The organism is Mycobacterium sp. IDUB_37 (assembly GCF_055419245.1).
In genome coordinates this window covers 1,363,306-1,406,633 of the sequence record NZ_JBVAXG010000001.1, presented here as the reverse complement: position 1 = coordinate 1,406,633, position 43,328 = coordinate 1,363,306, and the positions used below count along the sequence as shown (strand labels likewise).

Genomic DNA, 43,328 nt, shown 5'->3' with positions numbered 1-43,328 from the left:
ACCAGTGACCCCGGCGCCGCCATCACCACCCCGCGCACCCTGGCCGCCCGCACCGCCAACACCACCGACACCGGCCTTCGATCCGCCGGCACCACCCGCACCGCCGGCACCGCCGGAGCCGCCCGCCTTGCCGTCACCGCCGGACTCGTTCCCAGCCACACCCTGTGCGCCGTTCTGGCCGACCGCACCGTCACCACCGGCACCCCCGGCGCCACCACTGCCATGACTGCCGCCCGCACCCCCGGCGCCACCGTCGCCGCCGCTACCACTACCGACAACGGTGGCGCTAAACCCAGCACCACCCGCGCCACCATTACCCAACACCCCAGTTGGTGCCGAACCCTTAGCGCCGTCGCCGCCTACGCTGCTGCCCGCACCCCCGGTACCACCCTCGCCGCCCACACCGGTGTTCCCGCCCGCGCCACCGGCCCCGCCATCGCGGATCGTGCTGTCTCCGGCCCCACCCGCGCCGCCATCACCCGGAGTCGCACCATTGCCACCATTGCCGGCATTACCCCCGACACCCGTGACGCCCGCGGCACCCTTCGCTGCGGTACCACCCACACCGCCGTTACCGCCATTACCGCCAACCCCGCCGCTTCCGCCCGACCCGCCGGCCTGCCCGGCAGCACCGGCCGCCACCGCATCAGAGCCCGTCTTCCCGGCCCCACCGTCGCCACCGTCTGCGCCACGCCCACCCGCACCGCCGGCGCCGCCATTGCCGGACACCGATCCACCCGCGCCACCGGCCCCTCCGACCGCACCCGCGCCGCCGGCCATCCCGTCACCGCCGGACTGGCCCGCCAACTTGCCCGCCGAACCGTTATCGCCCGCGGCGCCATTACCGCCCGCACCCCCGGCACCGCCATTACCGTGACTACCCCCAGCACCACCCATCCCCCCGGCCGTGCCCGACCCACCCGCCGCCGCCGCGTTGAAACCGGCCCCACCCACACCGCCATTGCCGCCGGCCACCACCGTGCCCGCCGCACCCGTAGCACCCCCACCTGCACCCGGTCCGCCCGCAGCCCCGCCGACCCCGCCAAATCCGACGCCGCCGGTATCGCCGCCGACCCCGCCCACACCACCCGTGAGCAGCGCGTTACCGGCGCCGCCCATCCCGCCGTCACCCGCAACCCCCGAATTGCCGCCGGCACCTCCAGCACCACCGGAACCATTCACACCCGCACGACCAAACAACCCATGACCCTGCCCACCCACCCCACCAACGCCACCAGCACCGCCATGCCCGCCGGTCCCGCTATCACCGCCCTCACCGCCCGTGCCACCGGGCGTGGTCGCCGCCCACCCCACACCACCAGCACCGCCGGCACCACCGACACCACCCACACCACCCGCGCCACCCGCGCCACCGTTACCGAATATCAACCCACCACGACCACCCGCACCACCCGACCCCGCCGCACCACCATCTGTGCCCAACCCACCAGAACCGCCCGCAGCAAACTGCGTCCCGGCCGCGCCCGCAGACCCCACCGCACCCGCCACCCCGGACCCACCCACACCACCGGCACCACCATGACCGAACAACAACGCACTACCCCCAGCACCACCAGAACTACCCACCCCACCCACCCCACCAGCACCGCCGGCACCGAACAGCCAGCCACCAGTGCCACCCACACCACCAGCAGCCCCCGCACCACCAGTACCGCCCACGCCGCCCGGACCCAACAAACCCGCCGCCCCACCCGCACCACCGGCCTGCCCCGACGCACCCGACCCGCCATTACCACCACGACCAACCAACAACCCACCCGCACCACCAGCAGCACCCGACCCCGCCGCACCATCAACACCCGGACCCAACAACGGACGCCCCAACAACAGATTCGTCGGGGCATTAATCGCCCCTAGTACTGCCGACTCCAAACCCTCAAACGACCCCACACTCGCCGCTTCCGCACCCGCGTAAGCTCCGCCGGCCGCCACCAAAGTCCGCACCAAGGCCGAGTGAAAGTCCGCGGCCTGAAGACTGATCGCCTGATACTGCTGGCCGTAGGTACCGAATAGGCTCGCAATCGCCGCCGAGACCTCGTCGCCCGCTGCAACTACCAGCCCCGTTGTCGGCGCCGCCGCCGCCGCACCCGCCGCACTCACCGCCGACCCGATCCGGCCCAGATCCGATGATGCCGCCGAGAGGACCTCAGGGACCACAACCAAGAAAGACGACATCAGCAACGCCCAATCGAATTAAGAATCAACGTCTACGGCGCGGCCCGACCGCTCGAAAGCGAACGGTACAGCCATAAAGCGCGTGGCGCACGACAATCGGCGCACATCGGGCCCGCAAATATTGAACACACGCCTAGGGCGGACTTCCGGCCGTTCAACGGCGATAGTTGTCCAGACAAAATGAATTGGTCACCGGGGCCGTCCTCGGTGAGGATGAAGTCGACCCGGACCAGACCTCGGAGTCGATGGCTTCGGACGCCTCGATCGCCAACTGCCTTACTCCCTACCGCCTGCACAAAATGGGCATGAAACTCCGCCGCGCGCACACTGATTGCCTGATACTCCCGGCCATAACCACCAAACAACGCCGCAATCGCCGCCGACACCTCATCACCAGCAGCAACCGCCACACCCGTTGTCGGCAGCAACGCCGCGGCCGACGCCGCACCCACAGCTGACCCGACCTCACTCAAATCCGCCGCCGCCGCAGCCACAACCTCAGGAAACGCAATTACAGCCGCAGCCACAACCTCAGGAAACGCAATTACAAAGGAAGACATCAACAACACCCGATCATTACGTGAAGGCGACCGTCGACGGCCCGGCAGCAAACGCGACGCCACCAAATCACCCCGCACACCGCAAACCACAGCAATACTCAACACACGCTCAACACCGATACACCTGAACCGTCGCCAGTTCCCGAAATGTGGCTTACTCAAAGCCGCGGCAGCGCCTCGGTGGTCAAGCGGTCCAGAAACCCCAAGCATCGCCGTTGCCGCCGCTACCGTGCGCCGAACGCTACGCCCCAAACCACCTCTGGCAGTGACCGACTCAGCGCAAGCCCACACCCCGGGCCAATGCCGTGTCCACCATGGTGGCCAGCAGGGTCGGGTAATCCACGCCGCTCGCCGCCCACATCCTCGGATACATCGAGATCGTGGTGAATCCCGGCATCGTGTTGATCTCGTTGATGACTGGGCCGTGGTCGGTGAGGAAGAAGTCGACCCGGGCCAGACCCTGACAGTCGATGGCGCCGAAAGCTTTGATCGCCAATTGCCTTACTGCATGCGCGATTTCGTCGTCGACTTTGGCAGGTACGTCCAATTCGGCTGCGTCGTCGAGGTATTTGGTCTCGAAGTCGTAGAAGGAGTCTTCCCGGCCCCGCACCCCGGCCACCCGGATCTCCCCCAGTGTGCTGGCTTCGATTGTGCCGTCGGGCATTTCGAGCACGCCGCATTCAAGCTCGCGGCCGCTGACCTCAGCCTCCACGATGACTTTGGGGTCGTGGCGGCGGGCCTCAATGATCGCGGCGTCCAGATCGTCCCAACTCGACACCCGACTGACGCCAATCGAGGAACCACCGCGTGCGGGCTTGACGAATGCCGGCAACCCCAATCGTTCGCGTTCCTCAGGATGCAATGTCGGCTGCGACGGACGCAAGACCGTGTAGGGGCCGACCGGAAGTCCATCGGCCACAAGCAGTTTCTTGGTGAATTCCTTGTCCATGCCGGCGGCACTGGCCAGCACACCGGCCCCCACATACGGCACACCGGCGAGCTCCAGCAAACCCTGCACGGTGCCGTCTTCGCCATAGGGACCATGCAAAACCGGGAACACGACGTCGACGGAGGTCAACAGCTCTGCTGCTTGTCGGCCTCCACTCGACGGCAGCGATACCAGTTGGCCGCCGCGCTGCGGATTGGCCGACAACGCCAGCTCGGTACCGGAATCGGAGCTCACACCGGGCAATTGACGATTCGAGATCGCCAACGCATCGGGATCGCCATCGGTCAGCACCCACGACCCTTCCGGAGTGATGCCGATCGCGACCACGTCGAACCGCGCCGGGTCGAGGTTGCGCAGAATGCTGCCGGCAGACACGCAGGAAATGGCGTGCTCGTTGCTGCGTCCGCCGAAAACGACGGCGACCCGAACGCGCTCGGCACCGCGGTTATTGGCAGTCACAACCTGGAGAGGCTACCGGGTCAGCGCCGCAGAGGTCGGGTCCGACGCCCCGAGCTGGGCTTTTCCTATTCCGGCTTGGTGCTGCGGCCGAGCAAGAGGGCGATGGCGTCGTTGACCGACAGGCCCTTGTGGCAGACCCGGTGCACAGCATCGGTGAGTGGCATTTCCACGTCGTAGCTGGAAGCCAGCGCAAGCACCGACTCGCAGGACGTCACACCCTCGACGACGTGACCGTCCTTGCCATGCAACGCCGTATATATAGTGTCGCCTCGTCCTAGGCGCTCCCCCAACGAGCGGTTTCGCGAATAGGGCGATGTGCAGGTCGCCACCAGGTCACCGACCCCGGCCAGGCCCGCCAGGGTCGCGCCTTTGGCGCCCAGCGCCAGCCCGAGCCGCATGATCTCCGCTAGACCGCGGGTGATGATCGTGGCCGCGGTGTTTTCGCCCAGTCCCACGCCCACCGCCATTCCGCAAGCCAGCGCGATGACGTTCTTGCACGCTCCGCCGATCTCGGTGCCCACGACGTCGGAGTTGGTGTAGGGCCGGAAATAGCTGCTGTTCAGGAACCTCTGTAGCGCCACCGCACGTCCGGAGTCACTGCACGCGATCACGGTGGCGGCGGGTTGGCACTCGGCAATTTCACTGGCCAGGTTCGGTCCCGAGATCACCGCGACCTGCGATGCATCCACGCCGGTCACCGAGACAATGACCTGGCTCATCCGCATCAACGTGCCGAGCTCGATGCCTTTGGCCAGGCTGACCAGCGTGGCGCCACGAGCGAACATGTCGTTCCACTGCTCAAGATTGGCCCGGAGCGCCTGAGCGGGCACACCCAGCAGCACCGTTGTTGCACCGGACAATGCTTCCTCGGCGTCCGCAGTGGCGCGAATGCCGGCGGGCAGCTGTGTTCCCGGAAGGTAGTCGGGGTTGTACCTGGTGGAATTGATCTTGTTGGCGACGTCAGCGCGCCGCGCCCACAACGTGACCTCGCCACCGGCGTCGGCGAGCACTTTGGCCAGGACTGTGCCCCATGAACCGGCCCCCATTACTGCGACCGTTCCTTTGTTCGCCATCCACCACCCCTCAGTGTTGCGCTGCGACCGCGACGTCTCAACGTTGCCGTAGCCGGCCGTGTCACGCTAAGTCTGCGATGCGGTGTCTGCAGGCGACACCCTAGAACACCACGAGGCGTGTCGCGTGTCACACGCAAGCGGGCGGCGACCTCCACTCGCGGGCAACGCTGGCAGGATGACCTCATGAGCGGCACACGGACCGGCGGCGATGTCGGTTTGATCATCGCCGTCAAGCGGTTGGGTGCCGCCAAGACCAGGCTGGCTCCGGTGTTCTCGGCGCAGACCCGGGGACACGTGGTGTTGGCGATGCTGAAGGACACCCTGACCGCGGCGACGCGGGTTTCTGCGTTGCGATCGATTACCGTCATCACCCCCGACGAGGCCGCGGCGGCGGCCGCGGCTGACCTCGGAGCCCAGGTGCTGGCCGATCCCACGCCCGCAGACGATCCCGACCCGTTGAACAGCGCGATCGGAGCTGCCGAACGCGCGGTGGCAGAGACCGCCGCGCTCGCCAATATCGTTGTGCTGCAGGGAGATTTGCCGGCGCTCCAAACACAGGAACTTGCCGAGGCGATCTCGTCCGCGCGGCAATATTCGCGCAGCTTCGTCGCCGACCGCCTGGGAACGGGCACCGCCATGCTGTGCGCCTTCGGCGTCGCACTCGATCCGCGATTTGGGTCGGATTCCCGTGCGCGACACAATAGTTCGGGTGCGATCGAGCTGACCGGGGCATGGCCCGGTCTGCGTTGCGATGTCGACACACCCGCCGACTTGGCGGCCGCCCGTCGACTCGGCGTCGGCCCCGCGACCGCACGGGCAATCGCACGCCGCTAGTCCTCAAGACGAAACTGACCACAGCTGATAGCCGCCGCGAAGTGTCCGGTCGGTGAATGGCGCGCCAACGGCGAATTGATGACGATGTAGAAGTCCACCGACCGCTGGCAGCAGTGCGGGGTGATAGGCAATGATCGCAAGGTGACCGATATCGAGACCAGTCCAGCAGAGGCGCGTTCCGACGAGAATTCGTCGCAAAACGGCGACGCGACGCCCGCGACTCCGGCAGCACCGCCCGCCGCGACGCCCGCTGCGATCATCGACGCGCTTCCCGAAGATCGCTACCTCAACCGCGAACTGAGCTGGCTGGACTTCAACGCCCGCGTACTAGCACTGGCCGCCGACAATTCGATGCCGCTGCTGGAGCGCGCGAAGTTCCTGGCGATCTTCGCCTCCAATCTCGACGAGTTCTACATGGTTCGGGTCGCCGGCCTCAAGCGCCGCGACGAAATGGGGCTGTCGGTGCGCTCCGCCGACGGACTGACGCCTCGTGAGCAGTTGCGTCGCATCGGCGAGCAGACGCAGCGGATCGCCAGTCGGCATGCACGTGTCTTCATCGATGAGGTACTGCCCGCACTCGAGGAAGAGGGCATCAGGATCGTCACCTGGGCCGAGGTCGATGAGGCTGAGCGCGAGCGGTTGTCGACTTATTTCACCGAGCAGGTCTTCCCGGTCCTCACGCCGCTGGCCGTCGACCCCGCCCACCCCTTCCCGTTCGTGAGCGGACTGAGCCTGAATCTGGCGATCACCGTCCGGCAACCCGACGACGGCACTCAGCATTTCGCCCGCGTCAAGGTTCCCGACAATGTGGACCGCTTCGTCCAACTCGAAAGCACGGGTGGCGAAGACGGCGAACCGGTCGTCGTTCGGTTCCTACCCACCGAAGAATTGATCGCCGCTTTCCTGCAGACGCTCTTCCCAGGCATGGAAATCGTCGAGCACCATGCCTTCCGGATCACCCGCAACGCGGACTTCGAGGTGGAAGAGGATCGCGACGAGGACCTGTTACAGGCCCTGGAGCGGGAGTTGGCCCGCCGCCGGTTCGGCTCGCCGGTACGGCTCGAAGTCGCCGACGACATGACCGAGAGCATGATGGAGTTGCTGCTGCGCGAACTCGACGTCCATCCGGGCGACGTCATCGAAGTTCCTGGGCTGCTTGACCTGTCGTCACTGTGGCAGATCTATGGGGTGGATCGGCCGGACCTCAAAGACCGGACCTTCATCCCCAGAACTCATCCGGCGTTCGCCGCCCAGGAAACGCCGAAGAGCATCTTCGCCACCCTGCGCGAAGGCGATGTGCTGGTGCACCATCCGTATGACTCGTTCTCCACCAGCGTGCAGCGCTTCATCGAACTGGCCGCCGCTGACCCGAATGTGTTGGCAATCAAGCAGACGCTGTACCGCACCTCCGGTGACTCACCGATCGTCCGGGCGTTGATCGCCGCCGCCGAAGCCGGCAAGCAGGTGGTGGCCATGGTGGAGATCAAGGCGCGCTTCGACGAGCAGGCCAACATCCGTTGGGCGCGAACGCTTGAGCAGGCTGGCGTGCACGTGGTGTACGGCTTCGTCGGACTCAAGACACACTGCAAGACATGCCTCGTGGTGCGCCGGGAGGGCTCCACCATCCGGCGGTACTGCCATGTGGGCACCGGCAACTACAACGGCAAAACGGCACGCCTCTATGAGGATGTGGGCATCCTGACGGCGTCGCCCGAGATCGGCGCCGACCTGACCGACCTGTTCAACACGCTCACGGGCTATTCGCGCAAGCTCACTTACCGCAATCTCCTGGTGGCGCCACACGGAATTCGCCGCGGCATCATCGAGCGCGTCGAACGTGAGGTCGCGGCGCACCGCGACGGCGCCGACGCACGCATCCGTCTCAAGATGAACGCCCTCGTGGACGAACAGGTCATCGATGCGCTCTATCGCGCATCGCAGGCCGGGGTGCGGGTGGAGGTGGTGGTGCGTGGCATCTGCGCACTGCGACCAGGTGTTGAAGGCTTCTCCGAAAACATCGCCGTCCGCTCGATTCTCGGCCGCTTCCTCGAGCACTCCCGCATCATGCACTTCAACGCCATCGACGAAATCTGGATCGGCAGCGCCGACATGATGCACCGCAACCTGGACCGCCGTGTCGAGGTAATGGCTCAGGTCAAGGACCCGCGACTGACCGCACAGCTGGACGAACTGTTCGACTCCGCGCTGGATTCGTCAACGCGATGCTGGGAGCTCGGACCGGACGGTCAGTGGACCGCGTCCCCGCAGGAGGGCCGTAGCGTCCGCGACCACCAAGTTTCGCTGATGGAGCGGCATCGCAGCTCATAGCCGTGTGTAGGTTGATAGGGGTCAACTCAGTACCGCGCGCACCATTTCGCGGCCCGGCCGAATTAATGTGCAGGAGTTGCGGTGTCGATCCATAACTCGGCGTCCCGTCGGCAGGCAGGGGGCCGGATCGTGTACGCCGCCGGTGCCGTGCTGTGGCGGCCTGCCGGCAAGAAATCGGCCAAGACGGTGGAGATCGCCGTCATTCACCGACCTCGTTACGACGACTGGTCGTTGCCCAAAGGCAAAGTCGATCCCGGTGAGACCGCGCCGGTGGCCGCGGTGCGTGAGGTGCTTGAAGAGACCGGCCAGCATTCCCTGCTGGGCCGGCGCCTCACCACGATCACCTACGAGATCGATCAGGGCATCAAGAAGGTGCACTACTGGGCGGCGCGCAGCACTGGCGGCGAATTCGCACCGGGAAACGAGGTCGACGAGTTGGTCTGGCTGCCCTTGTCCGACGCCATGAAAAAGCTCGATTACGCACAGGACCGAAAGGTCCTGCGGCGGTTCGTTAAACAACCTACGGATACTCAAACCGTATTGGTGGTGCGGCACGGCACAGCGGGCAGCAAGTCACGATTCCGCGGCGACGACACCAAGCGCCCGCTGGACAAAAAGGGGCGGGCACAAGCCGAGGCTCTGGTCGGACAGTTGCTCGCCTTCGGAGCCACCACTATTTACGCGGCCGACCGGGTGCGGTGTCATCAAACGGTGGAACCACTGGCAGCGGAGTTGGGTGTGGCAATTCACAACGAGCCCAACCTAACTGAGGAAGCGTATGCCAAGAACGCCAAGCGAGCCCGGCAGCGGGCACTACAGATCGCTCAGCGGGCGGGCACACCGGTGATCTGCACGCAGGGCAAGGTGATTCCGGATCTGATCGCATGGTGGTGCGACCGTGACGGAGTGCGTCCCGACAAATCACGCAACCTCAAAGGAAGCACCTGGGTGCTTTCGCTGTCCGATGGCCGGCTGATCGCTGCCGACCACATCGGCGGGGCCCTGGCCGCCAACGTGCGGGCCTGACAACCCTTCTGAGGTAATTGCCTTTCAAACGCAAATACCCTCCGGGACGGCATCGCTGCCGACCGGAGGGTATTTACTTGTGAGAACTACTTGCGGCCGCGCCGCGCAGTCGTGGTGGCTTTCTTGGCCGGAGCCTTCTTGGCCGGAGCCTTGGTGGCGGCAGCCTTCTTGGCCGGAGCCTTGGCCGCAGCCTTGCGCACCGGGGCCTTTGCGGCGGCCTTCTTGACCGGAGCCTTAGTGGCGGCCTTCTTAGCCGGAGCCTTGGTGGCCGGAGCCTTCTTGGCGGGAGCCTTGGTGGCGGCCTTCTTAGCCGGAGCCTTGGTGGCCGGAGCCTTCTTGGCGGGCGCCTTGGTGGCCGCCTTCTTGGCCGGAGCCTTCGTGGCAGCCTTCTTGGCCGGAGCCTTCTTGGCAGCCGCCTTCTTCGCTGCACTCGCGACCACACCGCGCTTCACTGCGGGGCCTTCGGCCGGGAGTTTCTGTGCGCCAGCAACAACCGCCTTGAATTGAGCTCCGGGACGGAATGCCGGGACGGACGTGGGCTTCACTTTGACAGTCTCGCCAGTACGCGGGTTGCGGGCCACGCGAGCCGCGCGACGGCGCTGTTCGAAGACACCGAAGCCAGTAATGGTGACGCTGTCGCCCTTGTGAACCGCGCGCACAATCGTGTCGACGACATTCTCGACGGCGGCGGTAGCCTGCCGACGATCGGAGCCCAATTTCTGTGTGAGCACATCTATGAGCTCTGCTTTGTTCATCCAACCCTCCGAAGCCAGTGGTCCCCGTTTTGGACCGACTAGTGCACAACGGTAAACCCTCAACTGGCAAATTGCCAAGAGCCACGCGCAATTTCGGAGCCCAATGGCTACCATTTTCGGAAACCGGTTGCCCCACTTGACCGGTGGCGTCGCCGAAAAATGGCCTTCATTTCGCGCGGCAACGGAGTCGAAATTCGGTGCCGCACGACGGTTCACGAGGTAGGCAGAGTTCGCGGCTTCCAATCCGGACGAGTCGTCTCGAAAGACTCGATTTCGTCGAGTTTCCGCAGCGTGAGGGCTATATCGTCAAGCCCTTCCAGCAGTCGCCAGGCGGTGTGGTCGTCAATCCTGAACGGCAACACCGTCGTTCCCGCAGTGATATTTCGATGTTCAAGATTGACAGTGATTTCCAGCCCCGGGCTCTGCTCGATGAGCTTCCAAAGAAGTTCGACGGCATCTTGGTCGACTTCGGCCGCCAGCAGTCCCGCCTTGCCGGCGTTGCCGCGAAAAATGTCACCGAAGCGCGGCGAGATAACCACGCGGAATCCGTAGTCCATCAGTGCCCAGACCGCGTGCTCGCGGGACGATCCGGTGCCGAAATCCGGGCCTGCAACCAGAACTGAGCCTCGGTCAAAGGGACTGAGGTTTAGCACGAATGACGGATCCGAGCGCCAACTCGCAAACAGACCGTCCTCAAAACCGGTTCGGGTGACGCGCTTCAGAAAGACAGCGGGAATGATCTGGTCGGTGTCGACATTCGAGCGACGCAGGGGCACGCCGATACCGGTGTGGCTGTCAAAGGCTTCCATGCTCTTCCCTTATTTCTCAATGTGAATTCAAGTTGGGGTCGGTTCGTACCGGTGGGGTCAGTTCAAATCCGCGGGGGCAGAGAGCTTGCCGCGAATCGCCGTGGCCGCCGCGACCGCCGGAGACACCAGGTGGGTGCGGCCGCCCTTGCCCTGCCGCCCTTCGAAATTGCGGTTGGAGGTCGCGGCACAGCGCTCTCCCGGCGCGAGCTGATCGGGGTTCATTCCCAGGCACATCGAGCATCCCGCCTGCCGCCACTCGGCACCGGCGGCGGTGAAAACCTCTCCGAGGCCCTCGGCTTCGGCCTGCGCACGTACCCGCATCGAGCCCGGAACCACCAGCATCCGCAGGCCCGACGCCACGCTCTGGCCGCGGAGAATGTCGGCAACCACCCGCAGATCTTCGATGCGCCCGTTGGTGCACGATCCGACGAATACGGTGTCGACCGCGATATCGCGCATCGCCGTTCCGGGCCGAAGGTCCATGTAGGCCAAGGCTTTCTCGGCGGCCTGGCGCTCCGCCTCATCCGTCATCAGCTCGGGATCCGGAACCGCGGCGGACAGCGGCACACCCTGGCCGGGGTTGGTTCCCCAAGTGACGAACGGGCTCAACGAAGCCGCATCGAGGTACACCTCGGTGTCGAATTCGGCGCCCGGATCGGTGGGCAGCTGCCGCCAATAGGCAACCGCGGCATCCCAGTCGGCTCCTGTCGGCGCGTGCGGACGGCCCCGCAAGAACTCGAACGTGGTTTCATCCGGAGCCACCATGCCCGCCCGGGCGCCTGCCTCGATGCTCATGTTGCAGATCGTCATCCGCGCTTCCATGGACAGCGATTCGATAGCGCTGCCTCGGTATTCGATGACATGGCCCTGTCCGCCGCCAGTTCCGATCTTGGCGATCACCGCCAGAATGATGTCTTTGGCCGTCACCCCCGGGGGCAACTGGCCGTCGACATTGATCGCCATAGTCTTGAACGGGCGCAGCGGCAGCGTCTGGGTGGCGAGCACGTGTTCAACCTCGGAAGTGCCGATTCCCATTGCAATTGCGCCGAATGCGCCATGCGTGGAGGTGTGGCTGTCACCGCACACGACCGTCATACCCGGTTGGGTGAGGCCCAATTGCGGGCCGACGACATGCACGATCCCCTGCTCGATATCGCCCATCGGGTGCAGCCGGATTCCGAATTCGGCACAGTTGCGCCGCAACGTCTCCACCTGAGTGCGCGACACCAGGTCGGCGATCGGCTTGTCGATGTCGGTGGTAGGCACGTTGTGGTCCTCGGTGGCGATCGTCAAGTCCGGTCGGTGTACCGGACGACCCGCCAGACGCAATCCGTCGAACGCCTGCGGACTGGTCACCTCGTGCACGAGGTGCAGATCGATGTAGATCAGATCGGGTGCATTGTCTTCTCCGGAAACCACAACGTGGTCGGCCCAGACTTTCTCGGCGAGCGTGCGCGGTTTCTCGGCTGCCTTTTCCATGTCGAAACGCCTCGATTCAGTTCATTCGCGCCTCGCCGATCAATCAGGGCTGTGATCTCAGAATGCGAGACGCTAGTATCTTCTTGTGAGACAGCATAGCGGAATCGGCGTCCTCGACAAAGCCGTCGGCATCCTGCACGCGATCGCGGAATCCCCCTGCGGACTGGCCGAACTGTGCGAGCGGACCGGCCTACCCAGGGCCACCACCTACCGGTTGGCCGCAGCGTTGGAGGTGCATCGCCTCGTCGGACGCGACGAGGACGGCCATTGGCTGCTGGGTCCCGCACTCACCGAACTCGGGGCGCAGGTGAACGACCCCCTGTTGGCGGCGAGCGCGGCCGTGCTGCCCCGGTTGCGTGAAACGACCGGAGAGAGCGTCCAGGTGTACCGCCGGGAGGGCACTGCGCGGGTCTGCATCGCCGCCCTCGAACCGACTGCGGGCCTTCGCGATACGGTCCCGGTCGGGGCGCGGCTGCCGATGACGGCGGGTTCGGGTGCCAAAGTGCTGCTCGCCCACAGTGACACCGCCACCCAGGCGGCGGTGCTGCCGACAGCGATGTTCACCGATCGGGTACTCGCCGAAGTACGCAAGCGCGGTTGGGCGCAGAGCGTCGCCGAGCGCGAACCGGGCGTTGCAAGCGTTTCGGCGCCTGTTCGCGACGGCCGCGGGGTCGTGGTTGCGGCGATCTCGGTATCGGGTCCCGTCGACAGGATGGGCAAACGCCCCGGCGCGCGTTGGGCCGCAGACCTATTGGCCGCGGCCGAGGAGCTCACCGGCCGGTTGTGAGCCGTTTGCGCGTTGACTCTGCGTCCATGGCGGCCTCGAGCGTGCCGTGGCGGCGGCGAGCGTGCCGTGGCGGCGGCGAGCGTGCCGTGGCGGCGGCGAGCGTGCGGCCACTGCGTCTAATCGCCCGATTTCGCCCTCTCAGAGCACATTCGCCGCCCTGAGCGCACGTTCGCAGCCCTGAGCGCAGACTCCGGGGACCCGGAAACAGGCACAGCGCATCCCGTAAGGGTCTCGATATGGCCGGCCTGACAAACTGACCCCATGGGAACCAATCAGCGCGCGAGCATCGTCATGACCGAGGCGGAAATCACCGACTTCGTCACCAATAGCCGGACCGGCACGCTGGCCACCATCGGGCGGGACGGACAGCCCCACCTGACGGCCATGTGGTACGCCGTCGTTGACGGCGAGATCTGGCTGGAGACCAAGGCCAAGTCGCAGAAGGCGGTCAACCTCATCCGCGATCCACGGGTGAGCTTCCTCCTCGAGGACGGCGACACCTATGACACCTTGCGCGGGGTGTCCTTCGAAGGCGTCGCTGAGATCGTCGACGACCCCGACGCACTGCACCGGGTGGGCATCAGCGTGTGGGAGCGCTACACCGGCCCGTACACCGACGAGATGAAGCCGTTCGTCGATCAGATGATGAACAAGCGGGTCGGCGTGCGAATTGTCAGCCAGCGCAGCCGTTCGTGGGATCACCGCAAGCTCGGATTGCCCAGCATGCCGGTGGGCGGTACCACGGCACCGACCGCCTCAGGCGGCGGTCAGTAACCGCAGATCAATTTGTAGCCCCGATGGGATTCGAACCCACGCTACCGCCGTGAGAGGGCGGCGTCCTAGGCCGCTAGACGACGGGGCCAGACACGATCCGAGCTGCCAGCATAGCTCAACCCGGTAAGCCCACATAATCACCAGGCATTCGCCTGCCGCTAGTGGACTTTTGCTGGGGTACCAGGACTCGAACCTAGAATGGCGGTACCAGAAACCGCTGTGTTGCCAATTACACCATACCCCATTTGCAACCTAAGACAGCTGGTCAGACCCCATTTTGCGGATGTAACTCGCGTCCTGAGTTCGTCAGCGCCTGCCGTCTTAGGTCTTCACAAGGCCTTGCAAGCCCTTGTGAAGACCGAAGTGCACACTACCAAAGACTTGGGCAGCACTCTGCACGCCTACGGCGATGCGATCTCCCGTCGCGCGGAACGGAGCCGTTGCAGGCTGCGTTCGCGGCCGAGTAGCTCCAACGACTCGAACAACGGCGGGCTGATCGTGGTGCCGCTGGCGGCCACCCGAATCGGCCCGAAAGCCTTACGCGGTTTGAGTTCCAAGCCGTCGATCAGCGCCCCCTTGAGCGCTTCCTCGATCTGCGCGGTAGTCCAGTCCTGCACACCATCCAGGGCCGCGACGGCCGCGTCGAGCACCGCGCCCGAGTCGGCGCCCAACTCCTTGGCGGCTGCCTTCGGGTCGATCGCGTATTCGTCGTCGTTGAGGAACTTCAGCAGTCCCCACGCGTCGCCGAGCACGACGATGCGGGTCTGCACCAACTCGGCGGCGGTCGCGAAGTCCGCCTCGTTCATGTCGAGGCGGTGGCCGTGGGTGTCCAGGTAGGCACGCAGCCGGCTGGCGAAGTTGTCGACAGCGAGCATCCGGATGTGCTCGGCGTTGAGCGCGTCGGCCTTCTTCTGATCGAACCGGGCCGGATTGGAGTTGACGTCGGCGACATCGAAGGCAGCAACCATCTCCTCGAGACTGAACAAGTCGTGGTCGTCGGCGATCGACCAGCCGAGCAACGCAAGGTAATTCAGCAGTCCCTCGGGGATGAATCCGCGGTCGCGATGGGCGAACAGATTCGACTGCGGGTCGCGCTTGGACAGTTTCTTGGTGCCCTCCCCCAACACCGTTGGCAGGTGGGCGAATTCCGGAATCCGTTCGGCAACCCCGATCCGGATCAGCGACTGGTAGAGCGCGAGTTGGCGCGGTGTCGACGGAAGCAGGTCCTCGCCCCGCAGCACATGGGTGATCTTCATCAGCGCGTCGTCGCATGGATTGACCAAGGTGTACAACGGATCTCCGTTGGCGCGCGTCAGCGCGAAATCCGGAACCGTGCCCGCCGCGAAGGTGGTGGGCCCGCGCACCAGATCGTCCCAACTCAAGTCTTCCTCGGGCATCCGTAGCCGCACGACCGGCTTGCGCCCCTCGGCCACGTACGCGGCCCGCTGAGCGTCGGTCAGTTGACGGTCGAAATTGTCGTAGCCCAGCTTGGGATTACGCCCGGCGGCGACGTGGCGGGCCTCGACTTCCTCGGGCGTGGAGAACGCGTAGTAGGCCTCTCCGGCCGCAAGGAGACGGTCCACCACGTCCCGGTAGAGATCCGAGCGCTGCGACTGTCGATAGGGGGCGTACGGCCCGCCCACCTCGGGACCCTCATCCCAGTCCAGGCCGAGCCAGCGCAGCGCATCGAGCAACGCCAGATAGCTTTCCTCGCTGTCCCGTTGGGCGTCGGTGTCCTCGATACGAAAGACCATGGTGCCGCCGGTGTGCCGGGCGTAGGCCCAGTTGAACAGTGCGGTCCGAACCATGCCGACGTGCGGAGTTCCGGTGGGCGACGGGCAGAACCGAACCCGGACAGAGGCTGATGCGGTCACTACTATCCTTTGCGGACTACGGGATTGGTGAGCGTGCCGATTCCCTCGACGGTGACCGAGACGGTGTCGCCATGCTCGATCGGGCCCACCCCTGCGGGCGTTCCGGTGAGAATGAGATCACCTGGCAGCAAGGTCATTACCGCCGAGATCCACTCGACGATGGCACCGACGTCGTGAATCATCAGCGAGGTGCGGGAGTCCTGTTTCGGGTCGCCGTTGACCGCGGTGCGAATCTGGAGATCGTCCGGGTCGAGATCGGTGACGATCCACGGCCCGATCGGGCAGAAGCTGTCGTGCCCTTTGGCCCGGGTCCACTGGCCGTCGGCCTTCTGTTGATCGCGGGCCGATACGTCGTTGCCGATGGTGTAGCCGAGAATGCTGTCGGCGGCGTGCTCGGCTGAGACGTCCTTGCAAGCCCGGCCGATCACCACCGCCAGTTCGCCCTCGTAGTGCACCGGTGATGCGTTGGCGGGCAAGCGAATCGGAACGTTCGGTCCGACGATCGCGGTGTTGGGCTTCATGAATATCACCGGGTCTGCCGGAGCGGGTCCGGTGACGCCGCCCATCTCGGCGATGTGGTCGGCGTAGTTCTTGCCGACGCAGACCACCTTGCTGGCCAGTATCGGCGCCAGCAGGCGCACGTCGGCCAGCGGCCAGGAGCGGCCGGTGAAACTCGGAGTGCCGAATGGATGTTCGGCGATTTCGCGGACGGTCATGTCACTGGGGTCAGCCAACTCACCTTCGATGCTGACGAAAGCGACTCCGTCCGGACTGGCGATTCGACCAAGGCGCATTTGGATGAGCCTAGCGAGGGTCGCGGCAAACGAACCCTGAGGGTCTCGACCCGCCCTCCTTCGTCAACTCAGAAAATTGCAGGCGAGCGGCGACGGTGCAGCCGACTTCGCGCCTCCGCACGGACTTGATGCCGTCGGATACGCGCCAACCACGGTACGCGGCGAACTGCATGAACCTGCCCGGCCGCCGTCCGGCGACCGGTCTGCTCTGAATCACTAAACAGTTATTGCTCACCGGCATAGCACCGGATAGATCTGCGGGCACCCGACTAGCAGTCTCGGAATCGAGGTATGGATTAGTGCCGAGCGAATCAATCAGCACCGTCAGGCGGTGGACGATGCTGAGCGTCTCGCTCGTCGCGACCCTGTGCGCCAACGTCTTCATCAACGGCGTCGCCTTCTTAATCCCCACGCTTGTCAACCAGCGCGGGACCAGTCTCGCGATGGGTGCGTTGCTGGCGTCCCTGCCCAGTTTCGGCATGGTGGTGACGCTTTTCGCCTGGGGATACCTGCTGGACCGGATCGGCGAACGGACCGTGCTCACCCTGGGCCTGGCCCTGACCGCGGCGGCGGGTTTCGCTGCCGCATCAGTGGATTCGATGGTGGTGATCGGGACGTTTCTGGTCCTCGGCGGTATGGCCGCGGCCAGCAGCGTGGTCGCGTGTGGGCGGTTGGTGACAGGCTGGTTCCCACCGAATCAGCGGTCGCTGGCGATGGGAATCCGGCAGACTGCGCAACCACTCGGAATTGCGGTGGCCGCGTTGGCAATACCCGAACTTGCCAAACACAGCATGGCGATGGCGCTGCTGTTTCCGGCCTGTTTGTGCGCTGTGTCCGCGGTGGCCGCCGCTGTGGGCGTACGTGATCCGCAACGCCCGACCCGAAAGGCCGCCAGCGACAACGAACTCGCAAACCCCTACCGAGAAACGAACGTGCTGTGGCGCATCCACGCGGCTTCGGTGCTGCTGATGGTGCCCCAGCCGGTGGTGTTGACGTTCATGCTCGTCTGGTTCACCAGTGACGGTGGCTTGTCGACCGTATGGGCCGGCGTTCTGGTTGGTCTATCTCAACTACTCGGCGCGGGAATCCGCATCTCGGCCGGCCGCTGGGCGGACTACGTCGGCTCGCGGATGCGGCCGCTCCGAATACTGGCCGTCGTCACATCCGTCGTCATGCTGGTGCTTGCCCTCACCGATTATCTGACCTGGCCGCTTGCCCTGCCGCTGATGGTCCTCGCGGCAGCAATCACCGGTGACAGCGGGTTGCCGTTCACCACCATTCCCGAGCTGGCCGGATCGTTCTGGAGCGGACGCGCAATGAGCACCCAGAATGCGGTCGAGCGCCTCGTTGTCGCGGTGGGGCCGCCAGTGTTCGGCGCCTTGATCACCACAGCCGGCTACCCGCTGGCATTCGCGGTGTGCGGGTTGTTTCCGCTGGCTGCCTTGCCGTTCGTGCCAGTCGGGGAACCGCCGGACGTGATGGACTACGCACAGACCGACAACGGCAGGACCGACACCGCCGCGGAGCGAACGACGGCCCTGGGTTCATCTCCCTGATCTCGACATTCCGTAGCCGATTCACCTACCGCCGCGTCACGATGATTGTGCGAGCATGAGCGGATGCCCGAGGACGAGACCGACGGCCCCGGCCAGCTGAGCCGGCACGCGCGCTGGTCGATCGTGGCCGTCTCGCTCTTCGTCACGGCCAGCTCTTTCCTCTTTATCAATGGTGTCGCATTTCTGATCCCCCGACTGCAAGCCGCGCACGGCACCGGGCTGACCGAAGCAAGTCTGTTGGCGTCGATGCCGAGCTGGGGCATGGTGGTCACGCTGATCCCCTGGGGCTACGTCTTGGACCGTCTCGGTGAGCGAGTCGTGCTGACGGCCGGCTCGGCGCTCACCGCGGCAGCGGCCTTCGCCGCCGCCTCGTCGCATTCATTGTTGGGAAAGGGTGTCTTTCTGTTTCTCGGCGGCATGGCCGCGGCCAGTTGCAACACCGCCGGTGGCCGACTGGTGTCGGGTTGGTTTCCGCCACATCAGCGTGGCCTGGCGATGGGCATCCGACAGACCGCGCAGCCGCTCGGAATCGCGGTGGGGGCGTTATTGATTCCCGTGCTGGCCGAAGACGGCGCCCACACCGGATTGATGTGTCCCGCGGTGGCGTGTGCCATCGCGGCCGTAGTCAGCCTGGTCTTCGTGGTCGACCCGCCGCGCAAATCCCGCAAGTCGGCCAGCGTTGAAGAACTGGCCAGCCCCTACCGCGGGTCCTCGGTGCTGTGGCGAATACACGCGTCATCGGCCTTGCTGATGATGCCGCAGACCGTGACCGTGACCTTCATGTTGGTCTGGCTGATCAACCACCATCACTGGGGAGTCGCCGCGGCCGGCGGATTGGTGACCATCTCACAACTCATCGGCGCGGGCGGGCGCATCTTGGTCGGCCGCTGGTCGGACCGCGTCGGATCCCGCATGCGGCCCGTCCGTCTGATCGCCCTCGCGTCGGCGCTGGCCCTCTTCTCGCTTGCCCTCTCCGACGATCTCGACACGCAATACGACGTCTTACTCATGATCGTCGTGTCGGTGATCGCCGCACTCGACAACGGACTGGAAGCGACCGCCATCACCGAGTTCGCCGGGCCGTACTGGAGCGGCCGCGCGCTAGGCACCCAGAACACGACTCAGCGCTTGATGGCGGCGGCGGGACCGCCGATGTTCGGCGCGCTGATCACCGCGGCCGCTTATCCCCTGGCCTGGGGATTGTGCGGCCTATTCCCGCTTGCCGCAATACCGTTGGTGCCGACGCGGGTGCTGCCGCCGGGTTTGGAGACTAGAGCTCGGCTGCAATCCGTTCGCCGACAACGGCGGTTGCAGGCCGTTCGTCCCCGCGAGTCGCCAGGTAAGCCGCCACCGCCCGATCAACCCGGGCCGCCGCCTCGTTCTCGCCAAGATGGGCCAGCAACAGCGCCACCGACATGATGGCCGCGGTGGGATCGGCGATGCCCTGTCCGGCAATGTCAGGCGCGCTGCCGTGCACCGGTTCGAACATGGACGGATTGGTCCGCGTGGCGTCGATATTCCCGCTGGCGGCCAGGCCGATACCGCCGCACACCGCGGCTGCCAGGTCGGTGATGATGTCGCCGAACAGGTTGTCGGTGACGATCACGTCGAAGCGGCCCGGATCGGTGGCCAGGAAGATGGTCGCCGCGTCGACGTGCTGGTAGGCCACCTCGACGTCGGGATAGTTCTTGCCGATCTCCTGGACCGTCCGCAACCACAGTCCCCCGGCGAATGTCAGCACATTGGTCTTGTGCACCAGGGTCAGATGCTTGCGGCGCTTGCTGGCCCGCTCGAACGCATCGGTCACCACCCGTCGCACCCCGAACGCGGTATTGACACTCACCTCGGTGGCCACCTCATGGGGCGTGCCGACGCGGATCGCACCGCCGTTGCCGGTGTAGGGACCTTCGGTGCCCTCGCGCACCACGACGAAGTCGATCGCGGGATTCCCGGCGAGCGGACTGCTCACGCCCGGATACAACCGGGCCGGCCGCAGGTTGACGTGATGATCGAGTTCGAAGCGCATGCGAAGGAGCAGGCCCCGCTCCAATACGCCGCTGGGGACCGAGGGGTCACCGATGGCGCCGAGCAGGATCGCGTCGTGTTGACGTAACTCGGGCACCACCGACTCCGGTAGCACCTCGCCGGTGGCGTGAAAACGCCGGGCGCCCAGGTCATAGTCGGTCTTCTCCACGCCCGGCAGGACGATGTCGAGAACCTTGAGCGCCTCGGCGATCACCTCTGGACCGATGCCGTCTCCGGCGATGACCGCAAGTTTGGTCATGACAGGTCAACCACTTCCAGCTTGCTGGCACTCACGGCTGACGCAATCTCCGAACGCACCTCGGCCGGGACGTCCTGATCCAGCCGAAGCAGGATCGTTGCGCTGTCGCCCTCGGTGTCCTCGGACAGCTGAGCGGCCTGGATGTTCACCCCGGCGGACCCCAGCAGGGTGCCGATCTTGCCCAGGGCTCCGGGCTGGTCGGCGTAGTTGATCACCAGGTTGGTGCCCTGCGCGCGCAGGTCGAAATTGCGGCCGTTGACCTGCACGATCTTCTCGACTAGCTGCGGGCCGGACAGGGTTCCCGCGACGTTGACGACCGAGCCGTCCGCGGCGACCGCGCGCACGTCGACGACGCTGCGGTGGTTGGGGCTCTCGGTGGCCTTGCCGATCTCGGCGGTGACGCCACGTTCGGCGGCCAGCGCCGGTGCGTTCACGAACGTCACCGCGTCCTCGATCACCGCGGAGAACAGGCCGCGCAGCGCCGACAGCTTCAGCACCTCGACTTCTTCGGCGGCGAGCTCACCGCGCACCTGCACCGACAGCGAAACCGGCAGCTCGTCGGACAGGGCGCCGGCCAGCACACCGAGCTTGCGCACCAGGTCGAGCCAGGGCGCCACCTCCTCGCTGACCACGCCGCCGCCGACGTTGACGGCGTCGGGAACGAACTCCCCCGCCAGAGCCAGCCGCACGCTTTCGGCGACGTCGGTGCCGGCACGGTCCTGAGCCTCGGAGGTAGACGCACCCAGGTGCGGTGTGACGACGACCTGAGGCAACTCGAATAACGGGCTGTCGGTGCACGGCTCGGTAGAGAACACGTCCAGGCCGGCTCCCCGCACGTGGCCGCTGGTGATCGCATCGGCCAGCGCGGCCTCATCGATCAGGCCGCCGCGTGCGGCGTTGACGATGATGACCCCCGGCTTGGTCTTGGACAGTGCGTCCTTGTCGATCAGGCCTTTGGTCTCGGGCGTCTTGGGCAGGTGCACCGAGATGAAGTCGGCACGGCCCAGCAAGTCGTCCAGCGACAGCAGTTCGATGCCCAGCTGGGCGGCGCGGGCCGACGACACGTATGGGTCGTAGGCGACGATGTGCGCGCCGAACGCGGCGATCCGCTGGGCGACGAGCTGGCCGATCCGGCCCAGCCCGACCACGCCGACCGTCTTGCCGAAGATCTCGACACCGTTGAACGACGAGCGCTTCCAGGTGTGCTCACGCAACGTGGCGTCGGCAGCGGGGATCTGACGGGACGCGGCCAGCAGCAACGCGATCGCGTGCTCGGCGGCGCTGTGGATGTTCGAGGTCGGCGCGTTGACCACGAGTACCCCACGGGCCGTGGCAGCGTCGACGTCGACGTTGTCCAACCCGACACCCGCGCGGGCGACGATCTTCAGTTTGGCGGCCGCGGCCAGTACTTCGGCGTCAACCGTCGTCGCCGACCGCACCAGCAGCGCGTCGGCCTCGGGCACCGCGGCCAGCAGCTTCTCCCGGTCAGGGCCATCTACCCAGCGCACCTCAACCTGGTCTCCCAGGGCAGCGACGGTCGATTGGGCGAGTTTGTCGGCAATCAAAACAACAGGCAAGTTCACGCGGACAGACTAGTCGGCTGTAATTAAGCAGTGGACGTCACCGTGGTCGGCAGTGGGCCGAATGGACTATCAGCAGCCGTCATCCTCGCCCGTGCGGGTTTGAAAGTGCAGGTTGTCGAGGCTCAGCCGACCTTCGGTGGCGGCGCCCGCACCGCTGCCGACTTCGAATTTCCCGGAGTTTTGCATGATGTTTGCTCTGCGGTGCACCCGTTGGCGCTGGCATCTCCGTTCTTCGCCGAGTTCAATCTGGCAGCGCGCGGCGTCGCGTTGGCGGTTCCGGAGATCTCGTATGCCAACCCGCTTCCCGGCCGGCCCGCGGCGATCGCTTATCGCGATCTGGAACGCACCTGCGCCGAGTTGGACGCCGGCGCGTCGTGGCGTCGCTTCCTCGGCCCGCTGGTGGCGAACCCGGATGCGGTCGTCGCATTCCTACTCGGCGACAAACGGTCGGCTCCCCGCGCGTTGCCGACCGTCGTCCGCCTCGGGCTGCGGATGCTCGCGCAGGGAACCCCGGCATGGGGAGCGCTGGCCGGGGAAGACGCTCGCGCCTTGTTCACTGGCGTTGCCGCCCATGCGATCACGCCATTGCCGTCACTCGCGTCGGCCGGCGCGGGTCTGATGCTGTCGACCCTCGCGCACACGGTCGGATGGCCAATTCCGTTGGGCGGCACCCAGATGATCTCGGATGCGCTGATCGCCGACTTGACCGCGCACGGCGGGGTATTGGCGTCAGGCAGCGAGGTCACCGAACCGCCGGAAGGTGTCGCCGTTTTCGATACCGCACCGACCACCCTGCTGCGGGTGTATGGGCACACGGCCCCGCCGCGGTACGCGAAAGCGTTGGGCCGCTACACATTCGGATCCGGTGTCGCAAAGGTGGATTTCGTGCTCAGCGACGACATCCCGTGGACCGATCCCCGGCTCAATGACGCGCCGACCCTGCATCTCGGTGGCACCCGTGCGCAGATGGCACAAGCCGAGGCGGACATCGCAGCCGGGCGGCCGGCGAAATCGCCGATGGTGCTTGCCTCTTCGCCCCACGTCGCCGATCCCGGCCGTGTCGACTCCGCGGGCCGCCGGCCGTTCTGGACCTATGCCCATGTTCCGTCGGGTTCCGAGGTGGACGCGACTGAGGCCGTGACCGCCGTCGTCGAACGCTTCGCTCCCGGCTTCCGCGACATCGTGGTGGCGGCACGTGCGGTGCCTGCGGCGCAAATGGCCGACCACAATGCCAACTATGTCGGCGGGGACATCGGAGTGGGCGGGGCCTCGGTGTTGCGTGCGATATTGGGTCCCACGCCGCGGCTAAACCCTTGGAGCACACCAATTCCCAAGGTATATCTCTGCTCGGCGGCCACCCCGCCCGGCGCCGGGGTGCACGGGATGGCCGGCTATTACGCGGCGCGCACCGTGTTGCGGCGAGAGTTCGGCATCACCGAAATGCCTGGCTTGAGTCCCTGAACTCAATGCGTCTGCGCGGAGCGCAGCATCTGCCGGACGAACGGTGTCAGGAAGTGCGGGTCGAGACCGTCGGTCATGAACCGCAGCGCAGCGGCGCGGAGTCTCGTCGTCGGTTCGTCCTCGGCGATCTCGACACCGCAGGCGATGTTGTCGAGAAAATTCCGTGTTTCGCAGATCGTGGGGACCACGAGCAAGTCATTTGACGTCCTGGGATCGTTGTCTCGATGCGCATAGAACGGCTTACCCATTTGCGGAAAGGCGAACTCGCCGAGCTTTCGGCACAATTTTCGATGGGCCGCCACCGCTATCGTGTTGATCCACAGTTCGTCGGTCTTGTTGATTAATGCCCGGTGCAGCGCGTCGCGAATGAGCGCGTAGGACACCGTGGGGTCGGCATCTTTCGTCAGCGACAGTGCGGTCAACTCTTTGACACCGTGACAACCCAGTCGGTCAATTGCACCGTAAAGCTCGCGCTGACAGAACGGTCCGATCGACGCTTTGCTCAATCTGAACGCGACGATGTCGTCGAGCGATCCCTCGGGCCCGACGTTGACGACCCGCATTCCGCCTTCGTCATGACGGTGAAGGTGGGGTTCGATCTGAATCGCGTATAAATACTGCACTGCCAGCTGCGGGGAACTGCCGCGCGCCTTGTCCAACAGGAATTCCGGATTCGAGTTGTCCAGCCGCCCCAAACTATCTATTGCGTCCGAGGTGACATAACCCGAATTCAGATAGGATTCCCCTTGTATCTGCTCAACCCGCACCGCACTTATCGGATCCCACTCGCGCGAGAATGCATTCACTCGATAACGCGCACTGAAAGCTTCAACATCCATAATCGACGCAGCCAACACCGAAGAGCCCACAACCCAACCTTTCCCGCCATTAACTCAGGAAATCAGACGGTTGAAAAACCGGCCGGCGTGTAGCCGATCGTGGTGCAGAAGATACCGCGCATTTCGCACCACAGCCCAACTGTTATCAGATCGAGATCATCTTCACAGCTGGTGTCTATTGCGTTGACTCATGTCGGGAAAATGTCCAACCAGGGGCGCCGTGTAAAGCAAAGGCGGCCGTTGACACGTGTCTTATTCTAAACGTCAGATGTGCTTCGATGCATACGATCGCTTGATTCTTTAACGCCATTTCACATATGCGTAATGAAGCATGGCGGCGTGCTGGCAGTCGCAAGATCCGGCCGCTTAGGCTTACACCGTGACGAAACTCGCGATCATCTACTACTCAGCCACCGGACACGGCACCTCGATGGCCAAGCGCGTCGCCGCTGCGGCGCAAGCGGCAGGAGCCGAAGTCCGGGTACGCCCCGTCGCCGAAACCCGCGATCCGGCGTCCTTCGCGGGCAATCCCGCCTGGACGGCGAATTACGAAGCGACCAAGGATCTACCCGCGGCGACCGGCGACGACATCGAGTGGGCGGACGCCGTTATCTTCGGCTCCCCCACCCGATTCGGTTCGGTGGCCGCACAGTTGCGCGAATACCTGGACAGCCTCGGCGGGCTGTGGTCGCAGGGCAAGCTCGCCGACAAGGTGTACGCCGGCTTCACGTCGAGTAACACCCGGCACGGCGGCCAGGAGACGACGCTGCTCACGCTCTACGTGACGCTAATGCACTTTGGCGGCATCATCGTGCCGCCGGGCTATACCGACCCGGTCAAATTCGTCGACGGCAACCCCTACGGGGTCAGCCTGGTGACCACGCACGACAACATCAGCGAGTTCGACGAGGCGACCGCGAATGGTCTCGACCACCTCGCGCGCCGGGTGGTGGAGACCGCGGCGCGGCTCACCTCATAGGCGCGAGCAGACATAAAATCGCCCTGGAGCACGTGCTCCAGGGCGATTTTGCGTCTGCTCGCGGTGGTGAGCCCGGTAGGGGGCGCTACGCGGTCTCGGTGATCGGCCGGTCGACCCAACTCATCAGGTCGCGCAACTTCTTACCGGTGACCTCGATCGGGTGCTCGGCGTTCTCCTTGCGCAGGCCCTCGAGCTGCTTGTTGCCGCCCTCGACGTTGGCGACGAGCTTCTTGGTGAAGCTGCCGTCCTGAATGTCGCGCAGGATGGCGCGCATGCGCTCCTTGGTGTCGGCGTCGATGACGCGCGGACCCGACAGGTAGCCGCCGAACTCCGCGGTGTCCGACACCGAGTAGTTCATCCGGGCGATGCCACCCTCGTACATCAGGTCCACGATGAGCTTGAGCTCGTGCAGCACCTCGAAGTAGGCCATCTCCGGCGGGTAACCCGCCTCGACCATGACGTCGAAGCCAGTCTTCACCAATTCCTCAGTGCCACCGCACAACACGGCCTGCTCGCCGAACAGGTCGGTCTCGGTCTCGTCCTTGAAGGTGGTCTTGATGACGCCCGCGCGGGTGCCACCGATGGCCTTGGCGTAGGACAGCGCCAGCGCCTCGCCGTTGCCGGTCGGGTCCTGGTCGACGGCGATCAGCGCGGGAACGCCCTTGCCGTCGACGAACTGACGCCGCACCAGGTGACCGGGCCCCTTCGGCGCGACCATCGCGATGGTGACGTTGCCGGGCGGCTTAATCAGGTCGAAGTGGATGTTGAGTCCGTGACCGAAGAACAGCGCGTCGCCGTCCTTGAGGTTGGGCTCGATGTCGTTCTTGAAGATGTCAGCCTGCGCGGTGTCGGGCGCCAGCAGCATGATCACGTCGGCCCACTTGGCCACCTCGGCCGGTGTGTCGACCTCGAGTCCCTGCTCTTCGACCTTGGCGCGGGACTTCGAACCCTCTTTCAGTCCGACCTTCACCTCGACGCCTGAGTCGCGCAGGCTCAGCGAGTGCGCGTGGCCCTGGCTGCCATAGCCGATCACACCGACCTTGCGGCCCTGGATGATCGACAGGTCTGCGTCGTCGTCGTAAAACATCTCTAATGCCACTGCTGCAAATCTCCTTCTTCTATTTCGGATCTACTACTTCACGGTGCCGATGCCGCGCGGGCCGCGAGCCATCGACACCACCCCGGACTGAACGATCTCCTTGATGCCGAACGGCTCCAGCAGTCGCAGCAACGCTTCGAGCTTGCCGCGGTTACCGGTGGCCTCGACGGTCAACGACTCCGGAGAGACATCAATTACGTTGGCGCGGAACAGATTCGCCGCTTCAATCACCTGGCTGCGGGTGCCGACGTCGGCGCGCACCTTGATCAGGCACAGTTCGCGATCCACGGAGTTGTTGTCGTCCTGCTCGACGATCTTGATCACGTTGATCAGCTTGTTGAGCTGCTTGGTGATCTGCTCGAGCGGTGTCTCCTCGGCGGAGACCACGATCGTCATCCGCGACATGTCCTTCTGCTCGGTGGCACCGACGGCAAGCGACTCGATGTTGAATCCGCGGCGGGAGAACAGCGCCGCCACCCGCGCGAGCACACCGGGCTTGTCCTCGACGAGCACCGACAAGGTATGCGTCTTTGGCGAACCGGTGACCATCAGGCGTGCCCCTCGGTGATGTCGTCGAACAGCGGGCGGATGCCGCGTGCGTGCTGGATTTCGTCGTTGCTGGTGCCGGCGGCAACCATCGGCCAGACCTGTGCGTCGGCGCCGACGATGAAGTCGATCACCACCGGACGGTCGTTGATCGCCCGCGCCTGGTTGATCACGTCTTCGACGTCTTCCTCACGCTCGCAACGCAATCCGACGCAACCCAGCGCCTCGGCCAGCTTGACGAAGTCCGGGATGCGGTGAGAGTGGGTGGCCAGGTCGGTCTGCGAATACCGCTCCTCATAGAAGAGCGTCTGCCACTGCCGCACCATGCCCAGGTTGCCGTTGTTGATCAGCGCAACCTTGATCGGGATGCCCTCGATGGCGCAGGTGGCCAGTTCCTGGTTGGTCATCTGGAAGCAACCATCGCCGTCGACTGCCCACACCTCGGTGTCAGGCAGGGCGATCTTGGCGCCCATGGCCGCCGGGATGGCGAAGCCCATGGTGCCCAATCCGCCGGAATTCAGCCAGGTGCGCGGCTTTTCGTACTTGATGAACTGCGCCGCCCACATCTGGTGCTGGCCGACGCCGGCCACATAGATGGCGTCCGGACCGGCGATCTGGCCCAGCTTCTCGATCACGTACTCCGGGCCGAGGCTGCCGTCGCTTTGCGGGTCATAGCTCAGCGGATAGGTCTTGCGGACACCGTCCAGGTAGGCCCACCAGTCCGTCATATCGAGATTGCCCGGCGTGTCATAGTGCCGCAGCATCTCGATGAGGTCGGTGATGACGTTCTTCACGTCGCCGACGATCGGCACGTCGGCGTGCCGGTTCTTACCGATCTCGGCAGGGTCGATGTCAGCATGGATGACCTTGGCGTCGGGCGCGAAGGTGTCGAGGCGTCCGGTCACCCGGTCGTCGAAGCGGGTGCCCAGCGCGATCAGGAGGTCGCTGCGCTGCAGCGCTGCCACCGCGCCCACCGTGCCGTGCATGCCGGGCATGCCCATGTTCAGATGATGGCTGTCCGGGAACGCGCCCCGCGCCATCAACGTGGTGACCACCGGGATGCCGGTCAGCTCAGCGAGCTGCGCCAACTCCTCGGTCGCCTCGCCGCGGATGACCCCACCGCCGACATACAGCACCGGCTTGCGCGCGGCGGCGATCAGCTTGGCTGCCTCGCGGATCTGCCGGTTGTGCGGCTTGGTGTTGGGCTTGTAGCCGGGCAAATCCATCCGCGGCGGCCAACTGAACGTGCACTGACCCTGCAGGACGTCCTTGGGGATGTCCACCAGCACCGCGCCGGGGCGACCCGATGCCGCGATGTGGAAGGCCTCGGCCATCACCTGGGCAATCTCGTCGCCGGTCCGCACCAGGAAGTTGTGCTTCGTGATCGGCATCGTGATGCCGGAGATGTCGGCCTCTTGGAAGGCGTCGGTCCCGATCAGTGAGCGCCCGACCTGGCCGGTGATGGCAACCACCGGGATCGAGTCCATCTGCGCATCCGCCAGCGGCGTCACCAGGTTGGTGGCTCCGGGACCCGAGGTGGCCATGCACACCCCGACCCTGCCGGTGGCATGGGCGTAGCCGCTCGCGGCGTGACCGGCGCCCTGCTCGTGGCGGACCAGCACATGGCGCAACTTCTGCGAGTCGTACAGCGGGTCGTAAACGGGTAGTACGGCGCCGCCCGGGATCCCGAAGATGATGTCGACGTCGAGCGCCTCCAACGATCGGATGACCGCCTGAGCACCCGTAAGTTGTTCCGGTGCAATCTTTTCCGGCTGGCCGGTAAGCGGCTTCGCCGCAGCTTTGGCGGCGTCTGAGGCGATGTCGGCCGCCTGCTCCGAAGCAGGCGTCGCGGCCGCTGCCGGTGGCTTGGTAGGTGCGCTCACTGTTTCCTCTTGAATTCGGAGTTGAATCGTTCTCGGCTTTGGCGTCTCGGGGCAAGAAAAAACCCCCGCCAGCTGAACTGCTGCACGAGGGTCGCGTTGGTGCTCGAAAGAGCTAGTCAGGCACCAACGCGCCGACTAATTACTACGAGCATTCCACGCTGCATAGTGTCCGACCGTAGCCTTCGCACAGGTCAGCCGTCAAATCCGGTGCTAGATCGGGCACCTTAGAAAGCGATGGAATGATGCGAGGGTGGTTACCAAGTCGCCTGTCGTGATCAAGGTGTCGCCGATGGCTCACCTCGCCGTGGGATTCCTGACGCTATGTCTGCTGGTACCGGTGATGGCCTGGCCACTGAGCGCGCCGACGCTGGTCATCCCGGTGCTGTTGTCCGCGTTGATCGTTCGACTGCGGACGGTCGCCGACGATAGCGGAGTCACGGTCCGCACACTGCTGGGCAGCCAGACGGTGGCCTGGGACGACATCGACGGACTGCGGTTTCACCGCGGTTCCTGGGCGCGCGCTCAGCTCAAGAGCGGCTCGGAGCTGCGGTTACCCGCGGTGACCTTCGCGACGCTTCCCGATCTCACCGAGGCGAGCTCGGGGCGGGTTCCCAACCCATATCGGTGATCAGGCGATCCTCTTGAAGCATTCGTCGAGGTTGTCGAGGACGCCGCCACGGAAGGCGATGGCCCGGGTGAAGCCTGCAGGGGCATTTTCGCCGTTGACGTCACTAGCGGCCACGCCATTGATCAGTAGTCCGACGAGCGCCTTGTCCAGGTCGCCGGCAGTCAAAACCAGTTGCTTACCGGACGGGATCTCGACGGGTTGCGCCATACCGCGCTGAGCAACCCCGGTCAGGCAGGCGGTTCGCACCGCAGCCAATGCTGTGTCCAGCGGTAGACCCCGCTCGTGCTGAAGCGCCAGCACATACCTCGAGGCGACGATGGACAGCGCGGTGTTGTCGCCCTGCAGCATCTGCGGGTCTGTCATTCCTTTCCGACCACCGGGTTTGCCGATCTCCTGCAAGGTGCTCAGGTCGGCGATAACCGTATTGGTGGACGGGCAGTAGGAGGCACCCTTGGTGGCCTTGGCATCCGAGCATTTCGTGGAGCTGAAAACGACGGAGGGCGGCGATTTCGGCGAGAAGATCTTGTTGAGTATCTCGATCAAGGTCCCCACGGTGTCCTGGTCGATGGTCACCTCACCCGCATCTGTCTCACCCGAAGAGCCCTGCTGCAACGCCAGCGGCAAACCCTCACGGCGCTTCTTGATTTCGTCCGTGTCGATCTTGGCGCATGTCCCGGACCCGCTGTCGAAGCCCATCTGGAAAGCGCTGACCCGGTCGAAACCGGATCCGTGCTCGGAGTCTTCGGAACCCTCGTATTCCTCCTCGGACATGATCGGATCGGAAATCTTGAGCATCCCGGCGATCACGTGGCTCAACGCGTCACCGGTGCTCAGCGTGAAGCGTGACGAGTGGCCCTCGGCGACCCACCGCAGATAGACCCCGGCGAAGCAGTCCGCCTGCTGCTCCATGACCAGCGTCGGCGTCGTCCGGGTGTTCACCAATCCCCCGTTGACCTGCAATGCGTGGCCGAACTCATGGGCAAGAATCCCAACGACCGCCATCGGGCCGAAGAACTTTTTGGCCGCCGGGACCAGTTGACCCCGGTCCCATTCGACGAGGTTGCAGCTGAAGACATACGCGGCGTTGATGGACCCCGCAGTCTTGGTTCGGCAAACGATAGGGCTGTTGCGATCGGTCGAGTCGTAGGACACGAGGGTGCTGACAGCCTTGAAAGGTTTCTTGGCCGCCTCTGGCCAATACTGTTTCCAGAAGTCCTCGAGGTCGTTGATCGCCAGCTGGGCCAGCTTGTCGTCGTCGCTGTTGTTGCCGTTCTTCACCGTGCCGGTCGGCTGCGGCGCATTCGGACGCGGTCCGCTGGGACCCTCACTAATGGGCAGGCCGCCGACCTCGGCCGGGTCGTATAGCCCGGACACGGCCCGGCCACCCACCATGCTCGTTTTGCCCGATCCGCAGGCGGTCAAGGTCAGTAGTACGCAAGCGGCGGCGATGACGGCCTTGGTCCACTTCACGCCACGCATGTCCGCCGGCTTCACTTCCCACCATCCAGTTCGGGCAGTCCGACTTCGTACGTGCCGTCGGCGTCCTTGAAGGTCACGGTCAGCTGGTGCTGCTTACCTCGCACGGTGACATTGCATTTGAAGCTCCCGCCGTTCTTCACGGTCGGGTCCTGGCCGTTGTTGCACCTGACGTCCGTGATGTCACCGGAGCTGTAGCCGACGACCCGGTCCAGCAGGACCTGTTGGACTTCGTTTTGCACATCGCTGACGGCAACTTTCTTGACGTCGCGGTTCGCCGAAAGGACCAGCGCGACAACCACCACGATCAGCACCAGACCGACGACTGCCCCGGCGATGAGGAACGGCTTGCTCTTGGAGCCACCCTTCTTCTTCGGCGCGGGAGGCGCTGGTGGCTGGCCGTACTGCGCCGGCGGCTGGCGATATTGCGGCTGCTGGCCATACTGAGGCGGCTGGCCGTATTGGGCCGGCGGCTGAGCCCATTGCGTGGGCTGCTGCCCGAACGGATTCCCGGCCTGCTGGGGCGGATACCCGGGCGTTTGCCCCGGATACGGCCCCGGATTCGATCGCGGCGGCCATGGAGGCTGGTTGTGATCGCGGGGTGTGCTCAAGGTGTTCCCCAAAAGTCCGAGGCCGACAATGCCGCTGCCTGGCGCGGCACGCGGACGAACGGCTCTCAGGCTAAGTCATTGGCGCGTGACTGAGAAGCAAAGTCGGACAAACGCGCTGGGCGGATTCAGGCCAGCGGATTGACGCCGTTGAGGAACACCCACACGCTGATCCCGGCCGCGATGCCGGCCAGCAACGCCACAAATGACCCGATGAAGGGCCGTGTCGCCCAACCGCGGTTCGCGTCGAACCCGTAGCGGCCCGGGCCCGCCAGGATCACGGCAACCGCCATGACGATCAGGCTGATCTGGTATTCGTGCCCATCGGGCAGGAAGTAGGTGAAGGTGTGCGTATGCGGCCGCGCCGACGCGGACGCCAGCAGGCCGTTGATCAGAAAGGCCAGCGCACCGGCGGCAGCGATCGGGGTGAACAAGCCCAGCACCAGCAGCACGCCTGCGACGATCTCGCCACCTGCGCTGACGTAGGAAAGGATGTCGGCATGTTGGAAGCCGACGTCGGTCAGCGCGTTCTTGAATCCGTGCAGGCCCGACCCGCCCCACCAACCGAATAGTTTCTGCAGTCCGTGGGCTACCAATACAACGCCCAGCCCGGCCCGAAGTACAAATAGGCCGAAGTTCTGGGTGCCGCGACGGCCTGCGGTAAGTAGCCGGTCATCGTCGTCGTCGATGTCGCTGGCGGCCGGGGCCGGCGGGACCTGTCGGCTGACCGGCTGCGGTTGGACGTAGGGCAGCGGATCCTGCGCGTCCATCAGGTTGTATCCAGAGTTGAGGACGCCGGAACTGGACGCTTCATAGGGCGGGATGACCGTGGTGGTTCCGGTGCTGCCGAAGTCCGCTGAGTACCGCGCGGCGGGGGTCAGATCGTCCTCGGGGTCGACGAGGCTTGCCGTGGACGGACGGCTTGAGGTCGGCACCGCGGGAACTCCGTCTGGCCGCTGCCAAAGTGCTTCATTCGAACTGCTCACTCGTGTCAGGGTAAGGGCATTTACGCGCGAATCTGGGATTTGAGCGGCGCTTTCGCCTGTTAAATCCGCAGTTCGCCGCGTTTAGGCCCGGATGTGGCCCAGACTTGCGATCCACTATCGGCGCAACCGCCCTGCTACGGGTTGCTGCTGCTCCCGCCGGAGCCGCCGGGCAGTCCGGCCCCGGTGCTGACCGAGACGCCGCCGCCGCCACCGCCGCCTCCGCCGCCATAGGCCCGGTTGCCGTTGCCGCCGTTGCCGCCGCCGGCGACGCTGCCGTTAGTGCCGTTAGTTGCAGTCACCCCGCCTTCGAAATTGGGGTTGGTCCCGGTGGGAGCGCCACCACCGCCGCCACCGCCACCGCTGCCGGAGACGGGGTCGCCGCTGCCTCCGGCGGCACCGTCGCCCCACTTGAGGCCTGAGCCACCCATGCCACCGTCACCACCGTCGATCAGGGCGCCACCCAAGAAACCACCCATGCCGCCACCCCCGCCGCCGCCACCTGCGGGACCGGTGCTGAAAGTGGTATGCGGCCACGAGCCACCGTCCTTGCCGACGCCGCCGCCCTTGCCGGGGGACGCACCGTTCACCGTGTCGTTGCTGCCACCGGTGCCACCCCCGCCGGAGCCGCCGTAAATTCCGGAACCGGGGTTGCCGACGCCGAAGACGCCGCCAGTCGCACCGCCGTTGCCGCCTTGACCACCTTTTCCGTTCACGCCGGTACCCCCTAGGCCGCCGCCGCCGCCACCGCCCCCGCCGCCCGCGCCGATGGAGGCACTTGGGATCTTGGAGGTGCCGCCGCCGCCGGTGCCGCCTTTACCGCCGTTACCACCGTTCACCCCGCCGTTGCCGCCGCCTCCGCCGCCGCCGCCGCCGGCGCCAGCGCCGCCGATCACCGCCACACTGCCGCCGTTACCGCCGGCACCGCCGTTGCCCATCGTGCCGCCGGCACCGCCGTTGCCGCCAACCCCGCCGTTGCCGCCGATGCCCTGGACGGAGACGTTGGCACCGCCGGCGCCCCCAGCGCCGCCTTTGCCGCCGTCGCCGTGCGTGCCTCCGGCGCCGCCGTTACCGCCGTGTCCGCCGGTACCGGCAGTGGCGAACTGCACGGTGCTTCCTCCTTGGCCGCCAGTCCCGCCGTTGCCACCGTTACCGCCGTGGCCGTATCCGCCTCCGGTGCCGCCGGCACCGCCAGATCCGCCGGTTCCAGCGGACGGGCTGCCGGCGCTCCCCGCACCCCCGTCACCGCCATTGCCGCCATTGCCGTAGTTGCCGCCATTGCCGCCGGCCCCACCGGCCCCACCGGCCGTGGCGTCGACAGAGTTGTCAGTGGCGCCCGCGCCACCGTTGCCACCATTGCCGACCGGCGTGGCGCCGAAGTTGATGTTGCCGTCGCTGCCGACCGTGCCGTCGCTGCCCCCGACGCCACCCTTGCCGGCGGCGCCGAACGTTCCCCCGGCACCGACCGCGCCGGGGGCACCGCCGTCACCGCCCTGACCGCCGTTCAGCGAGGTGGCGTTGCCGTCAGCACCGTCACCGCCGTCGCCGGGTGTGCCGGCATTGCCGCCGGTACCGCCCTTGCCGCCCTTCCCGTTGGTGCCACCGTTGCCCGCATTACCACCGGCACCGCCTTGGCCACCTTGGCCGCCCTGACCGCCCTGACCTCCGTTTCCGCCCGCGGTGCTTGGCGCGGCATTGGAATCGGTGGCGGCGTTATAGCCCTGGCCGGCTGTACCGCCCTGACCGCCGGTGCCGCCTTGACCGCCCAGGCCGGCGGTGCCGGTGTCGGAGGCGCCTCCTTGGCCGCCTTGACCACCGTTACCCCCGGCGCCACCGGCGGCACCTTGACCGCCGTTGGTCCCGGCCACACCCGCGCCGGCGTTGCCGCCGACGCCACCTTGGCCGCCGTTTCCACCGGTGCCACCCGTACCCGAGGCGGCGTTGCCACCGAATCCGACGCCGCCGAGACCGGCGGCACCCCCGGTGCCACCCTGACCGCCGATGTCGCCGATGCCGCCGGCCACGCCGGCATCGCCGCTGTGATTGGTTCCGGCCGCCCCGACAGCGCCGGTGCCTCCTGTTCCGCCGTTACCGCCGGTGCCGCCAAGCCCCAACTGCCCATTTGTGCCGCCGTGGGCATCGCCGGCATTCCCGCCGGACCCGCCTTGGCCGCCGGCACCGCCGGCTGCGCCCTGACCGCTGTTCGTCCCGGCGATACCCGCACCGCCATTACCGCCGGCCCCGCCTTGGCCGCCGGTGCCGCCGGTGCCAGCGGCGCCTGAGGCCGCATTGCCGCTCAATCCGGCACCGCCCAGACCGGCATCGCCACCGGTGCCGCCATTGCCGCCGGTACCGCCGATCCCGCCGTCCAGACCTGCGTTGCCGCTGTTGTCAGTCCCGGTGGCGCCTTGCGCACCGGTGCCGCCTTGGCCTCCGGTGCCACCCTTGCCGCCCTCGCCCTGCTGCCCGGACGTGCCACCGTTAGCGTTGCCTGCGTCGCCCCCGGCCCCACCTTGGCCGCCCGCCGCACCGGCACCGCCCTGACCGCTGTTGGTGCCGATGACTCCGGTGGCGCCTTGACCGCCTGTGCCGCCTTGGCCGCCGGTCCCACCATTGCCCGCCGCGCCGGCCGCGGACTGGCCGCTCAACCCGACACCACCCAGACCGGCGTCGCCGCCGGTGCCACCCTTGCCGCCGACTCCACCGGCCTGCCCGACATCAGCACTGTGGTCAGCGCCTACCGCGCCGGTGCCACCCTGGCCACCGGTACCGCCCTGGCCGCCCTGGCCTTGCTGTCCGGTGGTGCCGCCATGCGCACCGCCGGCAGCGCCGCCGGCCCCGCCCTGGCCACCCGCCCCACCGGCCGAGCCTTGACCGTTGTCGGTGGTCAGAACCCCGGTGCCGCCCTGTCCGCCGGTGCCGCCCCGGCCGCCGTCACCGCCGTTGCCGGCGGTCCCGGATGCGGCTTGGCCGCTCAACCCGAGGCCGCCCAGACCCGCATCGCCGCCGGTCCCGCCGGTGCCGCCGGTATCGCCGACGCCGCCGGTCTGCCCGGCGTTGCCGCTGTTGTCGGTGCCGGTGGCGCCTTGGGCACCGGCACCGCCCTTACCGCCGGTGCCGCCCTGGCCGCCGGCACCTTGTTGCCCGACCGTGCCGGCGTGACTGTTACCAGCATCTCCACCGGCCCCGCCCTGGCCACCGGCCCCGCCGGTAGCCCCATGGCCATTGTTGGTGCCGACGACGCCGGTGGCGCCCTGACCACCGTTGCCGCCTTGGCCGCCGGTCCCGCCGTTGCCTGCCGTGCCCGACGCTGCCTGGCCGCTGAACCCGACACCGCCCAGACCGGCATCGCCGCCGGTACCGCCCTTGCCGCCGGTGCCGCCTGCCTGCCCGACATCACCGCTGTGGTCGGCGCCCACTGCACCGGCGCCACCTTTACCGCCGGTGCCGCCCTGACCGCCCTCACCAAGCTGGCCGGCGGTGCCGCCATGTGCGTTGCCCGCGATACCGCCGCCCCCGCCCTGACCGCCCGCCGCGCCGGTGCCGCCCTGGCCGTTGTCAGTGCTGAGAACACCGGTGGTGCCCTGGCCGCCATTGCCGCCCTGGCCGCCGGTGCCGCCGTTACCCGCCGTGCCCGAGGCACCCGGACCGCTCAACCCGATCCCACCCAGACCGGCGTCACCGCCGGTGCCGCCCTTGCCGCCGACGCCACCGGCCTGCCCGACATCGCCGCTGTGGTCTGCGCCCACCACACCGATACCACCCTTACCGCCGGTACCGCCCTGGCCGCCGGCACCTTGTTGCCCGACTGTGCCGCCATTGGCGTTGCCCGCGGACCCACCGGCCCCGCCCTGGCCCCCCGCCCCGCCAGAGGCACCCTGACCGCTGTTCGTCCCCGCGACACCCGCGCCGCCGTCACCGCCGGTGCCGCCCTGACCGCCGGTCCCGCCAGCGCCGGCGGCTCCCGAGGCCGCCTGGCCGCTCAATCCGACACCACCCAGACCGGCACCACCGCCGGTGCCGCCCTTACCACCGTCTGCGCCAGTGCCGCCGTCGAGGCCAGCGTTACCGCTGTTGTCGGTGCCGTTACCGCCTTGGGCACCGGCGCCGCCCTGGCCGCCGGCGCCACCTTTGCCGCCCTCGCCCTGCTGCCCGGACGTGCCGCCGTTGGCGTTGCCTGCGTTGCCCCCGGCCCCGCCTTGACCGCCGCTCGCGCCGGTCGCGCCCTGACCGTTGTTGGTGCCGACGACGCCGGCAGCGCCCTGACCGCCGTTGCCACCCTGGCCACCGGTACCGCCGTTGCCCGCCGTGCCGGCCGCGGCCTGGCCGCTCAACCCGACACCACCCAGACCGGCGTCGCCGCCGGTGCCACCCTTGCCACCGACGCCACCGGCCACTCCGGCATCACCGCTGTGATCAGCACCCACCGCACCGGCGCCACCCTTACCCCCGGTGCCGCCCTGGCCGCCCTGACCTTGTTGTCCGGTTGTGCCGCCGTGCGCATCGCCTGCAGCGCCACCGGCCCCGCCTTGACCACCCGCACCGCCGGTCGCGCCCTGACCGTTGTTGGTGCCGACGACGCCGGTGGCACCTTGACCGCCCGTGCCGCCCTGGCCTCCGGTGCCGCCATTGCCCGCCGCGCCGGAGGCGGCCTGGCCGCTCAACCCGACACCACCCAGACCGGCGTCGCCGCCGGTGCCACCCTTGCCGCCAACGCCACCGGCCACTCCGGCATCACCGCTGTGATCAGCACCCACCGCACCGGCGCCACCCTTACCCCCGGCGCCACCCTGGCCGCCCTCACCCAGCTGACCGGCCGTGCCGCCGTGCGCATCGCCTGCAGCGCCACCGGCCCCGCCTTGACCACCCGCACCGCCGGTCGCGCCCTGACCGTTGTTGGTGCCGACGACGCCGGTGGCACCTTGACCGCCCGTGCCGCCCTGGCCTCCGGTGCCGCCATTGCCCGCCGTTCCCGAGGCGGCCTGGCCGCTCAACCCGACACCACCCAGACCGGCGTCACCACCAGTGCCACCCTTGCCGCCAACGCCACCGGCCACCCCGACGTCACCGCTGTGATCAGCACCCACCGCGCCGGTGCCACCCTTACCGCCGGCGCCACCCTGGCCGCCCTCACCCAGCTGACCGGCCGTGCCGCCGTGCGCATCGCCTGCAGCGCCACCGGCCCCGCCTTGACCGCCCGCACCGCCGGTCGCGCCCTGACCGTTGTTGGTGCCGACGACGCCGGTGGCACCTTGACCGCCTGTGCCGCCCTGGCCTCCGGTCCCACCGCTGCCCGCCGTGCCGGAGGCGGCCTGGCCGCTCAACCCGACACCACCCAGACCGGCGTCACCACCAGTGCCACCCTTGCCGCCGACGCCACCGGCCACCCCGACGTCACCGCTGTGATCAGCGCCTACCGCGCCGGTGCCACCCTTACCGCCGGCGCCACCCTGGCCGCCCTGACCCTGCTGGCCGGCCCTGCCGCCGTGCGCACCGCCCGCAGCGCCACCGGCCCCGCCTTGACCGCCCGCACCGCCGGTCGCGCCCTGACCGTTGTTGGTGCCGACGACGCCCGTAGCACCCTGACCGCCGTTGCCGCCCTGACCACCGGTCCCACCGCTGCCCGCCGCGCCGGAGGCGGCCTGGCCGCTCAACCCGACACCACCCAGACCGGCGTCACCACCAGTGCCACCCTTACCGCCAACGCCCCCGGCCACCCCGACGTCACCGCTGTGATCAGTGCCTACCGCGCCGGTGCCACCCTTACCGCCGACACCACCCTGGCCGCCCTCACCCAACTGTCCGGCCGTGCCACCGTGGGCGTCTCCGGCAGCCCCACCGGCTCCGCCCAGACCGCCGGCTCCACCCGCTGCGCCCTGCCCGCTGTTCGTTCCAGCGACCCCCGCCCCGCCGGCACCGCCGGTGCCACCCTGGCCGCCATGACCGCCGGATCCCGCTGTGCCTGAGACACTTTGGCCGAAGCCGCTGCCTCCGAGCCCGGCGTCGCCCCCGGTGCCGCCCTGGCCTCCGGTGTCGCCGACCCCGCCTGCCTGCCCCGCGTCGCCGCTGTGGTCGGTTCCGGCTCCGCCGGCCGCACCATCCCCGCCGACACCACCGTCGCCGCCACGACCGCCGGTGCCTTGCTGCCCGGACGTACCCCCGTTGGCGTTGCCGGCATCTCCGCCGGACCCGCCCTTGCCGCCAGCCCCGCCAGTCGCACCCCGACCGCTATTGGTGCCAGCAACGCCGGACCCGCCGTCGCCGCCGGCACCACCAGCGCCACCCTTCCCGCCGGACCCAGCGGTGCCGGCAGCGGCCTGGCCACCCAACCCAGCGCCGCCGACACCGGCATCACCGCCAGCGCCGCCTTTTGCCCCGTCACCGCCTACGCCGCCGGCCACCCCGGCGTCGCCGCTGTGATCAGCACCTACCGTCCCGGCCACACCCGTGCCGCCGACCCCGCCGTTGCCGCCGCGACCGCCAGCGCCTAACTGGCCGCCGCCCAACCCGCCCGTTCCGCCGCTACCGCCCTGGCCACCCGCCCCGGCAGCACCGCCCTGGCCGGCATTGACGCCGACCACGCCGTTCGCCCCCTGACCGCCGGCGCCACCCTGGCCACCGGCACCGCCACTGCCCGCGACACCCGCGGCCGCGACACCACCCAGGCCTACGCCGCCGGCGCCCGCCGCTCCCCCTTGGCCGCCGCCTCCGCCGAGACCTCCCTGGCCGGCGACCTGGTTCGGGTCGGTGCTGGTCAGACCCGCGCCGCCCTGCCCACCGATACCGCCGGCTCCGCCGTCGCCGCCGACACCACCAGTACCCGCCTGGCCGATCTGGCCGCCGGCACCGCCGGCCCCGCCGGCGCCGCCCACTCCGGCGGCACCCCCGGCAGCACCCGCGGCACCCGTCTCCAAGCCAACCGTGCCGGCCGAGCCGACACCGCCCTGTCCGCCGATCCCGCCGACACCACCGGCCCCACCTGCGCCGCCGTCACCAATCCACTGACCCCCTCGACCACCCGTCCCACCGACACCACCGTTCCCGCCCGCACCGCCGGCCACTCCCATGTCAGCACTGTGATCTGCACCCGCCAAACCGATGCCGCCTCTGCCACCAGCACCACCGTCGCCAAGGAACAGCGCCTGCCCACCCGCGCCACCCGCGCCGCCGACGCCACCCACCACGACAGCCATGCCCCCGGCGCCGCCCATGCCGCCGTTGCCCATCAGCCAACCGCCCGCACCACCGGTACCGCCAGCACCGCCCGCGAAGCCGCCGCCACCGACGCCGCCATTGCCCAGCATCCCGCCGGCGCCGCCATTGCCGCCTGCCTGCGGGCCTACACCGCTGGTCGACGTGTAGCCGGCACCGCCGTCACCGAAGAGGAGTCCGCCGGCCCCGCCATTCGGGTTGCCCGCGGTGCCCGGCGCGCCGTTGCCAATCAGACCGCGCCCCAGGAGCAGATCGGTGGGCGCATTGATCAGCGGGTCGAGCAGCAGACCGAAGGGGCTGGTGATCCACGCTTGCCCGAGCGTGTGAATCGGGCCGTACAGAAATGTCTGGAACGCACCGGCGGGCGATGCGGAGGCGGCCAACGCCGCGACGCCAACGGCCTCGGCACTTCCATACGAGACCGCTGCGCCGCTGAGCACCCGTACGAACTGGTCGTGAAAGCTCGCTGCCTGCGCGGCCACCGCCTGAAACTCCTCGGCGTGGGTGCCGAACAGCATCGCGATCGCGGTCGACACCTCATCGGCGGCCGCCGCCGGAATTTGCGTCGTGGCGCCCAGAGCCGCGCCGCTTGCGGCACTGACAGCCGAATTGATGGCGGACAAATTCGTTGTCGCCGTCGTGATCAGGTCTGGGGTTGCGACGAGATATGACATGACAATCCTCCGTGCTGCCCGTCAGCCCGAATGAAAAGTTGCACGCGGGTGCGGCCTGACACCGATGATCAGGCGATCGAGCACAGATGCGATCCGGGACGGACTACTGCAAATTCGGGACCATCGCGAAGCCACTACTGCAAAACGTGAGTCGCGGCGGCAGCTGTGCGCCATCCGGCTCATACGGTGCCGGCGTTGCCTGCTTTACCACCACTGCCACGACCGCCGCGTTATGTGCCACCAGGGCCGTTCGCGCCATCGCTGCCGTCCTGTCCACCCGTTGCACCGGAGCCGGCTTTGCCGCCGGCGCCACCGGATCCGCCTGCGGCCAGGGGAGAACCGGGGTCTCCGGGGGTGCCGTCGGGGAGACCGAAGCCACCGGAGCCGCCTGCGCCGTGCGTCCCACCCGCACCGCCGTTGGCACCATTGCCGCCGCTGGCGTTGATGAGGAAGAACGACCCGCTTTCGCCTCCGTTGCCGCCATTACCGCCGGCACCGCCGTCCCCGGCGGCCGCACCGTTGCCGCCGTCAGCGCCGGGTCCGCCAGCGCCGGAACTACCGCCGGTGCCGCCGCTGCCGGCGTTGCCACCGTCGCCGCCCTGGCCGGCGTTGCCGCCGTTGCCGCCCCGCACGCCGCTGGAATCGCTCCCGCTACCGCCGACACCGCCATCGCCGCCGGTCCCGCCGAAGCCACCGGCGCCGGCCAGACCACCGACGCCGCCGCTGCCCGCTTCGGCGGCGCCGCCGCCTATTCCGCCGCTGCCACCGACACCGCCCTTGCCGCCAACGCCGCCCGCTCCGCCATCCCCGCCACCGGTAGATGCCGCGTTGATGCTGCCCCCGGCCCCTCCAGCTCCGCCGTCACCGGCGTGGCCGGCGACACCGCCGGCTCCACCAATTCCTCCGTCGCCCGACCCCGCAGCGATGCCGCCCGCACCACCGTTGCCACCATTACCGCCCGCGCCGCCGGTGCCACCGGCGCCGCCATCGCCGCCCTTGGTGAGGGCAACTCCCGGCTCGCCATTGCCGCCGCCGCCACCGTCACCGCCGTTGCCGCCACCGCCGCCGATTCCGCCGTTGCCGCCGTTGCCGGAAATCGAACCGCCGTAGCCGCCCGCGCCGCCGTTGCCGCCGTGCCCGCCGGCAATCCCGTTGACACCGGCGGTGCCTGATCCGTCGATGCCGTGCGGGCCGGCTGTGCCGTTGATGCCTGCGCCCCCGTTGCCTCCGTTACCGCCGCTGCCCATCTGGCCGCCCTGCCCACCGGCACCGCCATCACCACCGCTGTTGCCGGCGCCGTCACCGCCGCTGCCGCCGTTGCCACCGTCGCCGCCGTTACCGGACGGCCCGGCTGACTGGGCGCCGCTGCCGCCGTCGCCGCCTGCGCCGCCCTTCCCGCCGGTGCTCGGCGTTCCTGCGGCCCCGCCGGGCACGGTGGGATACCCACCGGCGCCGCCGGCTCCTGCGGTCCCGCTGGTGCCCCCATTGGCACCGGTCCCTCCGTCACCGGCGAGCCCGTCGGCGGAGTCGCCGCCACTGCCACCGCTGCCGCCTGCCCCTCCTTTGCCGGCGTTGCCTCCGGCACCGGCAGTCTGGGTGTTCTCGTTCGCGCCGCCGTTGCCGCCGACGCCGCCGGACCCACCGTTGCCTGCGGAGCCGCCGTCGCCACCGGCGCCGCCCACGCCTGATCCCAGTGCGGCCCCACCGGCTCCACCGGCGCCGCCGCTGCCCGCATTGCCGCCGGCGCCGCCGGCCGCGCCGGCTTGCCCAGTTTGGCTGTTACTGCCGCTGCCGCCTCCGCCGCCGTTCCCGCCGTTCCCACCGCCGCCACCGGCACCACCGTTCCCGCCGTTGCCGGAAATCGACCCGCCATTGCCGCCGGCACCGCCGTTGCCGGCGTTGCCGCCGTGTGATCCGGCGAAGCCCGCGAGGCCGTAGCCGTCGACGCCGTGGGCGCCGTTGGCTCCGTCGAGGCCATATCCGCCCGCCCCACCGTTACCGCCGTTGCCGACCTGCCCGCCATTGCCGCCGGCGCCGCCGTTTCCGCCGCCGTTGCCTCCGTAACCGCCGAAGGCGCCGTCGCCGCCGTTGCCCGACGGGCCGGCGGCCATTGCACCGTTCCCGCCGTTGCCCCCGGCACCGCCATTGCCGCCGGCGCCAGCGACCCCCGGAGCTCCGGTGTTTCCACCCTGACCAGCCGGAGCGCCGCCGAGCCCGGCAGTGCCGCCTATACCACCGTGGGCACCGTTGCCGCCGTTACCGGCGAGGCCGGCCGCGGAGTCGCCACCGTTGCCGCCATTGCCGCCGCTGCCTGCGTTGCCGGCGTTACCGGCCGCGCCGCCGTTACCCCCGTGTTCACCCACCGGGCCGGAGCTTCCGCCGCTGCCCCCGTTGCCGCCGTAACCGCCGCTGGTGCCGACGCCGCCGGCACCGCCGAGACCACCGGTTCCCGCGCCGTTGGCGGCGCCGCCATCACCGCCGACACCACCGTTGGCGCCGTTGCCGGCTTTGCCGCCGGCGCCGCCATTGCCACCGAAGGCGCCGACGGCAAGGTCACCGGCAACCCCGCCGTCGCCGCCGTAGCTGCCGTTGCCGGCGAGGCCGCCGTTGCCTCCGACGCCGCCGGCGCCGCCGCTGCCGGAGCCGAGGGCTACTCCTCCGGCGCCGCCGTTCCCGCCGTTGCCGGCGCTGCCACCGGCACCGCCGGATCCGCCGGGGTTCCCCGAGCTGAAGATGCCGTCGTTGGAGCCGTTGCCGCCGCTGCCGCCATCACCGCCGTCGCCGCCGTTGCCGCCGGCACCACCAGCCCCGCCGTTACCG

29 protein-coding genes, 2 tRNA genes and 1 pseudogene (1 of these 32 running past the window's edge) are annotated in these 43,328 nt (G+C 67.7%); 10 read left to right on the top strand and 22 right to left on the bottom strand.

The features are described 5' to 3' along the window. From ACZY1I_RS06525 to ACZY1I_RS06510, 4 genes are all read right to left on the bottom strand, one after another. Positions 1-2,196 (bottom strand): PE family protein (locus ACZY1I_RS06525; protein WP_463753421.1); only part of this gene is annotated, 2,196 nt, incomplete at its 3' end. Positions 2,197-2,228: 32 nt separating this feature from the next. Next, complete coding sequence (locus ACZY1I_RS06520) at positions 2,229-2,756, bottom strand: PE family protein (protein WP_463753420.1); 528 nt, start codon at positions 2,754-2,756, stop codon at positions 2,229-2,231. A 274-nt stretch (positions 2,757-3,030) separates the two neighbouring features. Then, complete coding sequence (locus tag ACZY1I_RS06515; RefSeq protein ID WP_463753419.1) at positions 3,031-4,164, bottom strand: D-alanine--D-alanine ligase family protein; 1,134 nt, start codon at positions 4,162-4,164, stop codon at positions 3,031-3,033. A 65-nt stretch (positions 4,165-4,229) separates the two neighbouring features. Continuing rightward, positions 4,230-5,237, bottom strand: coding sequence for an NAD(P)H-dependent glycerol-3-phosphate dehydrogenase (locus ACZY1I_RS06510; RefSeq protein WP_463753418.1), 1,008 nt, complete (start codon positions 5,235-5,237; stop codon positions 4,230-4,232). Positions 5,238-5,420: 183 nt separating this feature from the next. Here ACZY1I_RS06510 and cofC point away from each other — a divergent pair, with 183 nt between their 5' ends. The 3 genes from cofC (at position 5,421) to mutT1 (ending at position 9,425) form a co-directional block, all read left to right on the top strand. Next, on the top strand, positions 5,421-6,071 hold the full coding sequence (cofC, locus tag ACZY1I_RS06505) for a 2-phospho-L-lactate guanylyltransferase (RefSeq protein ID WP_463753417.1): 651 nt from the start codon (positions 5,421-5,423) through the stop codon (positions 6,069-6,071). 120 nt (positions 6,072-6,191) lie between these two features. Next, positions 6,192-8,399: an RNA degradosome polyphosphate kinase gene (locus tag ACZY1I_RS06500; RefSeq protein ID WP_463753416.1), complete on the top strand. Its 2,208-nt coding sequence runs from the start codon at positions 6,192-6,194 to the stop codon at positions 8,397-8,399. Between the two features lie 81 nt (positions 8,400-8,480). Beyond that, positions 8,481-9,425, top strand: coding sequence for an 8-oxo-(d)GTP phosphatase MutT1 (gene mutT1 / locus ACZY1I_RS06495; RefSeq protein ID WP_463753414.1), 945 nt, complete (start codon positions 8,481-8,483; stop codon positions 9,423-9,425). A gap of 86 nt (positions 9,426-9,511) precedes the next feature. Here the strand turns inward: mutT1 and ACZY1I_RS06490 are convergent, their stop codons facing one another. The 3 genes from ACZY1I_RS06490 to leuC all read right to left on the bottom strand — a co-directional run bounded on the left by ACZY1I_RS06490 (position 9,512) and on the right by leuC (position 12,468). Further along, complete coding sequence (locus tag ACZY1I_RS06490; RefSeq protein ID WP_463753413.1) at positions 9,512-10,180, bottom strand: HU family DNA-binding protein; 669 nt, start codon at positions 10,178-10,180, stop codon at positions 9,512-9,514. A 212-nt stretch (positions 10,181-10,392) separates the two neighbouring features. Next, positions 10,393-10,989, bottom strand: a complete 597-nt coding sequence (gene leuD, locus ACZY1I_RS06485) for a 3-isopropylmalate dehydratase small subunit (protein ID WP_463753412.1) — start codon at positions 10,987-10,989, stop codon at positions 10,393-10,395. 57 nt (positions 10,990-11,046) lie between these two features. Continuing rightward, positions 11,047-12,468, bottom strand: a complete 1,422-nt coding sequence (gene leuC / locus ACZY1I_RS06480) for a 3-isopropylmalate dehydratase large subunit (protein WP_463753411.1) — start codon at positions 12,466-12,468, stop codon at positions 11,047-11,049. 85 nt (positions 12,469-12,553) lie between these two features. Here leuC and ACZY1I_RS06475 point away from each other — a divergent pair, with 85 nt between their 5' ends. After that, on the top strand, positions 12,554-13,255 hold the full coding sequence (locus tag ACZY1I_RS06475) for an IclR family transcriptional regulator (protein WP_463753410.1): 702 nt from the start codon (positions 12,554-12,556) through the stop codon (positions 13,253-13,255). 261 nt (positions 13,256-13,516) lie between these two features. After that, on the top strand, positions 13,517-14,029 hold the full coding sequence (locus tag ACZY1I_RS06470; protein WP_463753409.1) for a PPOX class F420-dependent oxidoreductase: 513 nt from the start codon (positions 13,517-13,519) through the stop codon (positions 14,027-14,029). A 15-nt stretch (positions 14,030-14,044) separates the two neighbouring features. On the opposite strand, the gene ACZY1I_RS06465 is transcribed toward ACZY1I_RS06470, so the two are convergent. The 4 genes from ACZY1I_RS06465 to ACZY1I_RS06450 all read right to left on the bottom strand — a co-directional run bounded on the left by ACZY1I_RS06465 (position 14,045) and on the right by ACZY1I_RS06450 (position 16,697). Further along, positions 14,045-14,117 (bottom strand) — tRNA-Glu (locus ACZY1I_RS06465). Positions 14,118-14,201: 84 nt separating this feature from the next. Then, positions 14,202-14,273, bottom strand: a tRNA-Gln gene (locus tag ACZY1I_RS06460). Positions 14,274-14,430: 157 nt separating this feature from the next. Beyond that, positions 14,431-15,903 carry a glutamate--tRNA ligase gene (gene gltX, locus ACZY1I_RS06455; RefSeq protein ID WP_463753408.1) on the bottom strand — a complete coding sequence of 491 codons (1,473 nt, stop codon included), beginning with the start codon at positions 15,901-15,903 and terminating at the stop codon, positions 14,431-14,433. A 2-nt stretch (positions 15,904-15,905) separates the two neighbouring features. Then, entirely contained in the window at positions 15,906-16,697 is a 792-nt protein-coding gene (locus ACZY1I_RS06450) for a fumarylacetoacetate hydrolase family protein (protein ID WP_463753407.1), read from the bottom strand. 338 nt (positions 16,698-17,035) lie between these two features. On the opposite strand from ACZY1I_RS06450, the gene ACZY1I_RS06445 reads away from it, so the two are divergent. Both ACZY1I_RS06445 and ACZY1I_RS06440 read left to right on the top strand, forming a co-directional pair. Continuing rightward, positions 17,036-18,253 carry an MFS transporter gene (locus ACZY1I_RS06445; RefSeq protein ID WP_463753406.1) on the top strand — a complete coding sequence of 406 codons (1,218 nt, stop codon included), beginning with the start codon at positions 17,036-17,038 and terminating at the stop codon, positions 18,251-18,253. Positions 18,254-18,316: 63 nt separating this feature from the next. Next, positions 18,317-19,390: pseudogene (locus tag ACZY1I_RS06440) on the top strand (MFS transporter); the annotation flags it as partial. A gap of 133 nt (positions 19,391-19,523) precedes the next feature. Here ACZY1I_RS06440 and ACZY1I_RS06435 read toward each other — a convergent pair. Both ACZY1I_RS06435 and serA read right to left on the bottom strand, forming a co-directional pair. Then, positions 19,524-20,537 (bottom strand): 3-isopropylmalate dehydrogenase, encoded by a 1,014-nt coding sequence (locus ACZY1I_RS06435; RefSeq protein WP_463753405.1) that lies wholly within the window; start codon positions 20,535-20,537, stop codon positions 19,524-19,526. Next, complete coding sequence (serA, locus tag ACZY1I_RS06430; protein WP_463753404.1) at positions 20,534-22,120, bottom strand: phosphoglycerate dehydrogenase; 1,587 nt, start codon at positions 22,118-22,120, stop codon at positions 20,534-20,536. Before serA ends, ACZY1I_RS06435 begins: the two co-directional genes overlap by 4 nt. Before the next feature lie 30 nt (positions 22,121-22,150). On the opposite strand from serA, the gene ACZY1I_RS06425 reads away from it, so the two are divergent. Then, positions 22,151-23,581, top strand: coding sequence for a phytoene desaturase family protein (locus tag ACZY1I_RS06425; protein ID WP_463753403.1), 1,431 nt, complete (start codon positions 22,151-22,153; stop codon positions 23,579-23,581). A gap of 2 nt (positions 23,582-23,583) precedes the next feature. Here ACZY1I_RS06425 and ACZY1I_RS06420 read toward each other — a convergent pair whose 3' ends face one another. Next, positions 23,584-24,450 (bottom strand): hypothetical protein, encoded by an 867-nt coding sequence (locus ACZY1I_RS06420; RefSeq protein WP_463753402.1) that lies wholly within the window; start codon positions 24,448-24,450, stop codon positions 23,584-23,586. A 349-nt stretch (positions 24,451-24,799) separates the two neighbouring features. On the opposite strand from ACZY1I_RS06420, the gene wrbA reads away from it, so the two are divergent. After that, positions 24,800-25,399 (top strand): NAD(P)H:quinone oxidoreductase, encoded by a 600-nt coding sequence (wrbA, locus tag ACZY1I_RS06415; protein ID WP_463753401.1) that lies wholly within the window; start codon positions 24,800-24,802, stop codon positions 25,397-25,399. A gap of 85 nt (positions 25,400-25,484) precedes the next feature. Here wrbA and ilvC read toward each other — a convergent pair whose 3' ends face one another. From ilvC to ACZY1I_RS06400, 3 genes are read right to left on the bottom strand one after another with little or no spacing between them, the layout of a single operon-like run. Then, positions 25,485-26,486, bottom strand: a complete 1,002-nt coding sequence (gene ilvC / locus ACZY1I_RS06410) for a ketol-acid reductoisomerase (RefSeq protein ID WP_463753541.1) — start codon at positions 26,484-26,486, stop codon at positions 25,485-25,487. Between the two features lie 45 nt (positions 26,487-26,531). Then, positions 26,532-27,047: an acetolactate synthase small subunit gene (gene ilvN, locus ACZY1I_RS06405; protein ID WP_463753400.1), complete on the bottom strand. Its 516-nt coding sequence runs from the start codon at positions 27,045-27,047 to the stop codon at positions 26,532-26,534. After that, complete coding sequence (locus tag ACZY1I_RS06400; protein ID WP_463753399.1) at positions 27,047-28,927, bottom strand: acetolactate synthase large subunit; 1,881 nt, start codon at positions 28,925-28,927, stop codon at positions 27,047-27,049. The genes ilvN and ACZY1I_RS06400 overlap by 1 nt, the downstream gene beginning before the upstream one ends. A gap of 289 nt (positions 28,928-29,216) precedes the next feature. Here ACZY1I_RS06400 and ACZY1I_RS06395 point away from each other — a divergent pair, with 289 nt between their 5' ends. Further along, a complete protein-coding gene (locus ACZY1I_RS06395) occupies positions 29,217-29,555 on the top strand; it encodes a PH domain-containing protein (protein ID WP_463753398.1) in 339 nt (112 codons plus the stop codon). On the opposite strand, the gene ACZY1I_RS06390 is transcribed toward ACZY1I_RS06395, so the two are convergent. The 5 genes from ACZY1I_RS06390 to ACZY1I_RS06370 all read right to left on the bottom strand — a co-directional run. Then, positions 29,556-31,049, bottom strand: a complete 1,494-nt coding sequence (locus ACZY1I_RS06390; protein WP_463753397.1) for a neutral zinc metallopeptidase — start codon at positions 31,047-31,049, stop codon at positions 29,556-29,558. Beyond that, positions 31,046-31,642, bottom strand: coding sequence for a DUF4333 domain-containing protein (locus ACZY1I_RS06385; RefSeq protein WP_463753396.1), 597 nt, complete (start codon positions 31,640-31,642; stop codon positions 31,046-31,048). The genes ACZY1I_RS06390 and ACZY1I_RS06385 overlap by 4 nt, the downstream gene beginning before the upstream one ends. Before the next feature lie 125 nt (positions 31,643-31,767). Beyond that, positions 31,768-32,625, bottom strand: coding sequence for a DoxX family protein (locus ACZY1I_RS06380; protein WP_463753395.1), 858 nt, complete (start codon positions 32,623-32,625; stop codon positions 31,768-31,770). Between the two features lie 134 nt (positions 32,626-32,759). Next, a complete protein-coding gene (locus ACZY1I_RS06375) occupies positions 32,760-40,508 on the bottom strand; it encodes a PE family protein (protein WP_463753394.1) in 7,749 nt (2,582 codons plus the stop codon). A gap of 230 nt (positions 40,509-40,738) precedes the next feature. Then, positions 40,739-43,328 carry the final stretch of a PE family protein gene (locus ACZY1I_RS06370; RefSeq protein WP_463753393.1) on the bottom strand. The gene runs 5,147 nt beyond the window's last position, so the window shows 2,590 of its 7,737 coding nt (coding positions 5,148-7,737); its start codon lies off the right edge, out of view; it ends in the stop codon at positions 40,739-40,741.

Excerpts from the sequence above, each read along its gene's own strand:
- ACZY1I_RS06520 (WP_463753420.1), bottom strand. The coding sequence starts at position 2,756 with ATGTCTTCCTTTGTAATTGCGTTTCCTGAGGTTGTGGCTGCGGCTGTA.
- ACZY1I_RS06510 (WP_463753418.1), bottom strand. The coding sequence starts at position 5,237 with ATGGCGAACAAAGGAACGGTCGCAGTAATGGGGGCCGGTTCATGGGGC.
- cofC (WP_463753417.1), top strand. The coding sequence starts at position 5,421 with ATGAGCGGCACACGGACCGGCGGCGATGTCGGTTTGATCATCGCCGTC.
- ACZY1I_RS06490 (WP_463753413.1), bottom strand. The coding sequence starts at position 10,180 with ATGAACAAAGCAGAGCTCATAGATGTGCTCACACAGAAATTGGGCTCC.
- leuD (WP_463753412.1), bottom strand. The coding sequence starts at position 10,989 with ATGGAAGCCTTTGACAGCCACACCGGTATCGGCGTGCCCCTGCGTCGC.
- leuC (WP_463753411.1), bottom strand. The coding sequence starts at position 12,468 with ATGGAAAAGGCAGCCGAGAAACCGCGCACGCTCGCCGAGAAAGTCTGG.
- ACZY1I_RS06470 (WP_463753409.1), top strand. The coding sequence starts at position 13,517 with ATGGGAACCAATCAGCGCGCGAGCATCGTCATGACCGAGGCGGAAATC.
- ACZY1I_RS06450 (WP_463753407.1), bottom strand. The coding sequence starts at position 16,697 with ATGCGCCTTGGTCGAATCGCCAGTCCGGACGGAGTCGCTTTCGTCAGC.
- ACZY1I_RS06445 (WP_463753406.1), top strand. The coding sequence starts at position 17,036 with ATGCTGAGCGTCTCGCTCGTCGCGACCCTGTGCGCCAACGTCTTCATC.
- ACZY1I_RS06435 (WP_463753405.1), bottom strand. The coding sequence starts at position 20,537 with ATGACCAAACTTGCGGTCATCGCCGGAGACGGCATCGGTCCAGAGGTG.
- ilvC (WP_463753541.1), bottom strand. The coding sequence starts at position 26,486 with ATGTTTTACGACGACGACGCAGACCTGTCGATCATCCAGGGCCGCAAG.
- ilvN (WP_463753400.1), bottom strand. The coding sequence starts at position 27,047 with ATGGTCACCGGTTCGCCAAAGACGCATACCTTGTCGGTGCTCGTCGAG.
- ACZY1I_RS06395 (WP_463753398.1), top strand. The coding sequence starts at position 29,217 with ATGGCTCACCTCGCCGTGGGATTCCTGACGCTATGTCTGCTGGTACCG.
- ACZY1I_RS06375 (WP_463753394.1), bottom strand. The coding sequence starts at position 40,508 with ATGTCATATCTCGTCGCAACCCCAGACCTGATCACGACGGCGACAACG.